Consider the following 56,647-nt stretch of genomic DNA (forward strand, 5'->3'; position numbering starts at 1 on the left):
AACCACCCCGGCACCGCACTGATCGAGATCTACCAGAACTGCAACATCTTCAACGACGGCGCCTTCGACGCCCTCAAAGACAAGCAACAGGCCGAGGAAGCACTGATCCGCCTCGAGGACGGGCAGCCGATCCGCTTCGGCGCGGACGGCAGCCGGGGAGTCGTCCGCGACCGCCAGACCGGTGATCTGAAGGTCGTCACGGTGACCCCCGACAACGAGGCCGACGTGCTGGTCCACGACGCCCGGGCGGCGTCCCCGACCACCGCCTTCGCGCTTTCGCGCCTGGCCGATCCCGACACCCTGCACCACACCCCCATCGGGGTCTTCCGGTCCGTGGAGCGCCCGGTCTACGACGACCAGATGACCGACCAGCTGGACACCGCGATCGAGCAGCGGGGCAAGGGCGACCTGGCCTCCCTGCTGGCCGGCGGCGACACCTGGACGGTCGTCGGCTGACGGCGGCGGTTCCTCAGGAGGCCCGGGTCTGCGCCGCCCGGGCCTCGTCGTACGCGGAGCGCGACTGCTCCACGTCGTCCATCCGCGCTTGCGTCCACATCGCGAGCCCCCGTACCTGCTCCGCCGCCTCGCGGCCCAGTTCGGTCAGGGAGTAGTCGACGCGCGGCGGGATCACCGGCTTGGCGTCCCGGTGGACCAGGCCGTCGCGCTCCAGGGTCTGGAGGGTCTGGGTGAGCATCTTCTCGCTGACGCCCCGGCCGATCCTGCCGATCTCGCGGCGCAGTTCGCTGAAGCGGTAGGAGCGCTCCAGGAGGGCGATGAGGACCAGGACGCCCCAGCGGCTGGTGACGTGCTCCAGGACGAGGCGGTAGGGGCACATCGTCTCGCCTGCCGAACCGATCTCACTTACTGCCATGCCAGTACCTTACTTCAAAGTGGGTACTTTCCAGAAGTTAGTACAGCTCCTAGGGTGAGTGTCGAAGACGCACCCCACAAGGAGATCGCTGAATCATGAGCATCGTCGTCACCGGAGCCACCGGGCACCTCGGCCGCCTCGTCGTCGAGCAGCTGCTGGAGAAGGTCCCGGCCGAGCAGATCACCGCGGTCGTCCGCACCCCGGAGAAGGCCGCCGACTTCGCGGAGCGCGGAGTGCGGATCGCGGTCGCCGACTACAACACCCCGCAGACCTTCGACAGCCTCTTCGCCGCCGGCGACAAGGTGCTGCTGATCTCGGGCAACGAGTTCGACAAGGGCCGCGTCCAGCAGCACCAGGTCGTCATCGACGCGGCCAAGGCCGCCGGTGTCGCGCTCCTCGCCTACACCAGCGCCCCGGGCACCCTGACCGCCGCGCTCGCCGACGACCACCGCGGCACCGAGAAGGCGCTGCTGGCCTCCGGTCTGCCGTACACGCTGCTGCGCAACGGCTGGTACCACGAGAACTACACCGAGAACCTCGCCCCGGTGCTGGAGCACGGCGCGGTCGTCCAGGCCGCCGGTGACGGCCGGGTCTCCTCCGCCTCCCGCGCCGACTACGCCGCCGCCGCGGCCGCGGTGCTGGCCGGCGAGGGGCACGAGAACAAGACGTACGAGCTGGGCGGCGACGAGGCGTGGGGCTTCGCCGAGTACGCGGCCGAGCTGAGCCGGCAGACCGGCAGGGAGATCGCCTACAACGCCGTCCCCGTCGAGGCCTTCGAGGGCATCCTGGCGGGCGCCGGTCTGCCGGGGCCGTTCGCCGCGATCCTGGCGGGCGTGGACGCGTCCATCGAGAAGGGCGAACTGGTCGTCTCCACCGGCGACCTCTCGCGCCTGGCCGGCCGTCCGACCACCCCGCTCGCCGAGGCGATCAGCGCCGCGCTCAAGGGCTGAAGTCCCCTCACCCGGAGCCCCTGAGTCTTCGACCCCCGCCTGTCATGACCGTATAGCGATACGGGCATGACAGGCGGGGGTGCTCGGCGCTACCTTCGTCCAGGCGGACAGGACGTACGGAGTGAGCAGGAGGGGCCCGTGGCCGGGGAGTCGAGGAGTGAGCGGCGGACAGGTCTGCTGAACGGCTTCGCGGCGTACGGAATGTGGGGTCTCGTACCCCTGTTCTGGCCGCTGCTCAAGCCCGCCGGCGCGATGGAGATACTCGCCCACCGGATGGTGTGGTCCCTCGTCTTCGTCGCCGCCGCGCTGCTGGTCGTACGGCGCTGGGCCTGGGCCGGTGAGCTGCTGCGGCAACCCGGGCGGCTCGCGCTGGTCGCGGTCGCGGCCGGGGTGATCACCGTCAACTGGGGCGTGTACATCTGGGCCGTGAACAGCGGGCACGTGGTCGAGGCCTCGCTGGGCTACTTCATCAACCCGCTGGTCACCATAGCGATGGGCGTGCTGCTCCTGAAGGAACGGCTGCGGCCCGTGCAGTGGCTGGCGGTCGGCGTCGGCTTCGCGGCCGTGGTCGTCCTCACCGTGGGGTACGGACAGCCGCCGTGGATCTCCCTGTGCCTCGCCTTCTCCTTCGCCACCTACGGCCTGGTGAAGAAGAAGGTCAACCTCGGCGGTGTCGAGTCGCTGGCCGCGGAGACCGCGATCCAGTTCCTGCCCGCGCTCGGCTATCTGCTGTGGCTGAGCGCGCACGGAGACGCCAGCTTCGCGAGCGAGGGCGCCGGGCACGCCGCGCTGCTCGCCTCGACCGGTGCCGTCACCGCGCTGCCGCTGGTCTGCTTCGGCGCGGCCGCGATCCGGGTGCCGCTGTCCACGCTGGGGCTGCTCCAGTATCTGGCGCCCGTCTTCCAGTTCCTGCTGGGCATCCTGTACTTCCACGAGGCCATGCCGCCCGAGCGCTGGGCCGGCTTCGCGCTCGTCTGGCTGGCGCTGGCCCTGCTCACCTGGGACGCGCTGCGCACCGCGCGCCGGACAGCCCGGGCGCTGGCCGTCGCGGCCGCGGCCGCGACGGCAGCCGCCGTTCCGGTGGACACCGTCGTGCGGCAACCGGACGGCGTGGCCTCCGGCCAGGAACCGGAACCGGCCTCCTGACCGGTCCGGGTCGGCTATAAGTGGCGCCATGACGCAGACGCCCGCACCCGCCACGCTGCACTTCAAACTCGTCGTCGACGCCACCGACCCGCACGCGCAGGCCGATTTCTGGGCCGCCGCGCTGCACTACGAGGCCGAGGACAACAGCGCGTTCGTCGAGCGGCTGCTGGAGCTCGGCGCGCTGCCGGGCGAGGCCACCGTGGAGTACCACGGCCGCCCGGCCTTCCGGGACCTGATCGCCGTACGGCATCCGGACGACCCGTACGACAAGGAGCGCGGCACCGGGCTCGGGCGGCGGCTGCTGTTCCAGCGCGTGCCGGAGGCGAAGACCGGCAAGAACCGGCTCCACCTCGACCTGCACCCGGGCGAGGGCCGGCGCGACGCCGAGGTCGAGCGGCTTCAGGCGCTGGGCGCCCAGGTGTTGCGGCGGGTGACGGAGCCCGGCGGGGAGTGGGTGGTGATGGCGGACCCCGAGGGGAACGAGTTCTGCGTGCAGTAGGGCGTCTTCCGTACGGAAGAGACCGTCTCCCGCACGCAGTAGGGCGTCTTCCGCGTGGAGCAGGCCGTCAGGCGCCGGCCGCCCTGGCGGCGCGGTCCGTCAGGCGGACCATGCGGGCGCGGGCGGACTCCAGCCGCTCCCGGTCGTCGTCCGCCGGGCCCGGCCGGGCGGCCAGCTCGGTCCACAGCTCGATCAGGTCCTGCCCCAGACGCAGACCGTGCTCGGGGTCCCGCACGGCACGCCAGGCGGTGGCCGCGCTCTGGACGTTGCCGTAGGCGGCATCCGCGTTCCGGCCTCGGTGGTGGAGGCGGGCCAGGTCGAGGGAGAGGTCGAAGGCCCGAAGCGGGTCGCCGGCCAGGTAGGCGATGTAGGCGGTCAGTTCGCGCAGGCGCAGCACCTCGGGGTGACCGGCGCCCAGCACGTTCGAGGCCTGGACGACGGTGTGCTCGGCGAGCTCCGACGCCGTCTCGATCCGACCCTCCTTGACCGCCTCGTTGATCCGCGTCATGGGCTCGGTGAGCAGCGCGGCGCCCTCCGCGGTGGCGGTCACCGGGCCGTCGCCGAGGACCGCTTCGGCGACCGCGTCGAAGCCCCGGGCCGGCGTGTGGTGCCGGGTGTCGGGCTCGGGGGCGCGGTCCGGCGCCGGCAGGGGGAGCGGGAGCGGCTCGGGCGGGGGCGGGGGCGGGGGCGTGTCGCGGCGGGGTTGCTGCGGCGCGACGGTGCGTGCCGCCTGCGGGGTCGTGGTCCGTGCCGCCTGCGGGGCGGCGTTCCGTTCGTGCAGTCGTGGCTCGCCCGTGAAGCGGCTGGCGCCGTTCACATCCACTTCGAGGGGGACGACGCAGCCGACTCGGTCGTCGTGGACCATGGCGTGCACCGGGTGGCCGAGGCTGATGGCGAGGCGCTGGAGGTGGTTCAGGACGGCCTGCTGGATCTCCTGACCGGGGGCCGCCATGACCGCCACCCCGCCGACGGAGGCGCTGCCCGAGCCCGAGACCCGCACCTCCAGCGGGGCCGCCGGGTGCGGGTCGTCCCACAGGTCCCGCTTCTTCTCGAAGCTCAGTCGAGCCATCGGTTTCCTCACTCCCCCGGCCTCACGATCCGGTCGTACGCGTCCCTGCCCTCGAGTGTCTCCGGTACACCCCCGCTTCCGCGTCACCACGACGTCACAGCCTCGCACCAGCCGGCCGCCACTGGACATCTAATTGCATGCGCATATAATGCAGGTGCTTGTATTTTCGCGTCACGCCGACCATTTTGCGGTACATCGACCACCTGGGGGACCTATGAACCGCCGTTTCCTGTTCGTGCTCGGCAGCGCCCGCGCCGACGGCAACACCGAGCTGCTGGCGCGCACGGCCGCCGAACAGCTGCCCGGGGACGTCGAGCAGCAGTGGATCAGCCTGGCCGAGCACCCGCTGCCCGACTTCGTGGACCAGCGGCGTGACAGCGACCACGTACGCCCGCCGGCCGACACCAACACCGGCCTGCTGCTGGAGGCGACGCTCGCGGCCACGGACATCGTCATCGCCTCGCCGCTGTACTGGTACTCGGTGTCCGGCCTCACCAAGCGCTACCTGGACTACTGGTCCGGCTGGCTGCGCACCCCCGGCATCGACTTCAAGGCGACCCTCGCCGGGCGCACGCTGTGGGGCATCGCCGCGCTCGCCGACCGGGAGCCGTCGGTGGCCGATCCGCTCGTCGACACGCTCAACAACTCGGCCGCGTACCTGGGTATGCGCTTCGGCGGGGTGCTGCTCGGCAACGGCAGCGCGCGCGGGGACGTACTCAAGGACACCGAGGCGCTGACCCGGGCGAAGACGTTCTTCACCCGCGCGGCCCCGCTCGCCCGTTTCCCGTACCAGAACCGCTGAGCGCCGCCGCCGTGGCAGGCCGCCCCTAGGCCGTGATGTCCTTCGTCGTGAACCGTGCCCAGGCCGCCGAGCCGAACACCGCGGCGTACAGGGCCTGGAGACCGAGGTTCTTCACCAGGTCGTCCCAGTAGACCGGGTCGCGCATCAGATCGGCGAAGGACAGCCAGTAGTGGGAGAAGAAGTACGGCTGCAACGCGTGCAGTTGAGGTATCTGGTCGAGGATCTGGACGGTGATGAGCAGGCCGACCGTGGTCGCCATCGCCGCGATCCCGCTGTTCGTCAGCGTGGAGACGAACAGGCCGAGCGCCGCGACCCCGACCAGTGACGCGGCGACGGCCAGGGCGATCAGCAGGGCGCGGCCGAGGCCGTCGGCGAAACTGATCTGGGTGCCCGAGATGGTCGTCAGGTCGCCGAGCGGGAAGAGCAGCGCGCCCGTCAGGAGGGCGGAGACGGCGACCACGAAGGTGGCGACCAGGCAGAAGGCCATGACCGTCGCGTACTTGGTGAGCAGCAGGCGGGTGCGGCCGGCCGGGGCGACCAGAAGGTAGCGCAGGGTTCCGGCGTTGGCCTCGCCCGCGATGGAGTCGCCCGCCACCACGCCGATCGCCATCGGCAGGAAGAACGGGAGCGTCGCCGCCAGCGCCGTGAACACCAGGAACAGACCGTTGTTGGTGATCTGCGCGATGAACGCCGGGCCCTCGCCCCCGCCGCCCCGGCCGCCCGCCGACGAGCCGCCCCGGGTCTCGATCTTCACCGAGACCCCGACCAGCACCGGCACCGCGGCCAGCACACCGAGCAGCGCGAGCGTGCGCCAGCGCCGGAAGGTGACGGTCAGTTCGTTGCGCAGCAGGCCGAAGGTCCACAGCGGGGTGGGACGGCGTACGGCCACTGCCTCAGCCTGCGACATCGAAGCCCTCCCCCGTCAGCGCCACGAACGCGTCCTCCAGCGAGGCCCGCTCCACTCCGAAGCCGCGCACCCGCACCCCGGCCGTCACCAGCGCCGCGTTCAGCTCGGCGAGGTCACGGTCGGGCGGCTCGCCGCTCACCCGGTCCTCGGCGACGACGACGTCCGCGACCCCCTGCTCCTTCAGCACCCGGGCCGCCTCACCCGGATCCGGCGTGGTGACGACGAGCAGCCCGCGTGCCCCGGCCGCCAGGTCGGCCACCGGGCCCTGGGTGATCAGTCGGCCCTGGGCCATCACCGCCACATGGGTGCACACCTGCTCGATCTCGTCGAGGAGGTGGGAGGAGAGGAACACGGTCGTGCCGTCCGAGGCCAACTCCCGCACCAGCGCCCGGATCTCCCGCATGCCCTGCGGGTCGAGCCCGTTGGTCGGCTCGTCCAGCACGAGCAGCCTGCGCGGCTGGAGCAGTGCGGCGGCCAGACCCAGGCGCTGCTTCATGCCCAGGGAGTAGGCCTTCGCCTTCTTGCCCGCGGCGGCCGTCAGACCCACCCGGTCCAGTGCGGCCGTGACGCGGGCGCGCCGGGTGCGCGGGTCGGCGGTCGGGTCGGCCGCGTCGTACCGCAGCAGGTTGTCGCGGCCGGAGAGGAAGCCGTACAGGGCCGGTCCCTCGATGAGGGCGCCGACCTGCGGGAGCACGGTGCGCGCGGCCCGGGGTATGGGACGCCCCAGGACGCGCGCCGTGCCGGAGGTCGGCGCGATCAGGCCCATCAGCATGCGGATGGTGGTGGTCTTCCCGGAGCCGTTCGGACCGAGGAAGCCGAAGACGCTGCCCGCCGGGACGGTCAGGTCGAGACCGTCGACGGCGAGCTGTCCGCCGCGGTAGCGCTTGGTGAGCGCACGGGTGTGGATGACGCTGTCATCCGCGTCCCGCGCGGCCGGCTCCGTGGCGGACGGTTCGTCCATCGGCTCCCCTGCTTCGTCATACGTACGCAGGTACGTACGTACGTGCTGTGCGGCCGGCGGCTGCCGTGCCGCGTCTGTCTACCGTGCCGCGTCGGCCGCCTTCACCAGCGCGTTCTTGGTCACGGTGCCGACGTAGACCTTGCCGTCGTCCGTGATCAGGGCGTTGACCAGGCGGGTGGAGAACACCGTGCCCTTGCCGAACTTGCCGGTCACATGGTCGCCGAGCGAGCCGAGGAAGCCGCCCATGTCGCCGCCGCCCGCACCGGAGGGCAGGCCGCCCTTGCTGCCGGAGTCGAAGGTGGCGATCGAGTTCCAGCCCTTGCCGAGGACGTCGAAGCCGTCACGGCCCTTGGCGAGGTCCTTCCCGGACTTCGGGGCACTCTCCCGGGGCGCCTTGGCCGCCTCGTCCCCCTGGGTGACCTTCGCGCCCTTCGGCGGGGTGAAGTCGAAGGTCGAGGCGGCCGGCTTGGCGAAGCTGACCTGGGTGAAGCCCGCGTCCACGACGGCGGCGCCACCGCTTGCCGGGGTCAGGGTGAACTTCAGCGGCATCCCGGTCCTGGCGTCCACGGCGATGCTGATCGCGCCCACCGTGGTGCTCGACTGCTTGGGCTTGATGAGCAGCTTGTAGGCGTCCCGGCCGGCGACCTGGACGGTGCCGTCGACGGTCACGGACGTGGTGTCGTCGACGGACTTCAGGGCCTCGTCGGCGAAGTCCTTCGGCGTGGCGGGGGTCTTCTCCCGCTGCCGCTCGCCGTTCTGGTCCGCGGTGCCGTGGTACACCTCGTTGGACTTGCTGTCGTAGCCCCAGACGTCCTTGCCGTCGTGGATGAGGCTGTACTCGGCGGCGCTCTCGATCAGCGAGACCTTCTGGCGGTCGGGTCCGTCGGCCGCCACGCGCAGCGTGTGACTGCCCGAGAGCAGTTCGGTGAGCTTGGATTTCGGGTCGGCCGACGAGCCGTCGCCGCCCTTGTTCGCCCCGGACAGCAGGCCGCTCTCCAGGCCGCCGAGGTTCGGCAGCCCGAGGTTGGTGCTGAACCGCACCGTGCCGGACATCTGCTGCACGTCCGACGCGGCGATCTTGTTTATGAGCTGTTGTGCGCTGATCTTCGGCAGGTCGGGGTCACCGGAGTCGGCGAGCGCCGGGACCAGCCCGATGGTCGCCGCCGCCACCCCCACCACCGCGACCGGTACGACGTACCGGGCCGCCTTGCGGCGTCCGGCGGCCATGTCGGTGTCGGCCATGCTGTCGTCGGACGTGGTGTCGTCGGATCCGTACGGTGCCATGTGTGCCTTACCTCCGTCGTCGGCGGCGGCTGCCCTCACCCTCGTAAACCCTGAGCCGCCATTCTCACCCGAATCGGTGAGGAGTGGTGATTTCCGTGGTTTCCATCTCACCAAATCGGCCGTGAGGATGCGTCAGACCCGGGAGGCAACTCGATGTACGCCTCCGGTATGACACGGGGAGGCGGGATGTCCTCCGACCCGTAGGGGTCATGCCGGTGTCTTTACCAGCCCGTCCGGGGGTGCCCCCCTCTGGGGGAGTTTGAGGACGAGGCCGTTCAGGCCGAAGGGGGGTCTGGGGGCGCAGCCCCCAGCGTGGCCCAGGCAAACGCCGGGCACCTACCCAGCCCGGTGCACCACCGCGTCGCACAGCTGCAGAAGTGCCGCCTTGGCGTCACACTCCCGCAGCGGCGCCAGCGCCGCCCGCGCGTCCTCCGCGTAGCGCACGGTGTCCCGGCGTGCCTGCTCCAGCGCGGGGTGGGCGCGCAGCGCGGCCAGCGCCTCGGCGTGCCGGGCGTCGTCGGTCAGGTCGGAGTCGAGCAGGTCGCACAGGGCGATGTCCTCGGCCAGCCCCAGCCGGGCCGCCCGCTCCCTGAGACGCAGCACGGGCAGGGTGGGGATGCCCTCGCGCAGGTCGGTGCCCGGGGTCTTGCCGGACTCGTGGGAGTCGGAGGCGATGTCCAGTACGTCGTCGGCGAGCTGGAAGGCGACGCCGAGCCGCTCGCCGTACTGGGTCAGTACGTCCACCACGGTCTCGTCGGCCCCGGACATCATGGCGCCGAAGCGGCAGGAGACCGCCACCAGCGAGCCGGTCTTGCCGCCGAGGACGTCCAGGTAGTGCTCGACCGGGTCGCGGCCGTCCTGCGGCCCCGCCGTCTCCAGGATCTGCCCGGTGACCAGCCGCTCGAACGCCAGGGCCTGCACCCGTACGGCCTCGGGGCCGAGGTCGGCGAGGATCTGGGAGGCGCGGGCGAAGAGGAAGTCGCCGGTGAGGACGGCGACGGAGTTGCCCCAGCGGGTGTTCGCGCTGTCCACTCCGCGGCGCACCGCGGCCTCGTCCATGACGTCGTCGTGGTAGAGCGTCGCGAGGTGGGTGAGCTCGACGACGACGGCCGAGGGCACGATTCCCGGCGCGTACGGGTCCCCGAACTGTGACGCGAGCATCACGAGCAGCGGCCGGAACCGCTTCCCGCCCGCGCGCACGAGGTGCTGGGCGGCCCCGGTGATGAAGGGGACCTCACTCTTGGTGGCTTCGAGCAGTCCCTCCTCGACAGCCGCCAATCCGGCCTGGACATCGGCTTCCAGAGCCTGGTCCCGCACGCTAAGCCCGAACGGCCCGACGACGGTCACGAGGGGTCTCCTGTCTGCTGGTGCCTGCTGGCGATTACACGGTTTGTCGATAGGTCGCTGCCCTCACTCAAGTCAGCGTATCCGGTCAGCTTTCGATCACCGAGGGCGCCCACTGTTACAGGCCGGGCGCTATCGGATCACGCCCGTTATGTTTTCGATCGGCCGATAAGCACAGATATTTATCGACTTACCCGGAAGTACGACATGACTGCGCCGCTTGGAGCAGTTCGCCTTCCGCTCCCACGCTCGATGCGCTACCCAAAGCGGCGCCCTTCATGTCCTATTTGCCGTGATTGCTATTCCGTGAATTGGGTCACGTCGGCCGAACGGAGCACCCCACCGTCCGGCACGGGCACACCGCTTGGCGCCATTGGCCAGTTGAGGGTTGGCAGACGCAAAGGATCAAGCGCCTCATACGCCTCACAACAAGGTCAACTAGGACTTTGTGTGAATCCGCCGCTTGTTCAGGACATGTGCTCTCGCATACGTTCCCGGCCGTCGGGCGGAACGCCGAATCCTGCCGCCGCCCGTCACACCCATCGACGAACTCATTCACGGCAGGAGCGGGGGACCCAGGTTTGCCGCCGGTCCGGGCGACACCCGTCGTCCCGGAACGGCTCGGGGTGAAGCCGCACCGCCTTCGGGCGGCGCGGCCGGGCACCTCCCAGCCCGAACCCGACAGCTCACCTCGCAGGCGACGGAGAGGAACTTCGACATGTCTGCTGCCGCTCAGCACCGTGCCCCCTTCGCCCGCCTCGCCCGCAGGCTCGCCGTCGCCGGCACCGGCGCCGCCGTGCTCGCCCTCCCGCTGATCGGTGCGACCAGCGCCTCCGCGGCCACCACCACGAGCGCCCCCAAGGCCGCCCCCGCGGCCGCCACCACGCTCCCGTACGCCAACAACCTCGACGGCTGGATCCGCGAGTCGCTCGCGATCATGGCGCAGAAGGGCATCCCGGGCACGTACAACGGCATCTACCGCAACGTGATCCGCGAGTCGTCGGGCAACCCGGTGGCCATCAACCTCTGGGACTCCAACGCGGCCGCGGGCATCCCGTCCAAGGGCCTGCTCCAGGTCATCGACCCCACGTTCGCCAGCTACCACGTGGCCGGCACCTCGTACAACATCTACGACCCGGTCGCGAACATCACGGCCGCCTGCAACTACGCCGCCCACCGGTACGGCTCGATCGACAACGTGTTCGGCGCGTACTGACCGCTCCGCTCCCCTGAGGGAACGAGCCCCGCTCGAACGGGCCCCGGCTCAGGGGAAGAGTCCTTCGAGGACGACGGCGATGCCGTCGTCCTCGTTCGACGAGGTGACCTCGTCGGCCACCGCCTTCAGCTCGGGGTGGGCGTTGGCCATCGCCACACCGTGGGCGGCCCACTCGAACATCGGGATGTCGTTGGGCATGTCCCCGAAGGCGATGGCCCGTTCGGCGCTCAGCCCGAGGTGGTCGGCGGCCAGCGCCAGCCCGGTCGCCTTGTTGACGCCGCACGGCTGGAGCTCGACGGTTCCCGGCCCCGACATGGTGACCGTCGCCAGCGATCCCACGGCCGCGCGGGCCGTGGCGGCCAACTCGTCGTCCGACAGGGCGTGATGCCGCAGCAGGACCTTGCTGATCGGCTCGCACCACAGGTCGTCGCGCCGCCGGACCCGTACGGCGGGCAGCGTGGGGTGGGGCATCAGATAGCCGGGCTCGATGAGCGTGAGCCCGTCCACCCCGTTCTGGTCGACGGCCGCGTACACCTCCCCCACCTCGGCCTCGATCTTGCCGAGCGCGGTCTCCGCCAGTTCCCGGTCCAGGGTGACCGACCACAGCAGGCGGTGGGCGCCGGCGTCGTACACCTGCGCACCCTGTCCGCACACCGCGAGCCCCGTGCAGCCGAGGTCGTCGAGCAGCGGCCGCACCCGCGGCGCCGGGCGCCCGGTCACCACGAGGTGCCGGGCACCCGCTCTCCCGGCCCGGGCGAGGGCGGCGAGGGAGCGGTCGGAGAGCGTGTCGTCGCCACGCAGGAGCGTTCCGTCGAGATCGGTCGCGACGAGCGAGTACGCAGGGGAGATCGGGGAGGAATACGCGGGGGGTGCGGCCATGATCAGAGAATACGGACACCGCACCCCCACGACTCACCGCTGTTTCCAGCCCCAAGTGGCGCCCGTGGGCTCCTTGGTGGCGATCTCGAGACCTGTGGCGCAGCCCGTCAGCCGTGTGCCGCCGCGAGGTGCTTGGCCAGGCGCGGCGAGGCGAACTCGGTGCCGCAGACGAAGCGCATCACCGGGCCGTACGACGACGCCGCCGGGAGGCCGGTGAAGTACAGACCGGGGACGGATGAGACGTAGCCCGCACCCAGGCGGGGCGTGCCCCGGCTCACCGTGAGCCGGGTGCGCAGCTCATGGCCGAGGAAGTCCATGGCCGCGATGTCCACGCGGTAGCCGGTGGCCGCGATGACGTGGTCGGCGGCGACCTGGACGGTCTGCCCGGCGTGGGTGCGGACGGTGAGGACCGGGCTGCCGTCGGAGACGTCCGCGCCGGCCAACCGCTCGACCTCCTTCACCTCGACCTTCCCCTCGAAGCGGTCGCGCAGCCACCAGGCGCCGAGCGGGCCCAGGACCCGGCGGACCAGGTAGTGGCGGGTGCGGGCCGGGAGGTAGCGGTAGGGGTGCGGGTAGTAGCTCAGCGCCCAGAGGGACCAGGCGCGGCCGAAGGGCGACTCGGGGCGCAGCTTCGGCTGGTTCCAGGGCGGGGCCCCGAAGGCGACCCGGCCGCGGCCCCGCGACACCACCCGTACCCGGGCGCCGGCCTCAGCGGCCAGAACCGCCGTCTCCAGCGCGGACTGGCCGGCGCCGACGACGATCAGTTCCTTGCCGGAGAACCGGGTCAGGTCGTGGTGCTGGGAGCTGTGGGACACCGGACCGGTCAGGCCGGGTCCGTCGGGCGCCGCCGACGCCAGCTCGGCCGGGAGGTGGGCCAGTCCGGACAGGCCGGTGGCGACCACCACCGCGCGCGCGGTGAACGACTCACCGGAGTCCAGCTTGAGTTCGAAGCCGCCGCCCGCGCCCCGGTCCACGGACACCACCCGCACCCGCTCCAGGTCGGGCAGCAGTTTCTCCTGGAACCACTCGCCGTAGGCGATGAAGGTCTCGACCGGGATGATGTCCTCGTCGGTGACCAGCCGGCGGACGCCCGCCGCGTCGCAGTAGTCGACGAGCGAGTGGCCGGGCTGGGGGCAGTCGATGCTGGACGCCACCGGGGTGGACTTGAGGAGCATTCCGGCGGGCATGTGGTCGCGCCAGCTGACCATGGAATCGCCGAAGACGCGGACGGGAATGCCGCGCGCCCGCAGATGGGCGGCGGTGGACAGGCCGAATGGCCCGGCACCGATGACTGCAACCGGTTGAATCACGAAGTCCCTCCCCAGGACGTGTTTTCCGTCACTTCGTGGTGGTGGATCGTGCGCCGGTCCGGACAGCCGGCCCTGGGCGGGCCTCAGTTGCCGGAACCGGTGCCGCTGCCGCGGCGGTTGGTCCGCCACAGCTGATAGAGGTGCTTCGCGCCCGGTCGCACGAAGCGCGCGAGCATCGTGAGGAACGGCAGCGGGTCGTCACCCGCGAGCCACGCCAGCTCCGTCCCGCTCGCCCGGGCCGGCGCGTGCGGCGTCGTGTAGCCGCTGCGACGGTAGGCGAGGAGGGCGGGGAGGTCGATGTTCTCCACGATGTAGCGGCGGCCGGCCGGCTGTTCCCCCTCCGGAACCGGGCGGCCGGTCAGATTCAGGTGCATGGCGCGTACGACGTCCACGCCGGACTCGTTCTCGAAGAGCCGGAACTGGGCGCCCATGCGCGGGTTGAAGTCGAGGAGTTTGTACTGTCCGTCGCGCCGGTCGAAGCGCAGGTCGAGGTCGATGATGCCGCTGAAGCCGATCTGCTTGATGAAACGTGCGGCGAGGTCGGCGAGTTCCGGGTTGTCGACGACGTAGGCGTTCGCCGTCATGCCCGCGTGCGGCGGCCACGAGCGCACCTTGACGCCGGTGAACATCGCGAGCGGTGTGGAGTCGTCGTCGAAGCAGGCGTGCACGATCCAGTCCTCGGCGTCCTCCCGGGGCAGGTACTCCTGGAGGATCACGCCGGGGTCCTCGCCCCAGTCGCGGGCGAGGGTGAGCAGGCCCTCGCGGGTGGCGATCCTGGTGGTGCCGTTCACTGCGGGCCGTTTACGCCGGACGAACGCCTCCCGGTTCTTGGCCACCACCGGGTAGCGGGCGTGGTCGGCGAAGGCGACGACCTCTTCGTAGGACTGCGGGAAGGCCGCCGGCGGGCTGGCGATGCCGTGTTCCACGCACAGCTCGTGCAGCCCCTGTTTGCTGGCCAGCCGACGCGGCAGGCTGGGGTCCACGCGCGGGAAGAGGAAGCGGTCCGTCAGGTCGGCCTGGTGTTCGGCGATCAGGACGGCGGCCTCTTCGTCGGTGGGGATGAGGACGGTGGGGCGGCCGATCCGCCGGCCGATCCGCCTGAGGCCCTCCACCAGGTACTCCGGTTCCTCCGCCCCGCTGGTCGGCCAGACGAAGGCGCGGGTCAGGTAACGGGAGGAGGCCGCGGGCGTGTAGCGGTCCTCGGTGATCGCGTACATCGGGACACCCAGGCGGCCCAGGCTGCGGATGGCGCCGACGCCGCCATGGTGCAGGGGATAGTCGCCGAACTTGACGATCAGTCCCGGTACGTCCCTGTCCGCGCCGAAAGGCACACCGACGGAATTCCTGGCCACGGGTCCCCCCACGTGTCCCCCCTACGGACCGGACCCACCCCGTCCGTGTCCCCCAAAGGGACGCTAAGCCGGAATTAGCCCCTCCGACAAGGCCTATTCGGACATTGCGAACTCTTTAGACACTACCCGGCACGCTGCCCAGGACATGCAACTCACCCGTAACGTGTGGCCCGACCACATGCAACGGCACGCATTGATGGCACTGGATGAGAGCGAGGCAGCACCCCATGCCCCCCTTCGACGTCCCCGAGGGCGACCCCTTCGGCCCGCACAATCTCCCCTACGGCGTCTTCTCCCCCGCCGGCTCGACCGAGCGGCGCGTCGGCGTACGGCTCGGCGACCACGTGCTCGATGCCGGCGCGGCGGCGCGTGCGATCGGTTCGCCGTACGCCTCCCTGCTCGCGCACCCGACCCTCAACCCGCTGCTCGCCGCCGGCCGTACGGCGTGGTCGGACGTACGGCGGGCCCTGACGGCCTGGGTCACGGTGCCCGCACACCGGGAGACGATCGAACCGCTGTTCCATCCCCTGTCCTCGGTGACCCTGCACCTGCCCTTCGAGGTCGCGGACTACGTCGACTTCTACTCCTCCGAGCACCACGCCCGGAACGCGGGCCACATCTTCCGCCCCGACGCCGAGGACCCCCTGACCCCCAACTGGAAGCACCTCCCGATCGGTTACCACGGCCGTTCCGGGACGGTCGTGGTGTCGGGCACGGACGTCGTACGGCCGTCCGGCCAGCGCAAGGGCCCCGCCGACCCGGCTCCCGTCTTCGGGCCCTCCGTCCGCCTGGACATCGAGGCCGAGGTCGGCTTCGTCGTCGGCGTGCCCTCGGAGCGGGGCAGGCCGGTCGCGCTGGGCGACTTCCGGGAGCACGTCTTCGGGCTGTGCCTGCTGAACGACTGGTCGGCGCGCGACATCCAGGCCTGGGAGTACGTGCCCCTCGGCCCGTTCCTCGGCAAGTCCTTCGCCACCTCGGTGTCGGCGTGGATCACCCCGCTGGAGGCACTGGAGGACGCTCGGGTGGCGCCGCCCGAGCGGACCCACCCGCCGCTGCCGTACCTGGACGACTCCGGCGAGGAGCCCGGCGGCTACGACCTGCGGATCTCCATCGCCGTCAACGGCCACACGGTTTCCGAGCCGCCCTTCTCCACCATGTACTGGACGTCGGCGCAGCAGCTGGCGCACATGACCGTGAACGGGGCCTCGCTGCGCACCGGGGACCTGTACGGGTCGGGGACCGTGAGCGGGCCCGAGGAGCGGCAGCGGGGCTCGCTGCTGGAGCTGACCTGGAACGGACGGGATCCGCTCGAACTGCCGGACGGCAAGCGGACGTACCTGGAGGACGGGGACATCGTGACCCTGTCGGCGTGGGCACCGGGGGCGGACGGGGCCCGGGTGGGGCTGGGAGAGGTCAACGGCCGTGTCGTAGCGAACGGTTAGGCGTTGCGGGAGTGAGGGGGCGGAGAGGGGCGAGAGCGGGCTCTGTTTGTCGTCGACGCCTGACTGCGGGCGCCCGTCGGCGTCATACTGGCGTAACAGCGTGCACCACCTGAACCGCCACCCGGACCAGCCCTTCGTCCGCCCCTGCTCTCCGACCAGGAACCGGAGCCCCCGGCATGACCGTCTGCCTGCTCCTGCTGAGCGTCGTCGCCCTGACGGCCGCGGTGCCGGTGCCGCGCGCGCTGACCCGGGCCGCGTGGCCCGAACGGGATCCCGTCGTCGCGCTGTGGGTCTGGCAGTGCCTGGTCGCCACCGTGCTGCTGTGCTGCCTGACCGCGCTGGTGCTGGGCGCGGCCGCCGTCTTCCACACCGTCCGCGACCGGGTCTTCGCTCCCGCACCGCCCGCCGTGGCCGCCGCGTACGACCTCTCCACCGCCCCGGTCTGGGCCGTCACGCTCACCGCGCTGCTCGCCTGCGGGGCCGCGTGGACCACGGCGATGCTCGCCCGCGAACTCGTCGAGGCCCGCCGTCGCCGCGGTCAGACCCGGGCCCACCTGCGCGAACGCGCGCCCGAGCTGCCCGCCGGACTGCCCGCCGCGCGAGGCCCGATGCTGGTGCTCGAGGACGAGTACCCCGACGCCTGGTGGATGCCGGGCCACCCGCCCCAGCTGGTCGTCACCACCGGCGCCCTCCAGCGCCTCACCGACCACCAGCTGGACGCCGTCCTCACCCACGAGCGCGGCCACGCCCGCGCCCACCACGACTGGCTGCTGCACCTGTCCACCGCCCTCGCCACCGGCTTCCCCCGCGTTCCGCTCTTCGCCCACTTCTGCGACCAGACCCACCGCCTGGTCGAACTGGCCGCCGACGACACGGCCTCCCGCCGCTGCGGTCACCTCACCACCGCCCTCGCCCTGATCGAGCTGAACCAGCACCGCGGCGTCCTGTCCTGCGCCTCCAGCCGCCGCCTCCTCGGCGAACGCGTCGACCGCCTCCTGGAGCCCCCACCGCGGCTGCTGCGCCGCCAGCGCGCGCTGACCACGACGGTGGCGGCGCTCGTACCGCTGCTGCCGCTGCTGATCACCTTCGCGCCGGGCCTGACGGCGCTGTCTTGACAGCGCTGTTCTGACGGCGCTGTCCTGACGGCGCTGTCCTGACGGCCTCGCAGCCACGCCGTCAGTGGCGGAACTTCCCCCGCCTACGGGTAAACCCCCAGCTCAGCAACCCAACCGGTGGCGCGTCAGATGGCGCAACACTCCGGCAACACGTCTTTCCCTACCTCCTCGGTATGGTTCACGACATGCCACCCACCGACCGCATCCGAGACCACGCCGGTCAAGGCGCCGCGACCACCGTCGCCGCCCACCGCACGCGTCGCCGGCTGCGTGCGGACCAGGCCAGGCAGCTCGCCGATCTCCTCCGCCACCAGATCCTCACCGGCGCCCACCCCGACGGCACCCTCCCCCATGAGTCCACCCTCGCCGACGACTACCGCGCCTCCCGCAACGCCGTGCGCCAGGCACTCGACCTGCTGCGCGCCGAGGGACTGGTGGACCGCCAGCCCGGCGTGGGCACGGTGGTCGTCGCCCAGAAGTACCCGCACGGGCTCGACCGCCTGATGGGCCTCGCGGAAACCCTCCGCGAACACGGCCGCGTCACCAACGAGGTCCGCACCATGGGCCCCGCCGCCGCGCCCGCCCCGGTCGCCGAACGCCTCCGCGTCCCCGCCGGCACCGACGTCCTCTACATCGAACGCCTGCGCCGCCTGAACGGCCTCCCCCTCTCCCTCGACCTCACCTACATCCCGCTCGACATCGGCACCGCCCTGCTCGACGCCGACCTGGAGAACACCGATGTCTTCCGCCTCCTGGAAGCCATCACCGGCGGGCGCCTCGGCCACGCCGAGATCACGCTGGAGGCGGTGAACGCGGACACCCACTCCGCCACCGTCCTCGAAGCCCCGCGCGGCGCGGCCGTCCTGATGCTGGAACGGCTCACCCACCTCGCGGACGGCCGCCCGGTCGACCTGGAGTTCATCCGGTTCCGCGGCGACCGCATCACCATGAGCGGTCTCCTGCACCGCTCCCTCTGACCCACCCGCTTCCCGCTTCCCGCTTCCCGCTTCCCAAGAGTCCGACCTTCCTGGAGACAGCCATGCCCTTGGCGCCCCAGCGGGCCGATGTGCCCGTGACCATCGACGAGTCCAAGTGCATCGACGGCTGCACGCTCTGCGTGGACATGTGCCCGCTGGACTCCCTCGCCATCGACGAGAGCAACGGCAAGGCGTACATGCACGTCGACGAGTGCTGGTACTGCGGCCCGTGCGCGGCCCGCTGCCCCACCGGAGCCGTCACGGTCAACATGCCCTACCTGCTCCGGTGAAAGGCCCGACTCCCATGAAGCGCCCCATGAAACGCACGATCACCGCCCTGTCCACGGCATCCCTGCTCCTCCCCCTGTCGGCCTGCGGCGGCGACGCCCAGGCCGGTGACGGTCACACGGTCACCGTCACCGTCGGCTACCAGTCCAAGACCATCAACACCGTCACCGCGGGCACCCTCCTGCGCTCCCTCGGCTACTTCGAGCAGCAGCTCAACGCCCTCCACGACGGCCACACCTACAAGGTCGACTGGCAGGACTACGCCACCGGCGCCCCCATCACCGCCCAGATGACCGCCGGGAAGATCGACATCGGCTCGATGGGCGACTTCCCGCTGCTGCTCAACGCGGCCCGCGGCAAGCAACTCGGCCGCCCCACCCACCTGGTCTCCGTCACCGGCTACAACCTCCGCGGCGGCCTCAACACCGTCGTCACGGCGCCGGACTCCAAACTCACCTCCCTGAAGGACCTCAAGGGCAAGAAGGTCTCCACGAGCATCGGCTCCGCCGCCGACGGCACCCTCGTACGGGCCCTCCAGCGGGCCGGCATCGACCCGGACAACGGCATCTCCAAGCTCAACCAGCAGCCGGCGGTCGGCGCCTCGGCCCTGTCGGCGGGCAGCGTCGACGCTCTGTCCCAGTTCGTGGCCTGGCCCGGCCTGCTCGCCTACCAGGGCAAGGCGAAGGCCCTCTACGACGGCGCCCAGCTGAACCTCCCCACCTTCCACGGCGTCACCGCCCGCGAGGACTTCGCCAAGGACCGCCCCGCCGTCCTGGAGGCCTTCCTCAAGGCACAGGCCCAGGCGACCGACTACCTGGACGCCCACCCCGTGATCGCCGCCGAGAAGGTCGCCAAGGCCACCGGCCTGCCCGCCGAGGCCGTGTACCTCTACAACGGCGCCCAGGGCATCTCCACCTTCGACCCGGCCGTCAAGCCGCAGCTCGTCTCGGCGCTCAAGCGGGACGTGTCCGTCCTGAAGTCCGAGAAGCTGGTCGGGGACGTCGACGTCGACTCCTTCGTCGACGACCGGTACGTGAAGAAGGCCCTCGGCTCCTCCTACGCCAAGGAGCTCGCCGCGGCCCCCGCACCGGCCGCGAGCGAGGTGTGGCCGAAGGGCTCCGAGAGGACCACGAGCTTCAAGTCCCCGAAGGCGCTGCTCGCCTACGTGGCCGGGCACAAGGGCGGCATCCGTGCCGCGTACGTCCCCGACGCCACCACCGGCACCCAGTGGTTCGCCGACAAGGCGGTGTGGGTGGCCGACGGCGACAAGCTGCTCCCGTTCGTCGCCCCGGCGACCGCCCGGGCGTACGTCACCGCGCACCCGGGCGCCCGGACGGTCTCGTACCCCGACGCGCTCGGACTCGCCTCGTGACCCGGCGCCCGCTCGCCCGGTATGCGCTGCGGGTGGCGTCCCTGGCCGCCGCCCTCGGTCTCTGGCAGCTGCTGACCAGCCTGGACGTCGACCTGTGGCTGCGTTTCTCGCAGTTCCCCACGGTCACCGACGTGGCCCACGCCTTCGCCGACCGGGTCACCGGCGGTGACTACTGGACCGACCTCACCGACAGCCTCACCCGGATCCTCCTCGGCTTCGCGCTGGCAGCCGTCCTGGGCGTGGCGACGGGCGTGCTCGTGGCCCGCTCGCGCCTCGCCGAGGACCTGCTCGGCCCGGTCCTCGAGGTGATCCGCCCCATCCCGGCGATCGCCCTCGTCCCGGTGGCGATCCTGCTCTTCCCGTCCAACGAACAGGGCATCGTCTTCATCACCTGCACCGCCGCCTTCTTCCCCGTGCTGGTCTCCACCCGGCACGCGGTCCGCGCGCTGACCCCGGTCTGGGAGGAGGCGGTACGCACCATGGGCGGCAGCCGGTGGCGGATCCTCGGCTCGGTCGTCCTGCCGGGAGCGCTGCCCGGCATCTTCGGCGGCCTGTCCGTCGGCATCGGCGTCTCGTGGATCTGCGTGATCTCCGCCGAGATGATCTCCGGCCAGTACGGCGTCGGTTACCGCACCTGGCAGGACTACACGGTCGTCGACTACCCGGGCGTGTTCGTCGGCATGGTCACCATCGGCGTACTCGGCTGGGTCACCTCCACCCTCGTCGAACTGCTGGGCCGCCGGCTGACCCGCTGGCTGCCCCGCACGTCGTACGTCCCCGGTGTGCGCGCCCCGCGGCGGGTGCGCGGCGCCACGACCCCTGTCCCGATCGGCTCCAGGACCGAGGAGGACGTGCCCCATGACCAGTTCGTCTGACGTCCGTACACGGACCCGCACCGGTGCGGGACTCGCCCTGCGCGGCGCCACTCTGGGACGGCCGGGCGCGCCCGTGCTGCACCGGGTGGACCTCGACATCTCCCCCGGCGAGATCCTCACCGTCGTCGGCCCGTCCGGCTGCGGCAAGTCGACGCTGCTGCGCACGCTGGCCGGACTGCTGTCGCCGCTCGCCGGAGAGACCGTCCAGGACGCGCGCCCCCTGACGGGCCCGGGCGCCGACCGCGCCCTGATCTTCCAGGAAGATGCCCTCCTGCCCTGGCGCAGCCTGCGCGCGAACGTCGAACTCCCGCTCGCCATCCAGGGATTGCCCCGGGCCGAACGCCGCGCCCAGGCGGAGTCCTGGCTGGCGCGCGTCGGGCTCGCCGAGCAGTCCCGGCAGTTGCCGCACCGCGTCTCCGGCGGCCAGCGCCAGCGCGCGCAGCTCGCCCGCGCCCTGGCCGGCAGTCCGCGTGCCGTCCTCATGGACGAACCCTTCGGCGCCCTCGACGCCCAGACCCGCGCCGGCATGCAGGACCTGCTGGTGGAGGTGCTGGGCGGCACCGGAGCGACCGTCGTCTTCGTCACCCACGACGTGGACGAGGCCCTGTTCCTCGGCGACCGCGTGGCCCTCCTGAGCTCCGGCCGGCTGACCGCCGTACGCGACGTACCGCGTCCCCGCGACCGTACGGCGCACGACGATCCCGCGCGCGTGGCACTGCGGCGCGACGTCCTGACCTCACTGAGCATCTGAAAGGCACCCCGGTGGACACCCCGGACACCCCCACGGACACCCGCACGGACATCCCCACGGACGCTCCCCTGGAGATCCCCGCCCTCGCCGATGCCGAGGAACTCACCTGCGACGTCCTCGTCATCGGCGGCGGCACCGCCGGCACGATGGCCGCGCTGACCGCCGCCGAGCACGGCGCGAACGTCCTGCTGCTGGAGAAGGCCCACGTCCGGCACTCCGGGGCGCTCGCCATGGGCATGGACGGCGTCAACAACGCGGTCATCCCCGGCCGCGCCGAACCCGACGACTACGTCGCCGAGATCACCCGCGCCAACGACGGCATCGTCGACCAGTCCACGGTCCGCCAGACCGCCACCCGCGGCTTCGCGATGGTGCAGCGCCTGGAGTCCTACGGGGTGAAGTTCGAGAAGGACGAGCACGGCGAGTACGCCGTCCGCCAGGTCCACCGCTCGGGCTCCTACGTGCTGCCCATGCCGGAGGGCAAGGACGTCAAGAAGGTGCTGTACCGGCAGCTGCGGCGGCGCGAGATGCGGGAGCGGATCCGGATCGAGAACCGGGTGATGCCGGTGCGCGTGCTGACCGCCGGGGGGCGTGCCGTGGGCGCGGCCGGCTTCCACACCCGCACCGGTGCGTTCGTCACCGTCCGCGCGGGCGCCGTCATCCTCGCCACCGGCGCCTGCGGCCGCCTCGGCCTGCCCGCCTCCGGCTACCTGTACGGCACGTACGAGAACCCGACCAACGCGGGCGACGGGTACGCCATGGCCTACCACGCGGGCGCGGAACTCACCGGCATCGAGTGCTTCCAGATCAACCCGCTGATCAAGGACTACAACGGCCCCGCCTGCGCGTACGTCGCCAACCCTTTCGGCGGCTACCAGGTCAACCGGCACGGCGAACGCTTCGTCGACTCCGACTACTGGTCCGGCCAGATGATGGCCGAGTTCGCGGCCGAGGTGGCCAGTGACCGGGGGCCGGTGTACCTGAAGCTGAGCCACCTCCCGGAGGAGTCGGTCTCGGCGCTGGAGTCGATCCTGCACTCCACGGAGCGCCCGACCCGGGGCACCTTCCACGCCGGGCGCGGCCACGACTACCGCACGCACGACGTCGAGATGCACATCTCCGAGATCGGCCTGTGCGGCGGCCACTCGGCCTCCGGCGTACGGGTCGACGACCACGCCCGTACCACCGTCCCGCGTCTGTACGCCGCCGGCGACCTGGCCTGTGTGCCGCACAACTACATGATCGGCGCCTTCGTCTTCGGCGACCTCGCCGGCGCGGACGCCTCCCGGTACCGCGCGTACGAAGGGGAGCTTCCGCAGGACCAGTTGCGCGAGGCGCACGAGCTGGTCTACCGCCCGCTGCGCCACCCGGCCGGCCCGCCGCAGCCCCAGGTCGAGTACAAGCTGCGCCGCTTCGTGAACGACTACGTGGCCCCGCCGAAGTCGGGTGCCCGGCTGTCGCTGGCCCTGGAGGCCTTCGAGCGGATGCGCGCGGACATCGCCGCGATGGGTGCCCGCACCCCGCACGAGCTGATGCGGTGCGCGGAGGTCACCTTCATCCGCGACTGCGCGGAGATGGCCGCGCGCGCCTCCCTGGCCCGCACGGAGTCCCGCTGGGGCCTCTACCACGACCGCCTGGACCATCCGGAGCGCGACGACGCTTCCTGGTTCCACCATCTCGATCTGCACAAGTCCCCCTCCGGTGCGATGGAGTTCACGGCTCGTCCCGTGGCTCCCTATCTGGTTCCGGTCGATGAGTTCACTCCGGCCGGCGGCTCTTCCCGACACCTCGGTGAGGTCCGTCCAGAGGACGTGGCCACCGCCGGGTCCCGCGACGTGGCGCCGGTCGCCACCGGGCCGGCCTCCGCGCCCGTCACCGGGCCCGTGGACCGCGGCTCGGGCAAGATCGCCTCGCCGCGGCTCCTGGAGCTGCTGGCGCTGGCCGAGGAGCAGCCGGAACTCGCCGCGATCGAGCCCTACTTGACCGACCTCGACGCTGCCGTGCGGCGGACGGCGGTCTCGGTCCTCACCGAGACGGTGCCGCCCGGCACCGGGCAGGCCCTGGCGGGCGCGCTCGCCGACCCCGACGCCGATGTGCGTGCGGCCGCCGCGGCCTCATTGCGCGAGCTCGTCGAGACCCTCCCGCCCGAACCCGCCCTGGGCGCCGCCCTGACCGCCGCGGTCGCCGAGGCCGACCCCGTGGTGCGTGCCGCCGCCCTCGACGTGCTGCGTGCCCTGCGCCTGGGTGACGCCGGCCTGTTCGCCGGGGCTCTGGACGACCCCGACATCGCCGTCCGCATCGAGGCCGTACGCGCACTCGTGTCGGTCGACGCCGTCGAACCGCTGGCCGGCGCGGCGGCCGACCTCTCGCGGGAGGTCCGCGTCACCGTGGCCAAGGCACTGGCCGCCGTCAGCCCTGCGGCGCTGGCCGCGAGCGCCCCGGAGCCGCTCACCGGCGCCCTGGACCGGCTCACCGAGGACACCGACCCCCTGGTGCGCGGCGCCGCGCTCGGCGCGCTGGCCACCGTAGGCTGCCCGGCCCCGCTCGCCGCGCGTGCCGTGGCCGCGCTGGCCGACCCTGCGTGGCAGGTCCGGGCGGGCGCGGCGACCGCGCTGGGCTCCGCCGACTCCGGTGTGTCGGTCCCCGCCCTGGCCAAGGCGCTCGCCGACCCCAACGCCGACGTGCGCAAGGCGGCGGTGCTCGCCCTGACCCGGCACAACGGCACGGCGGAGGCCCGGGCGGCCCTCGCCACGGTCACCTCGGACCCGGACGCGGACGTCAGGGCCTACGCGGCGCGGGGGCTGTGACCCCTTCGGTCTATATCCAGTCGGGCTCCGGCTCCGGCTCTTCGTCCGGCTCCGGCCAGTCGTCGTGCGCGGTGGCCGGGGCCGGGGCCGCCGCCGGGGAGCCGGCAGCCGGACCGTCCGCGGTCGGGGCGTCCAGGGAGGACAGCACTCCGAGGACACCCTCTCCGTACGTCGCCAGCTTCTTCTCTCCCACTCCCCCGATGGTGCCCAGCTGGTCCACCGAGGCCGGCCAGACCGTGACGATCTCCCGCAGTGTGGCGTCGTGGAAGATGACGTACGCCGGAACACCCTGTTCGCGTGCCTGCTCGGCACGCCAGGCGCGCAGGGCCTCGAAGGCGGGCAGCAGTTCCCCGGGCAGCTCGGCCGCGGCCGTCTTGGCCTTGCGGTCGCCCCGGCCGGACGATCCGGCGGCCGACGCACGCTGGGTCACCGGCTTCTTCGGCTCCTTGCGCAGCGGCACCTCCTGCTCGCGCCGCAGCACCGCCCCGCTCGTCTCGGTGAGCACCAGCGTGCCGTACTCCCCCTCGACCGCGAGCAGCCCCTGGGCCAGCAGCTGCCGGACGACGCCCCGCCACTCGCCCTCGGAAAGCTCCTCGCCGATGCCGAAGACGGACAGCTGGTCGTGGTCGAACTGGATCACCTTGCCGGTGCGCTTGCCGAGCAGGATGTCCACGATCTGCACCGCGCCGAACTTCTGCCCGCGCTCCCGCTGGAGCCGCACCACCGTGGACAGCACCTTCTGCGCGGCGACCGTGCCGTCCCAGGTCTCCGGGGGCGTGACGCAGGTGTCGCAGTTGCCGCAGCCCGTCGGGTCCGGGTCCTGGCCGAAGTAGGCGAGCAGCTGGCCGCGGCGGCACCGGGCCGTCTCGCACAGGGCGAGCATCGAGTCCAGGTGGGCGGCGGCCCGGCGGCGGAACGCCTCGTCGCCCTCGCCGGACTGGATGAGCTTGCGCTGCTGTATGACGTCGTTGAGGCCGTACGCCATCCAGGCCGTCGACGGCAGGCCGTCCCGTCCCGCCCGGCCGGTCTCCTGGTAGTAGCCCTCGATCGACTTGGGCAGGTCGAGGTGGGCGACGAACCGCACGTCCGGCTTGTCGATGCCCATTCCGAAGGCGATGGTCGCCACCACGACCAGGCCGTCCTCGCGCAGGAACCGGGACTGGTGCGCCGCGCGCGTGCCCGCGTCCAGACCGGCGTGGTAGGGCACCGCCTCGATGCCGTTGCGGGAGAGGAACTCCGCGGTCTTCTCCACCGAGTTCCGGGAGAGGCAGTACACGATGCCCGCGTCGCCCGGGTGCTCCTCGCGCAGGAAGGCCAGCAGCTGCTTCTTGGGGTCGGCCTTGGGCACGATCCGGTACTGGATGTTCGGCCGGTCGAAGCTCGCCACGAAGTGGCGGGCCGTCGGCATGTTCAGCCGCTGGGTGATCTCCTGGTGGGTGGCGTGGGTGGCCGTCGCCGTCAGCGCGATCCGCGGGACCTCCGGCCAGCGCTCGCTCAGGAGGGAGAGGGACAGGTAGTCGGGTCGGAAGTCGTGTCCCCACTGGGAGACGCAGTGCGCCTCGTCGATGGCGAAAACCGCGATCTTGCCCCGGGAGAGCAGGTCGAGCGTGGACTCCAGGCGCAGCCGCTCCGGTGCCAGGTACAGCAGGTCCAGCTCGCCGGCCAGGTACTCCGCCTCGACCACGCGCCGCTCGTCGAAGTCCTGCGTGGAGTTGATGAACCCGGCGTTCACGCCGAGCGCCCGCAGCGCGTCCACCTGGTCCTGCATCAGTGCGATGAGCGGGGACACCACGATCCCCGTACCCGGTCTGACCAGGGCCGGGATCTGGTAACACAGCGACTTGCCGCCGCCGGTCGGCATGAGGACGACGGCGTCGCCGCCCGCCACCACATGCTCGATGACCGCTTCCTGCTCGCCGCGGAAGGCCTCGTATCCGAAGACCCGGTGCAGCGTGGCCAGCGTCTCGCTGTCCGTCGTCCCTGGCATCTCGCCGATCCCGCCCGTCCCGCCCATCGTCGTGTCCCCCGTACGTCGCCTCTCGACCACTGCGTCCACGATAGGGCCCCGGACCGACAGCGCCGGAGTTATCCACAGGCCGGGGTACAGGAAAGGGCCCCGGCCTCCCCAGGGAGAGCCAGGGCCCCGCACTTCCGGTCAGCGCACGAACACGCTCGCCTGGCTCGCCAGGTTCAGGAAGTACTGCGGTGCCACACCGAGCACCACCGTCACCGCCACGCCGACACCGATCGCCGCCATCGTCAGCGGGGACGGTACGGCGACGGTCGGGCCCTCGGGCTTGGGCTCGCTGAAGAACATGAGCACGATCACGCGGATGTAGAAGAACGCCGCGATCGCCGAGGAGATCACACCGATCACGACCAGCGGGACCGCACCGCCCTCCGCCGCCGCCTTGAACACGGCGAACTTCCCGGCGAACCCGGAGGTCAGCGGGATGCCCGCGAAGGCCAGCAGGAACACCGCGAACACGGCCGCCACCAGCGGCGACCGGCGGCCCAGCCCCGCCCACTTGGACAGGTGCGTCGCCTCACCGCCGGCATCGCGCACCAGGGTCACCACGGCGAAGGCGCCGATCGTCACGAACGAGTACGCGGCCAGGTAGAACAGGACGGACGAGACGCCGTCCTTCGAGGTCGCGATGACACCCGCGAGGATGAATCCGGCGTGCGCGATGGACGAGTACGCCAGCAGCCGCTTGATGTCGGTCTGGGTGATCGCGACGATCGCACCGCCCAGCATGGTGATGATCGCGACGGCCCACATGACCGGCCGCCAGTCCCAGCGCATGCCGGGCAGCACCACGTACAGCAGCCTCAGCAGCGCGCCGAAGGCCGCCACCTTGGTCGCCGCCGCCATGAATCCGGTCACCGGGGTCGGGGCGCCCTGGTAGACGTCGGGCGTCCACATGTGGAAGGGGATCGCGCCGACCTTGAACAGCAGGCCCATCACCACCATCGCGGTGCCGATCAGCAGCAGCGAGTCGTTGCCCATGGTGTTGGCGAGCGCCGGGTCGACGTTGGTGACCGTGCCGTCGACGACCTGCGCGATCGTCGCGTAGGACACCGAGCCCGCATAGCCGTACAGCAGTGCGATGCCGAACAGCGTGAACGCCGAGGCGAACGCGCCGAGCAGGAAGTACTTGACGGCGGCCTCCTGCGACATCAGTCGCTTGCGGCGGGCGAGCGCGCACATCAGGTACAGCGGCAGCGAGAAGACCTCCAGGGCCACGAACAGCGTCAGCAGATCGTTGGCCGAGGGGAACACGAGCATTCCGGCGACCGCGAAGAGCAGCAGCGGGAAGACCTCGGTGGTGGTGAAACCGGCCTTGACGGCGGCCTTTTCGCTGTCGCTGCCCGGCACGGACGCGGCCTGCGCCGCGAAGGAGTCCACCCGGTTGCCGTGCGCCTCCGGGTCGAGCCGCCGCTCGGCGAAGGTGAACAGGCCGACCAGACCGGCCAGCAGGATCGTGCCCTGAAGGAACAGCGACGGCCCGTCGACCGCGATGGCGCCCATGGCCGCGATGTGCGCCTTGGTGGTGCCGTAGCCGTCGGCCGCGAGGGCGACGACCGCGGCGAAGGCGGCGGCCAGCGCGACCGCCGACACGAACACCTGGGCGTAGTAACGCGACTTGCGCGGGACGAAGGCCTCGATCAGCACCCCGATGACCGCCGCACCGACGACGATCAGGGTCGGCGACAGCTGTCCGTATTCGATCTTCGGTGCGTCGATCTTCGAGATCGGGTCGGCCACGGTTGTCCACAGGCTGTGGACGGCTGTTGCGTTCACTTGACCGCCTCCACCTGGGGCTTGGGGTCCTTCTTGTGTACGTCGGACATGGTCTGTTTGACCGCCGGGTTGACGATGTCCGTGACGGGCTTCGGGTAGGCGCCCAGGAAGATCAGCAGCACGATCAGCGGGGCCACGACCACCAGCTCACGCGCGCGGAGGTCGGGCATCGCGGAGACCTCCGGTTTCACCGGGCCCGTCATCGTCCGCTGGTAGAGGACGAGGGTGTAGAGCGCGGCGAGGACGATGCCGAAGGTCGCGATGATCCCGATCGCCGGATAGCGCGTGAACGTGCCGACCAGCACCAGGAACTCACTCACGAAGGGCGCGAGCCCCGGCAGTGAGAGGGTGGCCAGACCGCCGATCAGGAACGTGCCGGCGAGCACCGGAGCGACCTTCTGCACCCCGCCGTAGTCCGCGATGAGCCGCGAGCCGCGCCGGGAGATCAGGAAGCCCGCGACCAGCATGAGCGCGGCCGTGGAGATGCCGTGGTTGACCATGTACAGCGTCGCCCCGGACTGGCCCTGGCTGGTCATCGCGAAGATGCCCATGATGATGAAGCCGAAGTGCGAGATCGACGCGTAGGCCACCAGCCGCTTGATGTCCCGCTGGCCGACCGCGAGCAGCGCCCCGTAGATGATGCTGATCAACGCCAGTACGAGGATGACGGGCGTCGCCCACTTGCTCGCCTCCGGGAACAGCTGGAGGCAGAAGCGGAGCATCGCGAAGGTGCCCACCTTGTCGACCACCGCCGTGATGAGGACGGCGACCGGGGCGGTGGCCTCCCCCATGGCGTTGGGCAGCCAGGTGTGCAGCGGCCACAGGGGCGCCTTCACGGCGAAGGCGAAGAAGAAGCCCAGGAAGAGCCAGCGTTCGGTGCTCGTCGCCATGTGCAGGGAGCCGTTGGCCCGCGCCTCAGCGATCTCCGTGAGCGAGAAGCTCCCGGAGACCACGTACAGGCCGATCACCGCGGCCAGCATGATCAGACCGCCGACCAGGTTGTACAGCAGGAACTTCACCGCCGCGTACGACCGCTGGGTCGACGCCACCTCCTCGCCGTGCTGGTGGGCACGGTCCCCGAAGCCGCCGATGAGGAAGTACATCGGGATCAGCATGGCTTCGAAGAAGATGTAGAAGACGAAGACGTCGGTGGCCTCGAAGGAGATGACCACCATCGCCTCGACGGCCAGGATCAGCGCGAAGAAGCCCTGGGTGGGCCGCCAACGGCGGCTGCCGGTCTCCAGCGGGTCGGCGTCGTGCCACCCCGCGAGGATGATGAACGGGATCAGCAGGGCGGTCAGCGCGACGAGCGCCACCGCGATGCCGTCCACACCGAGCTCGTACCGGACCCCGAAGTCCGGGATCCAGGCGTGGGACTCGGTGAGCTGGTAGCGGGCGCCGTCCGGGTCGAAACGGACCAGGATGACGGCGGCCAGGGCGAGCGTGGCGAGCGAGAACAGCAGCGCGAGCCACTTGGCGGCGGTGCGCCGCGCGGCCGGTACGGCGGCCGTGGCGACCGCTCCGACGGCCGGAAGCGCCGCCGTCGCTGTCAGCAGAGGAAAGGACATCGGTATCAGACCGCCCTCATCAGCAGGGTCGCGGCGACCAGGAGTGCCGCGCCGCCGAACATCGAGACCGCGTAGGAGCGCACGAAGCCGTTCTGGAGCCGGCGCAGCCGTCCGGACAGGCCCCCGAAGGAGGCCGCGGTGCCGTTGACGACCCCGTCGACCAGGGTGTGGTCGACGTACACCAGGGAGCGCGTGAGGTGCTCGCCGCCACGCACCAGGACCACGTGGTTGAAGTCGTCCTGGAGCAGGTCGCGCCGGGCGGCCCGGGTGAGCAGCGACCCGCGCGGGGCGACGACCGGGACGGGCTTGCGGCCGTACTGGGCGTACGCGATGCCGACACCGATCAGCAGGCACACCATGGTCGCGCCGGTGACCGCGCCGGCACTGAGGGGCGAGTCGCCCTCGCTGTGACCGGTGACCGGCTCCAGCCACTTCAGGAAGCGGTCGCCGATGCTGAACAGACCGCCCGCGGCGACCGAGCCGACGGCCAGCGCGACCATCGGGATCGTCATGACCTTGGGCGACTCGTGCGGGTGCGGTTCGTGCCCGTTCTCGTCGGGCTGCCAGCGCTTCTCGCCGAAGAACGTCATCAGCATCACGCGCGTCATGTAGAACGCGGTGATGGCCGCGCCCAGCAGGGCCGTGCCGCCGAGGATCCAGCCCTCGGTGCCGCCCTTGGCGAAGGCCGCCTCGATGATCTTGTCCTTGGAGAAGAAGCCGGACAGCCCCGGGAAACCGATGATGGCGAGGTAGCCGAGGCCGAAGGTGACGAAGGTGACCGGCATGTACGTGCGCAGGCCGCCGTACTTGCGCATGTCGACCTCGTCGTTCATGCCGTGCATGACCGAACCGGCACCGAGGAACAGCCCGGCCTTGAAGAAGCCGTGCGTCACCAGGTGCATGATCGCGAAGACGTAGCCGATCGGGCCGAGGCCCGCGGCCAGCACCATGTAGCCGATCTGCGACATCGTCGAGCCGGCCAGTGCCTTCTTGATGTCGTCCTTCGCGCAACCGACGATCGCACCGAACAGGAGCGTGACCGCTCCGACCACGGTGACCACGAGCTGCGCGTCGGGCGCGGCGTTGAAGATGGCCGCGGACCGGACGATCAGGTACACGCCCGCGGTCACCATCGTCGCCGCGTGGATGAGGGCCGAGACCGGGGTCGGGCCCTCCATCGCGTCCCCGAGCCAGGACTGAAGCGGGACCTGGGCGGACTTGCCGCAGGCGGCGAGCAGGAGCATCAGGCCGATGGCGGTGAGCCTGCCCTCGGAGGTGCCGCCGGCGTGGCTGAACACCGGGCCGAAGGCGAAGGACCCGAAGGTGGTGAACATCAGCATGATCGCGATCGACAGGCCCATGTCGCCGACACGGTTGACCAGGAAGGCCTTCTTGGCCGCCGTGGCCGCGCTGGGCTTGTGCTGCCAGAAGCCGATCAGCAGGTAGGAGGCGAGACCGACGCCCTCCCAGCCGACGTACAGCAGCAGGTAGTTGTCGGCGAGGACCAGCAGCAGCATCGCCGCGAGGAAGAGGTTCAGATATCCGAAGAAGCGGCGGCGCCGCTCGTCGTGCTCCATGTACCCGACCGAGTACAGGTGGATCAGCGAGCCGACGCCGGTGATCAGCAGCACGAACGTCATCGACAGCTGGTCGAGGCGGAAGGTGACGTCCGCCTGGAAGCTGCCCACGGAGATCCACGTCCACAGGTGCTGGGTGAGCGTGCGGTGTTCGGCGTCCTTGCCCAGCAGGTCGGCGAAGAGGATCACGCCGAACACGAAGGAGGTCGTCGACAGGAGCGTGCCGATCCATTGGCCGACGGCGTCCAGCCGCCGGCCGCCGACCAGCAGGACGGCCGCTCCGAGCAGGGGCGCCGCGATCAGCAGCGCGATCAGGTTCTCCACGATTCTCCCGACCCCTTACAGCTTCATCAGGCTGGCGTCGTCGACCGAGGCCGAGTGGCGGGCGCGGAACAGCGACACGATGATCGCCAGACCGACGACGACCTCGGCGGCGGCCACGACCATCGTGAAGAAGGCGATGATCTGGCCGTCGAGGTTGCCGTGCATCCGGGAGAAGACGACGAAGGCGAGATTGCAGGCGTTGAGCATCAGCTCGATGCACATGAACACGACGATCGCGTTGCGCCTGATGAGCACGCCGGTCGCGCCGATCGTGAACAACAGCGCCGCGAGATACAGATAGTTGACGGGGTTCACTTCGGCGCCTCCTCGGCCCGCTTGAAGTTCGCCGGCTCGATCGTCCTGCGCTCCAGGCGCTCCTCCGCGCGCTGCTCCAGGGCCCGCAGGTCGTTGAGGGCCTCCGTCGACACGTCACGGATCTGGCCGCGTTCGCGCAGCGTCTTGCTGACCGTGAGCTCCGACGGCGTGCCGTCGGGCAGCAGGCCCGCGATGTCGACGGCGTTGTGCCGGGCGTACACACCGGGCGCGGGCAGCGGCGGCACGTACCTGCCCTCGCGGACGCGCTGTTCGGACAGCTCGCGCTGTGTCTTGGCGCGCTCGGTGCGCTCGCGGTGGGTGAGGACCATGGCGCCGACGACGGCTGTGATGAGCAGGGCGCCGGTGATTTCGAAGGCGAAGACGTACTTGGTGAAGATGAGGGCCGCCAGGCCCTCCACATTGCCGTTCGCGTTCGCCTGGCCGGTACCGGCGAACTCCTTCAGGGAGGCGTTCCCGATGCCGCCGAGCAGCAGGACGCCGAAGCCCACCCCACACAGGAGGGCCAGCCAGCGCTGGCCCTTGATGGTCTCCTTCAGCGAGTCCGCGGCCGTGACGCCGACGAGCATCACCACGAACAGGAACAGCATCATGATCGCGCCGGTGTAGACGACGATCTGCACGATCCCCAGGAAGTAGGCGCCGTTGGCGAGGTAGAACACCGCCAGGACGATCATGGTGCCGGCGAGACAGAGCGCGCTGTGCACGGCCTTCTTCATGAAGACGGTGCACAGGGCGCCGATCACGGCGACGGTGCCGAGGACCCAGAACTGGAAGGCCTCTCCGGTGGAGGTGGAGTAGGCGGCGAGCTGCGCGGTCATCGGCCGATCACCTTCTGAGAGGCGGGTTCGCCCTCGCCGAAGGTCGAGGTGGCCTCCTGCGGCGCCTCGTCCTTGGAGCGGTCCACCTGCTGGACGGTCCCGGGCGCGGCCTCGGTCACCAGGCCCCGGTAGTAGTCCTGCTCGTCCATGCCCGGGTAGATGGCGTGCGGGGAGTCGACCATGCCCTCGTCGAGTCCGGCGAGCAGCTGCTCCTTGGTGTAGATGAGGTTGGCGCGGCTGCTGTCGGCCAGCTCGAACTCGTTGGTCATCGTGAGCGCGCGCGTGGGGCACGCTTCGATGCACAGACCGCACAGGATGCAGCGGGCGTAGTTGATCTGGTAGACGCGGCCGTACCGCTCGCCCGGCGAGTAGCGCTCCTCGTCGGTGTTGTCGGCGCCCTCGACGTAGATGGCGTCGGCGGGGCAGGCCCAGGCGCACAGCTCGCAGCCGACGCACTTCTCCAGGCCGTCCGGATGGCGGTTGAGCTGGTGCCGTCCGTGGAACCGCGGAGCCGTGGTCTTCTTCTGCTCCGGGTACTGCTCGGTCAGCCGCTTCTTGAACATGGCCTTGAAGGTCACGCCGAAGCCGGCCACGGGGTTCTGGAAGCCAGGCTTCGTCTGCCCGGCCTCCTGGGGCTCCTCAGCCATCGGACGCCTCCTTTCCATCCGAAGATCCGTCACTGACAGTGTCCGCCCCACCACTGACAATCAGCTCCCGCTCACGGTGTGAGCGGCGCCGGGGCACCGGCGGCAGCTCCTGTCCGGGCAGCGGCGGCACGGGGAATCCGCCGGCCATCGGGTCGAACACGGCCGGCTGGGCGGCGGGCGGCTCGGCCGTCTTGGCCTTGTCGCGGAACATGTCGACGACGAAGGACAGCAGGAGCAGCGCCAGGACGGCGCCGCCGACGTAGAGGGCGATGTCGGCGAAGTCGTAGTTCTCGTTCCTGAGGGTCCGCACGGTCGCGACGAGCATCAGCCACGTCACGGAGACCGGGATGAGGACCTTCCAGCCGAGCTTCATCAGCTGGTCGTAGCGGACACGCGGGAGCGTGCCGCGCAGCCAGATGAAGAAGAACAGCAGCAGCTGGACCTTGATCACGAACCAGAGCAGCGGCCACCAGCCGTGGTTCGCGCCCTCCCAGAAGCCACTGATCGGCCAGGGGGCGCGCCAGCCGCCGAGGAACAGGGTGGTCGACACGGCCGAGACGGTCACCATGTTGACGTACTCGGCGAGCATGAACATCGCGAACTTGATCGACGAGTACTCGGTGTTGAAGCCGCCGACCAGGTCGCCCTCGGACTCCGGCATGTCGAAGGGGGCGCGGTTGGTCTCGCCCACCATCGTGACGATGTAGAGGATGAAGGAGACCGGCAGCAACAGGATGTACCAGCGGTCCTGCTGCTGCGCGACGATCGTCGACGTCGACATCGACCCCGAGTAGAGGAACACGGAGGCGAACGCCGCGCCCATGGCGATCTCGTAGGAGATCATCTGCGCACAGGAGCGCAGTCCGCCGAGGAGCGGATAGGTGGATCCGGAACTCCAACCCGCCAGCACGATGCCGTAGATGCCGACCGAGGCGACCGCGAGGATGTAGAGCATCGCGATCGGCAGGTCGGTGAGCTGCATCGTGGTGCGGTGCCCGAAGATCGAGATCTCGTTGTCGGCCGGTCCGAAGGGGATCACCGCGATCGCCATGAAGGCCGGGATGGCCGCGACGATCGGCGCGAGGACGTACACCACCTTGTCCGCGCGCTTGACGATGACGTCTTCCTTGAGCATCAGCTTGATGCCGTCGGCCAGCGACTGGAGCATTCCCCAGGGGCCGTGCCGGTTGGGGCCGATGCGCAGCTGCATCCAGGCGACGACCTTGCGCTCCCAGACGATGGAGAACAGTACGGTCACCATCAGGAAGGCGAAGCAGAAGACGGCCTTGATGACGACCAGCCACCAGGGGTCGCGGCCGAACATCGAGAGGTCTTCAGCGGCGAGGTACGGGCTCATGCCTCCACCTCCTTTGGGGCGTCCTCGGCGAGTGCCGCCGGGCCGATACGGACGAGGGAGCCGGGCTGTGCCCCGGTGTCGGAGGCGACGCCGCCGCCGACGGAGTTCAGCGGGAGCCAGACCACCCGGTCGGGCATCTCCGTGACCTGGAGCGGGAGTTCCACGACCCCGGCGGGGCCGGTCACCGCGAGGAGGTCGCCTTCCCCGACGCCCGCCTCGGCGGCCGTCGCGGCGGACACGCGCGCGTGTGCCGCGTGCCGGGTTCCGGCGAGCGCCTCGTCGCCCTCCTGGAGCACGCCCTGGTCGAGCAGCAGCCGGTGCCCGGCGAGCACGGCCTCCCCGGCGGCCGGACGCGGCAGCACGCCCGCCGTCTCCAGCGGCCCGGAGGGCCGCGGCCCGTCCCAGGCGCCGAGCCGGTCCAGTTCCGCGCGCGCGGTCCGCAGATCCGGCAGGCCGAGGTGAACGTCCATGGCGTCGGCCAGCATCTGGAGCACCCGTGCGTCGGCCGGTGCCAGGCGGCGGGTCATCTGGTCGGGCTTGAGCGCGGCCTCGAAGGAACGGCCCCTGCCCTCCCAGTTGAGGAAGGTGCCCGCCTTCTCGGCGACCGCGGCGACCGGCAGGACGACGTCGGCGCGTTCGGTGACCTCGCTGGGCCGCAGCTCCAGCGACACCACGAAACCGGCCTCTTGCAGCGCCTCACGCGCGCGTGCCGGATCGGGCAGGTCGGCGACCTCCACACCCGCGACCAGCAGGGCCTGGAGCTCACCGCTCGCGGCGGCCTCGACGATCTGGCCGGTGTCGCGGCCGGAGCGGCTCGGGAGTTCGGCCAGCCCCCAGGCCGCGGCGACTTCCTCACGCGCGCGAGGGTCGGTCGCCGGACGCCCGCCCGGCAGCAGCGACGGCAGCGCGCCCGCCTCGATCGCGCCGCGCTCCCCGGCCCGCCGCGGGATCCACACCATCCCCGCCCCGGTCGCGGACGCGGCGCGTACGGCGGCGGTGAGGCCGCCGACGACCGAGGCCAGCCGCTCACCGACGACGATCACCGCGCCCTCGGCGCGCAGCGCCTCGCCGGCCAGGGTCCCGGCGTCCTCGAGGCCGACACCGCTCGCGAGGGCGTCCAGCCACTCCGTCTCGGTGCCGGGAGCGGCCGGCAGCAGCGTGCCACCCGCCTTCTCCAGTCCGCGTGTGGCGTGCGTGGCCACCGAGAACACCCTCTGCTTGTGCTTGCGCCAGGCCTTGCGCAGCCGCAGGAAGACGCCGGGCGCCTCCTCCTCCGACTCGAACCCGACGAGCAGGACGGCGGGCGCCTTCTCCAGAGCGGTGTACGTGACGCCCGTACCGTCGAGGTCACGGCCGTGCCCGGCCACCCGGGCCGCAAGGAAGTCGGCCTCCTCGCTGCTGTGCACCCGCGCGCGGAAGTCGATGTCGTTGGTGTCGAGGGCCACGCGCGCGAACTTGCTGTACGCGTAGGCGTCCTCGACGGTGAGGCGTCCGCCGGTGAGGACACCGGTCCTGCCGCGTGAGGCCAGCAGCCCCTGGGCGGCGATCTGCAACGCCTCGGGCCAGGAGGCCGGTTCGAGCTCGCCCTCGGCGTTTCGCACCAGCGGCGTGTCGAGCCGGTCCTTCAGCTGCGCGTACCGGAACGCGAAGCGTCCCTTGTCGCAGATCCACTCCTCGTTGACCTCGGGGTCGTCGGCGGCGAGCCGCCGCATGACCTTGCCGCGCCGGTGGTCGGTGCGGGTCGCGCAGCCGCCCGAGCAGTGCTCGCAGACCGACGGCGACGAGATCAGGTCGAAGGGGCGGGAGCGGAACCGGTAGGCGGCCGAGGTGAGCGCGCCGACCGGGCAGATCTGGATGGTGTTGCCGGAGAAGTACGACTCGAACGGGTCGCCCTCACCGGTGCCCACCTGCTGGAGTGCGCCCCGCTCCAGCAGCTCGATCATCGGGTCGCCCGCGACCTGGTTGGAGAACCGGGTGCAACGGGCGCACAGCACGCACCGCTCGCGGTCGAGCAGTACCTGTGTGGAGATGGGGACCGGCTTCTCGTACGTCCGCTTCTTCCCGCCGAAGCGGGACTCGGCGTTGCCGTGCGACATCGCCTGGTTCTGGAGCGGGCACTCGCCGCCCTTGTCGCAGACCGGGCAGTCCAGCGGGTGGTTGATGAGCAGCAGCTCCATCACACCGTGCTGGGCCTTCTCGGCGACCGGCGAGGTGAGGTGGGTCTTCACCACCATCCCGTCCGTGCAGGTGATCGTGCAGGAGGCCATGGGCTTGCGCTGGCCCTCCACCTCGACGATGCACTGGCGGCAGGCGCCGGCCGGGTCGAGCAGGGGGTGGTCGCAGAAGCGGGGGATCTCGATGCCGAGCTGCTCGGCGGCCCGGATGACCAGGGTGCCCTTGGGCACGCTGATCTCGGCGCCGTCGATCGTCAGCGTGACGAGGTCCTCCGGCGGGACCGCCGCCTCTCCCCCACCCGTGGGGGCGCTGGTGGTCACGGTCATGCGTTCACCTCCGGGCGGTCCGCCCAGGCTGTCGACTTGGCCGGGTCGAAGGGGCAGCCCCGGCCCGTGATGTGCTGCTCGTACTCCTCGCGGAAGTACTTGAGCGAGGAGAAGATCGGTGAGGCGGCGCCGTCGCCGAGGGCGCAGAAGGACTTGCCGTTGATGTTGTCGGCGATGTCGGCGAGCTTGTCGAGGTCGGACGTGACGCCCTTGCCGGCCTCGATGTCCCGCAGCAACTGCACCAGCCAGTACGTGCCTTCGCGGCAGGGCGTGCACTTGCCGCAGGACTCGTGGGCGTAGAACTCGGTCCAGCGGGTGACGGCCCGCACGACGCAGGTGGTCTCGTCGAAGCACTGCAATGCTTTGGTGCCGAGCATGGATCCGGCGGCGCCCACGCCTTCGTAGTCGAGCGGGACGTCGAGGTGCTCGTCGGTGAACATCGGTGTCGAGGAGCCACCGGGCGTCCAGAACTTCAGCCGGTGCCCGGGGCGCATCCCGCCGCTCATGTCGAGGAGCTGGCGGAGTGTGACGCCGAGCGGGGCCTCGTACTGGCCGGGGCTGGCGACATGGCCGCTGAGCGAGTAGAGCGTGAAGCCCGGGGACTTCTCGCTGCCCATCGACCTGAACCATTCCTTGCCGTTTTTCAGGATGGCGGGAACCGACGCGATCGACTCGACGTTGTTCACAACAGTCGGGCACGCATAGAGGCCCTCGACGGCAGGGAAGGGGGGACGGAGCCGCGGTTGACCACGGCGGCCTTCGAGCGAGTCGAGCAGTGCGGTCTCCTCACCGCAGATGTACGCGCCGGCGCCGGCGTGCACGGTGAGCTGGAGGTCGAGTCCGCTGCCCAGGATGTTCTCGCCGAGGTAGCCCGCCGCGTAGGCCTCGCGCACGGCCTCGTGCAACCGCCGCAGAACGGGGACGACTTCACCACGCAGATAGATGAAGGCATGCGACGACCTGATGGCATAACACGCGATGACGATGCCCTCGATGAGGCTATGCGGGTTGGCGAAGAGGAGCGGGATGTCCTTGCAGGTCCCGGGCTCCGACTCGTCGGCGTTGACAACTAGATAGTGCGGTTTTCCATCACCCTGCGGAATGAACTGCCACTTCATTCCCGTCGGGAACCCCGCGCCGCCCCGCCCGCGCAGACCGGACTCCTTGACGTACGCGATCAGGTCGTCCGGCGACATGGCGAGCGCCTTGCGGAGCCCCTCGTACCCCTCGTGCCTCCGGTAGACGTCCAGTGTCCAGGACCTGTCCTCGTCCCAGAAGGCCGACAGCACGGGTGCGAGCAGCTTCTCCGGGCTGGTGTCCTTGAGTTCGGCAGCCACGCTCATCACTCACCCTCCTCGGCGGTAGGCCCTGCCGGGTGGGACGGGTCCGAGGCCGCTGTCTCCTGCGGCGCGTCATGGGAACTGAGGTGTTCGGCCGGTGACGGCTCGTGCACCGCCCGGTCCTGCGGTTCGTCATGCGGTCCGCCGTCCCGCGGATGCACCACCCGCGCGGGTGCGGCCTCTCCCCTCGCCAGGCGAAGGCCCACCAGCGAAGCGGGTCCCGCGCTGCCGCTCTCCTCGACGGCCCCTGGCCGCTCGTCGGGGAAGCCCGCCAGGATCCGGGCGGTCTCCTTGAAGGTGCACAGGCGTGCCCCGCGCGTGGGCTCGACGGGCCGTCCCGCGCGGAGGTCGTCGACCAGGCGTGCGGCGCTGGCCGGGGTCTGGTTGTCGAAGAACTCCCAGTTCACCATCACGACCGGCGCGAAGTCGCAGGCCGCGTTGCACTCGATGTGCTCCAGGGTGATCTTGCCGTCGCCGGTGGTCTCGCCGTTCCCGACGCCCAGGTGCTCCTGGAGCTCCTCGAAGATCGCGTCGCCGCCCATCACCGCGCACAGGGTGTTGGTGCAGACGCCCACCTGGTAGTCACCGGACGGCTTGCGCCGGTACATGGTGTAGAAGGTGACGACCGCGGTGACCTCGGCCGTGGTCAGGTCCAGCATGTCCGCGCAGAACCGCATCCCGGTGCGCGTGACATGGCCCTCCTCCGACTGCACCAGGTGCAGCAGCGGCAGCAGGGCCGATCGGGAGTCGGGGTAGCGGGCGATGATCTCGCGCGCGTCCGCCTCCAGCCGGGTTCGGACGTCGTCCGGGTAGCCGGGCGCCGGCAGCTCGGGCATGCCGAGGCTGACGCCCCGCTCCGAAGAAGAGGTGGTCACCGGTCGACGCCTCCCATCACGGGGTCGATGGACGCGACGGCGACGATGACGTCGGCGACCTGGCCGCCCTCGCACATCGCCGCCATGGCCTGAAGGTTGGTGAAGGACGGGTCGCGGAAGTGGACCCGGTAGGGGCGGGTGCCGCCGTCGGACACGGCGTGCACCCCGAGCTCGCCCTTGGGTGACTCGACCGCCGCGTACGTCTGTCCCGGCGGGACGCGGAAGCCCTCCGTGACCAGCTTGAAGTGGTGGATCAGGGCCTCCATGGAAGTGCCCATGATCTTCTTGATGTGGTCGAGGGAGTTGCCGAGGCCGTCCGGTCCCAGCGCCAGCTGGGCGGGCCAGGCGATCTTCTTGTCGGCGACCATGACCGGGCCCGGCTGGAGCCGGTCCAGGCACTGCTCGACGATCCCGAGCGACTGGCGCATCTCCTCCAGGCGGATCAGGAAGCGGCCGTAGGAGTCGCAGGAGTCCGCGGTCGGGACCTCGAAGTCGTACGTCTCGTAGCCGCAGTACGGCTGTGTCTTGCGCAGGTCGTGCGGCAGTCCCGCGGCGCGCAGGATCGGGCCGGTGGCGCCGAGGGCCATGCAGCCGGCCAGGTCGAGGTAGCCGACGTCCTGCATACGGGCCTTGAAGATGGGGTTCCCGGTGGCGAGCTTGTCGTACTCCGGGAGGTTCTTCTTCATCTTCTTCACGAACTCGCGGATGTGGTCCACCGCGCCGGGCGGCAGGTCCTGCGCGAGTCCGCCGGGACGGATGTACGCGTGGTTCATCCTGAGGCCCGTGATGAGCTCGTAGATGTCGAGAATCATTTCACGATCACGGAATCCGTAGATCATGATCGTGGTGGCGCCGAGCTCCATGCCGCCGGTGGCGATGCACACCAGGTGGGAGGACAACCGGTTCAGCTCCATCAGGAGCACCCGGATGATCTCGGCCCGCTCGGTGATCTGGTCCTCGAGGCCGAGGAGCTTCTCGACGGCGAGGCAGTAGGCGGTCTCGTTGAAGAAGGACGTCAGGTAGTCCATGCGCGTCACGAACGTGGTGCCCTGCGTCCAGGTCCGGTACTCGAGGTTCTTCTCGATGCCGGTGTGGAGGTAGCCGATGCCGCAGCGGGCCTCGGTGACCGTCTCGCCCTCGATCTCCAGGATCAGGCGGAGCACCCCGTGGGTGGAGGGGTGCTGGGGACCCATGTTGACGACGATGCGCTCGTCGTCGGCACGGGCCGCGGACTGGACGACCTCGTCCCAGTCACCGCCGGTGACCGTGTAGACGGTGCCCTCGGTGGTCTCGCGCCCCGAGGCGGACGCGGCTGCTGACTGCGTGCTCACGAGTACGACCTCCGCTGGTCCGGAGCCGGAATCTGGGCGCCCTTGTACTCGACGGGGATGCCGCCGAGGGGGTAGTCCTTGCGCTGCGGGTGGCCCTGCCAGTCGTCCGGCATCATGATCCGCGTCAGGGCCGGGTGGCCGTCGAAGACGATCCCGAAGAAGTCGTAGGTCTCGCGCTCGTGCCAGTCGTTGGTCGGGTAGACGGAGACCAGCGACGGGATGCGCCGGTCGTCGTCGGGGGCGCTGACCTCGAGGCGGACCAGCCGGTTGTGGGTGATCGAGCGCAGGTGGTAGACGGCGTGCAGCTCGCGGCCCTTGTCGTGCGGGTAGTGGACGCCGCTGACGCCGGTGCACAGTTCGAAGCGCAGGGCCGGGTCGTCGCGCAGGGTCCGGGCGACGCGCAGCAGGTGCTCGCGCTCGATGTGGAAGGTGAGCTCGTCGCGGTCGACGACCGTCTTCTCGATCGCGTTGTCGGGCAGCAGGCCCTGTTCCTCCAGCGCGCCCTCGAGTTCGTCGGCGACCTCGTCGAACCAACCGCCGTAGGGCCGGGTCGCCGGACCCGGGAGCCGGACCGAGCGGACCAGGCCGCCGTAGCCGGAGGTGTCGCCGCCGTTGTTGGCGCCGAACATGCCGCGCTGGACGCGGATCTCCTCGCCGCCCTGGCCGCGGCGGCCGGGGAGGTTGGAGGCGGCGAGGTCCTTCTCGGGGTTCACCCCGTTCGCGGACCCGTTCACGCCGTTGGTGCCGTTCGCGTCGCTCACCGCAGCAGCCCCTTCATCTCGATCGTGGGCAGGGCCTTGAGTGCCGCCTCCTCCGCCTCGCGGGCCGCCTCTTCGGCGTTCACGCCGAGCTTGGAGGACTGGATCTTCTGGTGGAGCTTGAGGATCGCGTCCATCAGCATCTCGGGGCGCGGCGGGCAGCCGGGCAGATAGATGTCCACCGGGACGATGTGGTCGACGCCCTGGACGATCGCGTAGTTGTTGAACATGCCGCCGGAGGAGGCGCAGACGCCCATGGAGATCACCCACTTCGGGTTGGGCATCTGGTCGTAGACCTGCCTGAGCACCGGCGCCATCTTCTGGCTGACCCGGCCCGCGACGATCATCAGGTCCGCCTGGCGCGGTGAGCCGCGGAAGACCTCCATGCCGAAGCGCGCCAGGTCGTAGCGGCCGGCTCCGGTGGTCATCATCTCGATGGCGCAGCAGGCGAGGCCGAACGTGGCGGGGAAGACGGACGCCTTGCGCACCCAGCCCGCGGCCTGCTCGACGGTGGTGAGCAGGAAACCGCTCGGCAGCTTTTCTTCGAGTCCCATGTCCTAAAGGCCCCTCAGTCCCATTCCAGGCCGCCGCGCCGCCACACGTACGCGTAGGCGACGAAGACGGTGAGCACGAAGAGCAGCATCTCCACGAGCCCGAAAACACCCAGGGCGTCGAAGGTGACGGCCCAGGGGTAGAGGAAGACGATCTCGATGTCGAAGACGATGAAGAGCATCGCCGTCAGGTAGTACTTGATGGGGAAGCGCCCGCCGCCGGCCGGCGTGGGTGTCGGCTCGATACCGCACTCGTAGGCCTCGAGCTTGGCGCGGTTGTACCGCTTCGGACCGATCAGCGTGGCCATGACCACGGAGAAGATCGCAAAGCCTGCCCCGAGGGCTCCCAGTACGAGGATGGGCGCATACGCGTTCACCGCTCCTCGCTCCTCTCAGTCGGCACTGACTGCTGGCGGTTGCGTCGGACCATCCGCCTCACCGGTCCCACGAACCCCGCTCGTCCCGGGCGAAGATCGAGAACATGTGAAGCAGGTCACAAGCCCGACTGCCTCGCATCTTATGCCCGCCGCTCTGTGATCTGCGACACGGCGTATTACACAAGCTTTGTGATCTCCACCACCTGACGAACGATCATGAAGTCGGATGAGCAGTGATCTTCGCACCGGAAGCGTCCGAGTGATCACCAGAGGTGACATTTTCGCTCGTCACCGCAGGCCGGAGGGCTCGTCTCAATATCAAGAGACTTCCCTTGCATGCAAATTCGCGCTGGACGTCACGCCCTGATAGAGCCTCGCGTTCACACATCAGAGGGAGCCCCGGTGTGGAATGTGGACGCGTGCACGCGTTCACGAGGTCCGTCGCGTAACCCGGCCGTGATCCGGCCGTGATCCACGCGCGAGACGCGGCCCCCCAGGTGACCGTTCCGTGACCTCCGCCACATTGATGAGAGGCGTCTGAGAACCGGGCTTGGCCACGGAACGCAACCGATGGTAGGCAGAGGGCAATTCGGACGTAATCATGAAAACCCATGATCAACGGCCTGATTGCCCGCGTCCGCAATGTCCGTTACGGCGTCAATAAGGAACGACGCGCGCGGGTTTCAGGGGCTCGGTTGAGTAAATGTGGCGCAGCACACGTTTCTTGAAGATATGAAGGAGCCCCTGGTACCGCTTATCCCCATGTCCCACACCGCTCACATACGCAGCCACCGGAAACCCCGCCGCAGCGCGTCGAAAATCGCGATGCGGGCCGGAGTTGCCGGTGGCGTCCTCAGCACCCTGGCAGTGGCCGGGGCGTCCGGCGCGGCGAACGCCGCCGAGCCGGTGACGCAGACCCTCGAACTGCCCACGCTGACGGCCGACGTGGCCACTCAGGTCGCCCAGTCCGCGGACGCCACGCAGCAGGCCGCCGCGAACTACCAACTGCAGGCCGAGCGTGACGCGGCCGCCGCAAAGGCCGCCAAGCAGGCCAAGTCGGACCTCGCGGACGCGAAGCAGAAGGCGGAGGCCAAGAAGAAGGCCGCGCAGGAGGCCGCCCGCAAGGAGGCCGCCGCCCGCGCCTCGCGCAACTCGGAGCGGACCACCCTCTCCGCCAAGGCCACCACCAGCACCTCCACGAGCACCTCGACGTCCACGGCCACCGGTTCGGCCGCTGCCGTCGTCGCGTTCGTCAAGGCGCAGATCGGCAAGGCGTACGTCTCCGGTGCCACCGGCCCGTCCGCCTACGACTGCTCCGGCCTGGTGCAGACGGCCTTCAAGCAGGTCGGGATCAGCCTTCCGCGCGTCTCCCAGGACCAGTCGACGGCCGGCACCCAGGTGTCGCTGAGCAACCTTCAGCCGGGCGACATCCTGTACTGGGGCGGTGCGGGCAGCGCGTACCACGTGGCGGTGTACGTGGGCGACGGCATGTTCGTCGGCGCGCAGAACCCCTCCAGCGGCGTCGGAGAGCACCCGCTCTCGTACGACCCGCCGACCGGTGCCGTGCGGGTGCTCTGACCGCACCCCACCGCAACACGTGAAGGGCCGCAGCCGCTCGGGGGCAGCGGCCCTTCGGGGTCTCCTGGAATGCCTAGTTGTCGAGCATGTCGGACATGTCGTCAACTGGATGCGGAGCGGCCCGGCGGGAGGACGTGTCCTCCCGCCGGGCCGTCAGGGCGCTCACGCCTTCGGTGCCACCCGGCTCAGGCCGTTGATGATCCGGTCCATCGCGTCGCCGCCCGTCGGGTCGGTGAGGTTGGCCAGGAGCTTCAGGGTGAACTTCATCAGCATCGGGTGGGTCAGGCCGCGCTGGGCGGCGATCTGCATGACCTTCGGGTTGCCGATGAGCTTCACGAAGGCGCGGCCCAGCGTGTAGTAGCCGCCGTAGGTGTCCTTGAGGACGCGCGGGTAGCGCTGGAGGGCCAGTTCGCGCCCGCCGGGCGTGGACCGCGCGTGGGCCTGGACGATGACGTCGGCGGCGAGCTGGCCGGACTCCATGGCGTAGGCGATGCCCTCGCCGTTGAAGGGGTTGACCAGTCCGCCGGCGTCGCCGACCAGCAGCAGGCCCTTGGTGTAGTGCGGCTGGCGGTTGAAGGCCATCGGGAGGGCGGCGCCGCGGATCGGGCCGGTCATGTTCTCCGGCGTGTAGCCCCAGTCCTCCGGCATGGAGGCGCACCAGGCCTTCAGGACCTCGCGCCAGTCCAGCTCCTTGAAGGAGTCGGAGGTGTTGAGGACGCCCAGACCGACGTTGCTCGTCCCGTCGCCCATGCCGAAGATCCAGCCGTAGCCGGGCAGCAGGCGGTCCTGGGGGCCGCGGCGGTCCCAGAGCTCCAGCCAGGACTCCAGGTAGTCGTCCTCGTGGCGCGGGGAGGTGAAGTAGGTGCGGACCGCGACGCCCATCGGGCGGTCCTCGCGGCGGTGCAGGCCCATCGCGAGGGACAGGCGGGTGGAGTTGCCGTCGGCGGCGACGACGAGGGGCGCGTGGAAGGAGACCTCGCGCTTGTCCTCACCGAGCTTGGCGGTGACGCCGGTGATGCGGCCGGTGCGGTCGTCGACGATGGGGCCGGAGACGTTGCAGCGCTCGTACAGTCGCGCGCCCGCCTTCTGGGCCTGCCGGGCGAGCTGCTCGTCGAAGTCGTCGCGCTTGCGCACCAGTCCGTAGTCGGGGAAGGAGGCGAGATCGGGCCAGTCCAGCTGGAGGCGGACGCCGCCGCCGATGATCCTCAGGCCCTTGTTGCGCAGCCAGCCGGCCTCCTCGGAGATGTCGACGCCCATCGCGACGAGCTGCTTCACGGCACGCGGGGTGAGGCCGTCGCCGCAGACCTTCTCCCTCGGGAACTCGGTCTTCTCCAGCAGGAGTACGTCGAGGCCGGACCTGGCGAGGTGGTAAGCGGTGGTGGAGCCGGCTGGCCCCGCGCCCACGACGATCACATCGGCGGTGTTGTCGGAGAGGGGCTCGGTCACGGCGGGATCTCCCCAAGGTTCGTAATGTGCGTGCCGACCGGCACGGGACATGGGCAGTCTATTCAGCAGCATTGATCACTCGGCTGAAGGGCTGCCTCCGTGAACCGACCTCTCCCCGCGGTACGACTGCGCGTCCCCACCCACGAGGACGCGTTCGCCTGGCACCGGGCCTTCGACGACCCCGAGGTCATGGAGTTCTTCGGCGGCACGTCGGCGACCCTGTCGGTCTACGAGGAGCTCACCGCCCGTCAGCGCCGGCACGACGCCGAGCGGGGCTTCTGCCTGTGGTCCCTGCTCGGCGCGGACGACGAGGTCATCGGTTTCACGGGCGCCCAGCCGTGGCCGCGGGAGTGGGGACCGAAGGGCGAGATAGAGATCGGCTGGCGGATCGGGCGGGCGCACTGGGGCAAGGGGTACGCCCTCGCGGCGGCGCGCGAGACGCTCGACCGGGTGCGGGCGGCGGGCGTGCCGGAGGTGGTGGCCGTGATCCGGCCCGACAACGAGCGTTCCGTCGCGGTGGCCCGGCGCCTGGGCATGGAGCCCGCCGAGACCTACACCTACCCGAGGCTGGGCGTGCCGACGCTCTGCTACCGGCTCGTTCTGACCTGAAATGACCCGGAATGTGACTACAGAGAGTAATTGACTGTCACAGAAAGACATCAGAAGCTTCCGACTGCCGCGCGCGCGGGGTTACCCTTCCAGTACCACTGGGGGTGACATCTGTGCGTATAACACCCAAAACACCCGAAGTGCGCGTACCCCGTCTCGTCGGTCTGATGGCCGTCGACGCGCGCGAGACCGCCCAGGCGTGGGGGCTGTTCCTCAACGCCCCGGACCGGCCGGACTTCCCCCACACCGTCGTCGACTACGTCGTACGCCAGTACCCGCAGCCCGGGGCCGAGGTGCCCCGGGAGTCCATGGTGTACGTGTGGTTCGACTTCGGTGAGGGAGAGGGCGGTGGGGGCGTGCGGGAGCCCCGCATCCCGAGACCGCCCAGGGGCGGGCTGCAACGCGAACTGGACGAGCCGGGCGATCCGTACGCCGTCGCCGGCTTCAGCTCTCCTTGAAACCGCGGTGCAGGGCGACCACGCCGCCCGTCAGGTTCCGCCACGCGACCCGGGACCAGCCCGCCTCGCGCAGCCGTTCGCCCAGCGCGGGCTGGTCGGGCCAGGCGCGGATGGACTCGGCGAGGTAGACGTAGGCGTCGGGGTTGGAGGAGACCGCCCGCGCGACGGGCGGCAGGGCGCGCATCAGGTACTCGGTGTAGACCGTACGGAAGGGCGCCCGGACGGGGTGCGAGAACTCGCAGATCACCACCCGCCCGCCGGGCCGGGTCACCCGGTACATCTCGCGCAGCGCCGCGTCCGTGTCGTGCACGTTGCGCAGCCCGAAGGAGATCGTGACGGCGTCGAAGGTGTCGTCCTTGAACGGCAGCCGCGTGGCGTCGCCGGCCGTGAAGGGCAGCCAGGAGTTGCGCCGCTTGCCGACCTGGAGCATGCCCAGGGAGAAGTCGCAGGGGACGACGTAGGCGCCCGTCTGGGCGAACGGCAGCGACGAGGTGGCGGTCCCCGCGGCCAGGTCCAGGACCTTCTGCGCGGGGCGCGCGTCGACCGCCTTCGCGACCTCCTTGCGCCAGCGCCGGTCCTGCCCCAGGGACAGCACGTCGTTGGTCAGGTCGTACCGTTCCGCCACGTTGTCGAACATCGAGGCGACTTCGTGCGGCTGCTTGTCCAGGGATGCGCGGGTCACGGGCCCATTGTGGCAGCAGGCGCCACGGCACCGGCGCAGCGCCCCCGGCCGCCCTCCCGATGGATCCGGGCCGTCACGGCAGCAGTCTCGGCTTCTTCCTCGCCGCCACGTCCTCCACCCAGCCGCACAGCAGGATGAACAACGCGATCAGGACCCAGCCGATGCCGAACATGAACCACTGGCTGTCCAGCGGCAGGTACTTCTCGAAGGCGGGGACATTCCAGAACTGGTCGATCAGCGGGACCGCGAGGACCAGTGCGATCTCGTGCCAGAGGTAGATCGTCACCGCGCGCGCGTTGAAGACCGTGACCGTCCGGTCCAGCCGCTTGAAGCGGGTGAGCCAGGCGAAGTCGATCCGGAAGTACGCCTTCGCCCACATCAGCAGCATCACGAAACCGGCCGACCAGAAGGCCTGCGCGAGGGGGTCCTCGTCCAGGTCGTACGTGCCGAAGTCGGCCTGGTGCGAGAAGGCGTACCAGGCGCCGTACCCGAGCACGGCGAACGAGAGCACGACCACCAGGGCCGGTTTCATCCGCTGGAGCACACCGTCGCGGTGGGCGAAGCCGAGGATCCAGCAGAAGAGGTACGTCGACAGGTCCCACAGGGCGCTGCCCAGCCGGTTGTCCGGGCCGGACCAGACGAAGTCCAGCACCAGGATCGGCGCGAGGGAGAGCACCAGCACCAGGGCCGGGGCGAGCCGGAAGACCCGCAGCAGCAGCGGGGACAGCAGCACGAACCAGAGGTACGTGCGCAGGTACCAGAGGATCTCCCAGGCCTGCTCGCCCCAGGCGTTGCCGGGCGGGTCGCCGAGCGGCACGATCCAGTAGACGATCTGCCAGCCCGGTATCCAGTCGTGGATCAGCATCGCCAGCACCACGAAGACGCCCCAGAACCAGAACGGCGGCAGCAGCCTGCGCAGCCGGCTCTTCAGGACCTTGGCCGCGGGGCGCTCCAGCGACTTCGCCATCAGGGTGCCGGCCAGGCCGAACATGATCCCCATGGACGGGAAGACCATCCCGCACCAGGCCCAGCCGAAGGTGTGATAGGTGACGACACGGATGAGGGCGACGGCACGGAGGGTGTCGAAGTAGCGGTCGCGGCCCGTGGGCCTGGGCTTGGCCCGGGACTTCCTCTCCCCGGCGGCGGAAGCCCGGGGTTCGGGTTCGGGTTCGCGTGGGCGTTCGCGTTCGGGTGCGGCTTCCGGTTCGGGGGCCGCTTCCACCACCGGCAGCGGCGCCGTGGCCTCCGCCGCCGCGACCTGCCCGTAGTCCGCATAGTGCCGCGGGTACTGCTGCTCCCCGTACTGGTAACCGTCGTACCCCTGCGGATACGGCTGCCCGTACCCCTGCTGCTGCTCCCAGCTCATCAGCCGCTCACCCCCGCCGGCGTCCCGACCTCACCCGTGCGCTTGAGCTTCTGCCAGCGCAGCCGGCCGCCGGTGAGGGCGGTGATGCAGGAGTGGATGAGGACGAGGTACATCATCTGCCGGTAGGCCAGCTGTTGCAGCGGCATCATCAGCAGGTAGCGGTACTTCTCGCGGTCCAGGCGGAAGGCGTACGCCGCGCACACCAACTGGACGGCGAGCACCGCGAGCCAGGCGAGCAGCGCCGCCTGGAAGTCGATGAAGATCATCGAGTAGGCGGTGAACACGTCGATGAGCGGGGCGAAGACGGGCGTGACGATCTGGAAGAGCACCACCAGCGGCATGCCGACCCGGCCGAAGCGCCCCGAGGGCCCCTTGTCCGTGAGGGACTTGCGGTGCTTCCACAGCGCCTGCATGGTGCCGTACGACCAGCGGTAGCGCTGCGACCACAGCTGCTTGAGCGAACCGGGCGCCTCCGTCCAGGCCTTGGCGTGCTCCTGGTAGACCACCCGCCAGCCCGCGCGGTGCATGGCGATGGTGATGTCGGTGTCCTCGGCGAGGGTGTCCTCGCTCATGCCGCCGACCTCCAGCACCGCGTCCCGGCGGAACGCGCCGATCGCACCCGGGATGGTGGGCATGCAGCGCAGCAGGTCGTACATGCGCCGGTCCAGGTTGAAGCCCATCACGTACTCGATGTGCTGCCAGGCGCCGATGACCGTGTCGCGGTTGCCGACCTTGGCGTTGCCCGCGACCGCGCCGACCTCCGGGTCGGCGAAGGGCTGCACCAGCTGCCGTACGGTGTCCGCCTCGAAGACGGTGTCGCCGTCCATCATCACGACGATGTCGTGACTGGCGTTGCGGACGCCGTTGTTCAGGGCGGCCGGCTTGCCCGCGTTCTCCTGCCGGATGACGCGGACGTTGCGCATGCCGAGCGACTCGGCCGCGCTGCGCGCGATCTCGGACGTGTCGTCGGTCGAACCGTCGTCGACCACGATGATCTCGATCGGATGGGTGCTCTGCGCCAGCGACTGGAGGGTGTTGGCGATGCACTCCTTCTCGTTGTACGCCGGGACGATCACACTCACCGGCTGGGTGACCGGCGGACCCCAGCTGAAGCGGCGTTTGTTGCGCTGTCTGTAGTGGCTGCGGGCGAGGATCAGCATCATCCCGAAGCGGCCCATGACGGCGACGCCCACGACCAGCAGCCCGACCGACAGCGCGGGCACGGTCCATTCGGCGACGGCGACGGCGACGATGAGGGCCTTGCCCTCGTAGAGGGTCACGCCGGTGGCGGTGCGGTGAGCCGCCTGGAGGCGGGCGGTGGTGCTCGCGCCACCCTGACCGCCCGGCCCGGCACCGGTGCCGGCGCCAGGCCGGCTGCCGGGCTGTCCACCCGCCGTCTGCCGTTCCGCCGCGTTCTGCTTCTGGACGACACCGCTGATGGTGGTGAAGGTGTAGCCCTTCGCCTTCATCTTCTTGATGTACTGCGGCAGCGCCTTGATGGTCTGCGACCGCTCGCCACCCGCATCGTGGAAGAGCACGGAGGCACCCTTGGTGCCCTTGGGCGTGGCCCACTTGACGATCTTCGAGACGCCCGGCTTCTTCCAGTCGTCGCTGTCGGTGTCGACGAAGACGCTGGTGTAGCCGTCCTTGCCGAGCTTCTCGTAGACGGGCCAGCTGTAGTTGTCGATGGCGTCCGTCTCCGAGGAGTACGGCGCGCGGAACAGCGTGGTCGTGATGCCGGCCGCGCCCGCGAGGGCCAACTGCGTCTGCTGCATCTCGCGGTTGACGCGGGCGTCGCTCTGGTACGACAGGTCGACGTGCGTGAAGGTGTGGATGCCGACCTCGTTGCCGTCCCCGACCATCGTCTTCACGATGCTCGGGTAGCGCGACACCATCGAGCCGACCAGGAAGAACGTGCCGGGCACGTCGTTCTCCTGGAGGATCTTGAGCACCTGCGGCGTCCAGGTCGGGTTCGGCCCGTCGTCGAAGGTGAGCGCGATGGTCTTGTCCGGCACGGAGACGGTGGTCGCCCGGCCGCCCCGGAAGGTGAGGATCGGGCCGCCGTCGAGGATCTTTTCGGGGACCTTGCTGGAGCTGGCGCCGTCACGCACCCGCTGGTCGCCGCCGACCTCGGCGCGCAGATAGCCGTCGAGCAGCATCACGCAGGTCAGCGCCAGCAGAAGCAGCAGGGCGAGGATGACACGCGGTTTCTGCAGAGCCGCGGCCTTGCCGGCCGCCCGCTCCATACGGGTGGGGGCTCGGCGTCTGCGGCGTGCGGGTGTCGAAGTAGTCATGAGGGTGGCTGCGCTCCCGTCAGTTGGCGGACACGGACGAGGTGGCGATGGCCGTGGGCGTGGCCGTGGCCGTGGCCGTGGGCATGGTCCTGGGCGTGGGCGGTGCCGACGGGGCGCCGCTGGGCAGGCCGGCCTGGCGGCCGATCCCGCCCTGCGGCTCGTAGCCGCCGGGGGCCTGACCGCTCCGCCCGCCCGCGAAGGGCAGCAGCGAGGACGGGGTCAGTGAGGTGCCCCAGCCCATGAAGGCCATGACGAGCACGACGGCGTAGCCGGCACAGACGACACCCGTGGCGGTGCCGATGCGGCGCAGCACTCTGGACCGACGTCCGGAGTTGTCAACGAACACGGGACCCTCGACGGACCCGTTGCCACGTTTGCGACGGCGACCGCGCCCCTCGGTGGTGCTTTCGATGGCAGTCTCGGAATGCATTCCCCGGATATTAGAGACTCTTTATGTGTCCGCATCCCTTCTTCATGTGAGGTGGCCATGAAAAACGCCTCAACCTAGCTGTTCCCTGAGAGATTCTGTGAATACCTGCGCAACCGTATCCTGGGCGGAAAATACCCGAACACCCCATCCATCCAGACCGATTGGCCCGATTCGCACCCCTCAACCCATGTATTGCCTGTGTATTGTCCGCCGAATTGAACATCGGCTTCGCATGAGACGTTTTCCTTTTGAAGGAGACTTTGTTTCAGTGCTGAGACACACATCACGAGAGCGGGTGCAGAACTCATGAGGAGTTTCCTGAAGCCGGCGACCGGCCTCACATGCCTGTTTGCCATGGCAGTCACGGGGTGCTCCTCGGGCTCCGACGGAACGTCGAAGGCGGCGCCCGCGCCACCCGAACGGAGTGCCGCGAGCACCGAGAACGCGGCCGCTTCGAGCACCTCCTACGCCCCGTACGTCAGCGCCACGACCGCCTCCGACAACGACTCCGCGGGCTCCCCGGCGACGTACAACCTGGCCTTCGTGATCTCCGACGGCAACGACTGCACGCCGAAGTGGAACGACGAGTACGCCATCGGCAACTCGGCGGTGAGGAGCCGGATCTCGCGGCTGAAGCAGGACGGCGCCACGGTACGGGTGTCCTTCGGCGGCGCCTCCGGCAAGGAGCTGGCGGCCACCTGCGGCAGCGCGTCGAAGCTGGCCGCCGCCTACACCGAGGCGCTGGACGCGGCGGGCGCCACCCAGGCCGACTTCGACATCGAGGGCGACGAACTGACCGACTCCGGCTCGGTCGCCCTGCGTTCGAAGGCGATAGCGCTGCTTCAGAAGGACCGCGACGGCCTCACGGTCTCCTTCACCCTTCCGGTGATGCCCTCGGGGCTGGACGACGACGGCCTGGCGCTGCTGGAGTCCGCGAACGAGTACGACGTCCAGGTCTCGACCGTCAACATCATGACGATGAACTACGGCGAGTCGTACACCGGCGACATGGGCGACTACGCCCTCACCGCCGCCGAGGCCACCCACACCCAGCTGAAGAAGGTCTTCGGCCTGTCCGACGCCAACGCCTGGCGGGGCATGGCGCTGACCTCGATGATCGGCGTCAACGACATCGGCAGCGAGACGTTCACCCTCTCCGACGCGGCCCAGCTGCGGACGTTCGCCGAGGAGAAGGAGATCGCCTGGGTGTCGATGTGGTCCAGCTTCAGGGACCAGCAGTGTGAGGACGACGACTCCGCGTCCGACGACGCGGCGACCGACTGCAGCGGGGTGAAGCAGAGTTCGGGGGCGTTCGGGAAGGCGCTGGCGGGCTGACCCGCCGGGAGGGTCAGCGGCGCCGGTGCAGCAAGCGCCCGCGCACGACGGTCGCCACGCAGCTCGCGGCGCCGCGCTCGGCGAGGCCGGCCTCGTCCGGCGCGTCGAAGACGGCGAACGTCGCGTCCATTCCCTCAAGAGGCAGCAGCGGCATCAGGATCGCCTCCGCGAGGCTCCGTCCGGCCAACACGTCAAGACGCGGTCGCCCCTCGGGGTCCTCGAACCGCTGCTCGGCCGTCAGCCCCACTCGGTGCACGGCGTCCAGCACCGCGGGCCGCCACAGATCGCCCGCCACCGCGATCGTCCCGTGGGCGAGCATCCGCTGCACCCCGCGCCGCGCGCTGGCGCCCCAGCGGGCATCGGTCAGGCCGAGCGCCGTGAGAGCGTCGCCGGTGATCGGCTCGGTGCCCAACTCGTCGGCCTCGCGCGGGTCCGGATGGTAGGCCTGCTCCAGCAGTTCGGGCCCGTACGGGTTGAGCAGACCCGGCGCGAGAACCCCCGGCCAGTGCCGGACGCGGGCCGTCGGATGCGCGGCCGCCAGTTCCTCGTACGGCCCCATGCCCCTCGCCTCCCGGCCGTCGACCAGCACCGCGCCGCCCGGCACGGGAGGCCGCAGCGGGTTCCCCGTGACCAGGAGGCCGGCGGCGTGAATCGTCAGCACAGCGGCGCTAGTTGGACGCGAGCAGCTTCAGCTCGGGATGGGCGGTGCCGCCCGTGATCGCCGTGGAGGAGATGTGCGACATCACGCGCTCGTCGACGGGGTCGTTCGCCGGGTCGTCGTGGACGACGAGGTGCTCGTACGTCGTCGCGCGCTGCGCCGGTACCCGGCCCGCCTTCCTGATGAGGTCGATGATCTCGAGGCGGTTGGAGCGGTGCTTGGCGCCGGCCGAGGAGACCACGTTCTCCTCCAGCATGATCGAGCCGAGGTCGTCCGCGCCGTAGTGCAGCGACAGCTGGCCGACCTCCTTGCCGGTGGTCAGCCAGGAGCCCTGGATGTGCTGGACGTTGTCGAGGAAGACGCGGGCGATGGCGATCATCCGCAGGTACTCGAAGAGGGTGGCCTGGGTGCGGCCCTTCAGGTGGTTGTTCTCGGGCTGGTAGGTGTACGGGATGAACGCCCGGAACCCGCCCGTGCGGTCCTGGACGTCCCGGATCATCCGCAGGTGCTCGATCCGCTCGGCGTTGGTCTCGCCGGTGCCCATCAGCATGGTCGAGGTGGACTCCACGCCCAGCCGGTGCGCGGCCTCCATGATCTCCAGCCAGCGCTCGCCGCTCTCCTTCAGCGGGGCGATCGCCTTGCGCGGCCGCTCGGGAAGCAGCTCCGCGCCGGCGCCCGCGAAGGAGTCCAGGCCCGCCTCGTGGATGCGGGTGATGGCCTCCTCCACCGAGACGCCGCTGATCCGGGCCATGTGCTCGACCTCGGAGGCGCCCAGCGAGTGGATCACCAGCTGCGGGTAGGCCTCCTTGATGGCCCGGAAGTGCTTCTCGTAGTACTCGACGCCGTAGTCCGGGTGGTGGCCGCCCTGGAACATGATCTGCGTGCCGCCCAGCTCCACGGTCTCCGCGCAGCGGCGCAGGATGTCGTCGAGGTCGCGGGTCCAGCCCTTCGCGGTGTCCTTGGGGGCCGCGTAGAAGGCGCAGAACTTGCACGCCGTGACGCACACGTTCGTGTAGTTGATGTTCCGCTCGATGATGTACGTCGCGATGTGCTCGGTCCCGGCGTACTTGCGGCGGCGTACGGCGTCGGCGGCGGAGCCCAGCGCGTGCAGCGGGGCGTCGCGGTAGAGGGCGAGTGCCTCCTCAGGGGTGATCCGCCCACCGGCGGCGGCACGGTCGAGGACGGACTGAAGGTCGGCCTTCTCGGTCACCGGGGTCCCTTTCGCACGGTTCACAAGGGTTGTGGACGGACCGAACCAGCCTACGTCAGGGCATTCGTCCGGCTCACGTCAGGCCGTGTGCGCGCCGAGACGTCAGGCCGTGTACGCGCCGATCAGGACCCCCGCGAAGGCCCCCGCGATCAGGAACGGCCCGAACGGGATCATCGTCTTGCGGCCCGCGCGCCGCGCGACGACGAGCGCGCCGCCGTACAGCGCCCCGAACAGGAAGCCGGCGAAGGTGCCCAGCATCACCGTCGGCCAGCCGTACCAGCCGAGCACGGCGCCCATCCCGAGCGCCAGCTTCACATCGCCGAAGCCCATGGCACCGGGGTTGATGAGCCACAGCACGAAGTAGCCGGCGCCGAGGGCGAGGGCGCCCAGCAGGGCGGTCGGCCAGTCCCCGGCGTGTTCGGGGACCAGGGCGACCAGCGCGAGCAGCCCGAGGGCGGCCCCCGCGAGCGGCAGCGTCACCGCGTCCGGCAGCCGGTGCACCCGCAGGTCCACCACCGCCAGCAGCACCGCAGGGGGCGCGAGCAGCAGCCAGACGCCGAGTTCGGGCCGGGTGCCGGTGGCGGCGGCGAGAGCGGCGCAGACGACGCCGGTGACGGCGGCGAGCCGCCAGGCGTGCGGGCCGTACGACGACTCGGGCCACGTGCATCGCGTGCAGCGCGCCCGCCCGAGCCACCCCGCGACCGGATGGCCGCCCGGACAGTTCTCCCGCCACTCCTCCTCCGGGGGGACGGAGAAGCGGTAGGCGGCCCGGGGCAGCAGGGTTCCCGCCGCCGCGCCCCACAGCGCGGCGGCGACGATCAGCAGGGCGTCGGTCATCCGGTCGCGGCGACGCCCTCGCGCCAGGTCGGGAGGAGCTCGTCGAGGAGCGCCTCGGTGCGCGGCGGCAGGCCGCGGGCCCCGCTGCGGCCGAGGAGGTCGGCGGCGAGGGAGTTCAGCCGGGCCGGGTCATCGGTGGCGTGGGTGGCACGCAGGAGCTCGTTCCACAGGCGCTCGTCGTCCGGGGCGGTCCTGAGCGCCGCGTTCAGGGCCTCGATGGCCTTCTCCGCGCGGTCCTTCTCCAGGTGGAAGGCGGACAGCGCGAGGCCGATGTCGGCGACCAGCAGCGGGAGCCGGGCGTCGATGATCTCGTGGGTGAGCCAGCGGTAGCGGCCCTCGGGCCGGTCGGCGAGCAGCGGTCCGCGGACCAGCACCAGCGCGTCGGTGAGCAGCCGTCCCCGGACCGCCCGGCTGTCGACGCCCTTGCCCTGCGTGGCCTCGTGGTAGAGGGAACGCAGTACGTCCAGGTCGGAGACGACCGACTTGGCGAGCGTGAGCCGCCCGGTCTCGTCGGCGCCGAGCCGGGGGCTGCCGTCGGGTTCGGTGCCGAGCCAGGCGCGCAGCCGCTCCATGAGCGCGTCCCGCACGTCGTCCGTGACGCCGCGCGGCCACAACGCGGAGGCCAGCACGCGCGGGTGGACGCCCTCGCGGTGCAGGAGCAGCAGGGCGAGCGCCTCGTGCAGCAGGGCGCTGCGGTCGCCGTCCGGGGTGTCGAGGCCGATGATCTCGTACGACCCGACCAGACGCGCGTACACCGCCGGCCGCCCCTGTTCGCTGATGTCGACGAGGAACGGCGGGGTGGTGGTCGGTCCGTCCGGGTCACGCTCGGGGTCGGCCTCGACGAACAGCTCGACGACCGCGTGCCGCTGGGCGGCGGGCAGGAGCTGGGCGTCGAGTTCGAGGCCGAGCAGCGGGGCGAGCAGCTTGCCCTGGGCAGTGATCTCCATCTCCCAGGCGGCGCCGGGCAGGTCGCCGGTCTCGGTGCCGACCAGGTAGCCGATGCCGAGACGGCTGGCGTCGGCGGCGAGTTCGGCGAGCTTCACGGCGTCCTCGGCGGCGGGCTGGGCGGCGAGCAGCACGAGGTGCGGGGCCCAACGGGTGTGCTGGGCGGGCCCGGTGCGGCCGGTGAGCACGGAGTCGTGCCCGGCGGCGCCGAGGGCGCCCCGGCGCTGCCGCGTCTCGGCCTCCATGGTCTCGATCAGCGCCTCGATGCCGTCGAGGTGGCGCAGTCGGTTGGGGGCGAGCGCGGTGAGGTCCTCGCCGAAGCCGACGAGGGTGATGGTCATACGGTCCGACCAGCCGTTGGTGGCGAGTTCGGCGGCGACGGAGGCGAACAGGGCGGCCCGGTCGGCCTCGCGCCCG

At 70.5% G+C, this 56,647-nt stretch carries 50 protein-coding genes, 1 pseudogene and 1 riboswitch (1 of these 52 cut by a window edge); of the genes and pseudogenes, 18 read left to right on the top strand and 33 right to left on the bottom strand.

The genetic code is table 11. The annotated features are described in order from the left end of the window. Window positions 1-456 (top strand): annotated as a pseudogene (locus ABZ915_RS35770) (2-oxoacid:ferredoxin oxidoreductase subunit beta); the annotation flags it as partial. Window positions 457-469: 13 nt separating this feature from the next. Here ABZ915_RS35770 and ABZ915_RS35775 read toward each other — a convergent pair. Next, window positions 470-871 carry a helix-turn-helix domain-containing protein gene (locus tag ABZ915_RS35775; RefSeq protein WP_361812044.1) on the bottom strand — a complete coding sequence of 134 codons (402 nt, stop codon included), beginning with the start codon at window positions 869-871 and terminating at the stop codon, window positions 470-472. A 95-nt stretch (window positions 872-966) separates the two neighbouring features. Between ABZ915_RS35775 and ABZ915_RS35780 the strand changes: the two genes are divergently transcribed. From ABZ915_RS35780 to ABZ915_RS35790, 3 genes are all read left to right on the top strand, one after another. Further along, complete coding sequence (locus tag ABZ915_RS35780) at window positions 967-1,821, top strand: SDR family oxidoreductase (protein WP_361812047.1); 855 nt, start codon at window positions 967-969, stop codon at window positions 1,819-1,821. A 138-nt stretch (window positions 1,822-1,959) separates the two neighbouring features. After that, window positions 1,960-2,967 carry an EamA family transporter RarD gene (rarD, locus tag ABZ915_RS35785; protein ID WP_361812050.1) on the top strand — a complete coding sequence of 336 codons (1,008 nt, stop codon included), beginning with the start codon at window positions 1,960-1,962 and terminating at the stop codon, window positions 2,965-2,967. A 28-nt stretch (window positions 2,968-2,995) separates the two neighbouring features. Then, complete coding sequence (locus ABZ915_RS35790; RefSeq protein WP_361812053.1) at window positions 2,996-3,466, top strand: VOC family protein; 471 nt, start codon at window positions 2,996-2,998, stop codon at window positions 3,464-3,466. Between the two features lie 67 nt (window positions 3,467-3,533). On the opposite strand, the gene ABZ915_RS35795 is transcribed toward ABZ915_RS35790, so the two are convergent. Beyond that, a complete protein-coding gene (locus tag ABZ915_RS35795; RefSeq protein ID WP_361812056.1) occupies window positions 3,534-4,535 on the bottom strand; it encodes a hypothetical protein in 1,002 nt (333 codons plus the stop codon). A gap of 214 nt (window positions 4,536-4,749) precedes the next feature. On the opposite strand from ABZ915_RS35795, the gene ABZ915_RS35800 reads away from it, so the two are divergent. Further along, the gene (locus tag ABZ915_RS35800) at window positions 4,750-5,337 is read left to right on the top strand and encodes an NAD(P)H-dependent oxidoreductase (protein ID WP_361812059.1); all 588 of its coding nucleotides are present in this window, start codon (window positions 4,750-4,752) and stop codon (window positions 5,335-5,337) included. Between the two features lie 25 nt (window positions 5,338-5,362). Here ABZ915_RS35800 and ABZ915_RS35805 read toward each other — a convergent pair whose 3' ends face one another. The 4 genes from ABZ915_RS35805 to ABZ915_RS35820 all read right to left on the bottom strand — a co-directional run bounded on the left by ABZ915_RS35805 (window position 5,363) and on the right by ABZ915_RS35820 (window position 9,836). Beyond that, window positions 5,363-6,244 carry an ABC transporter permease gene (locus tag ABZ915_RS35805; RefSeq protein ID WP_361812062.1) on the bottom strand — a complete coding sequence of 294 codons (882 nt, stop codon included), beginning with the start codon at window positions 6,242-6,244 and terminating at the stop codon, window positions 5,363-5,365. Then, complete coding sequence (locus ABZ915_RS35810; protein WP_361812065.1) at window positions 6,231-7,205, bottom strand: ABC transporter ATP-binding protein; 975 nt, start codon at window positions 7,203-7,205, stop codon at window positions 6,231-6,233. The genes ABZ915_RS35805 and ABZ915_RS35810 overlap by 14 nt, the downstream gene beginning before the upstream one ends. Window positions 7,206-7,283: 78 nt before the next feature. Further along, complete coding sequence (locus ABZ915_RS35815; protein ID WP_361812068.1) at window positions 7,284-8,489, bottom strand: outer-membrane lipoprotein carrier protein LolA; 1,206 nt, start codon at window positions 8,487-8,489, stop codon at window positions 7,284-7,286. A 336-nt stretch (window positions 8,490-8,825) separates the two neighbouring features. Then, window positions 8,826-9,836 carry a polyprenyl synthetase family protein gene (locus ABZ915_RS35820; protein WP_361812071.1) on the bottom strand — a complete coding sequence of 337 codons (1,011 nt, stop codon included), beginning with the start codon at window positions 9,834-9,836 and terminating at the stop codon, window positions 8,826-8,828. Window positions 9,837-10,366: 530 nt separating this feature from the next. Continuing rightward, a riboswitch (cyclic di-AMP (ydaO/yuaA leader) is annotated at window positions 10,367-10,546 on the top strand. A gap of 5 nt (window positions 10,547-10,551) precedes the next feature. Here ABZ915_RS35820 and ABZ915_RS35825 point away from each other — a divergent pair. Next, window positions 10,552-11,049 (top strand): transglycosylase SLT domain-containing protein, encoded by a 498-nt coding sequence (locus ABZ915_RS35825; RefSeq protein ID WP_361812077.1) that lies wholly within the window; start codon window positions 10,552-10,554, stop codon window positions 11,047-11,049. A 48-nt stretch (window positions 11,050-11,097) separates the two neighbouring features. On the opposite strand, the gene ABZ915_RS35830 is transcribed toward ABZ915_RS35825, so the two are convergent. The 3 genes from ABZ915_RS35830 to ABZ915_RS35840 form a co-directional block, all read right to left on the bottom strand. Next, a complete protein-coding gene (locus tag ABZ915_RS35830; protein ID WP_361812079.1) occupies window positions 11,098-11,928 on the bottom strand; it encodes an HAD family hydrolase in 831 nt (276 codons plus the stop codon). Window positions 11,929-12,035: 107 nt separating this feature from the next. After that, a complete protein-coding gene (locus ABZ915_RS35835) occupies window positions 12,036-13,238 on the bottom strand; it encodes an NAD(P)-binding domain-containing protein (RefSeq protein WP_361812082.1) in 1,203 nt (400 codons plus the stop codon). An 83-nt stretch (window positions 13,239-13,321) separates the two neighbouring features. Beyond that, on the bottom strand, window positions 13,322-14,569 hold the full coding sequence (locus ABZ915_RS35840) for an ATP-grasp domain-containing protein (RefSeq protein WP_361812085.1): 1,248 nt from the start codon (window positions 14,567-14,569) through the stop codon (window positions 13,322-13,324). 248 nt (window positions 14,570-14,817) lie between these two features. Between ABZ915_RS35840 and fahA the strand changes: the two genes are divergently transcribed. The 8 genes from fahA to ABZ915_RS35880 all read left to right on the top strand — a co-directional run bounded on the left by fahA (window position 14,818) and on the right by ABZ915_RS35880 (window position 24,217). Continuing rightward, window positions 14,818-16,032, top strand: a complete 1,215-nt coding sequence (fahA, locus tag ABZ915_RS35845; protein WP_361812088.1) for a fumarylacetoacetase — start codon at window positions 14,818-14,820, stop codon at window positions 16,030-16,032. Window positions 16,033-16,208: 176 nt separating this feature from the next. Next, window positions 16,209-17,147: a M56 family metallopeptidase gene (locus ABZ915_RS35850; protein WP_361812091.1), complete on the top strand. Its 939-nt coding sequence runs from the start codon at window positions 16,209-16,211 to the stop codon at window positions 17,145-17,147. A gap of 185 nt (window positions 17,148-17,332) precedes the next feature. Further along, complete coding sequence (locus ABZ915_RS35855) at window positions 17,333-18,124, top strand: GntR family transcriptional regulator (RefSeq protein ID WP_361812094.1); 792 nt, start codon at window positions 17,333-17,335, stop codon at window positions 18,122-18,124. A gap of 62 nt (window positions 18,125-18,186) precedes the next feature. Then, complete coding sequence (locus ABZ915_RS35860) at window positions 18,187-18,414, top strand: ferredoxin family protein (protein WP_010986276.1); 228 nt, start codon at window positions 18,187-18,189, stop codon at window positions 18,412-18,414. A 26-nt stretch (window positions 18,415-18,440) separates the two neighbouring features. Next, the gene (locus tag ABZ915_RS35865; protein WP_361812097.1) at window positions 18,441-19,784 is read left to right on the top strand and encodes an ABC transporter substrate-binding protein; all 1,344 of its coding nucleotides are present in this window, start codon (window positions 18,441-18,443) and stop codon (window positions 19,782-19,784) included. Further along, window positions 19,781-20,659, top strand: a complete 879-nt coding sequence (locus ABZ915_RS35870) for an ABC transporter permease (protein WP_361812100.1) — start codon at window positions 19,781-19,783, stop codon at window positions 20,657-20,659. The genes ABZ915_RS35865 and ABZ915_RS35870 overlap by 4 nt, the downstream gene beginning before the upstream one ends. Beyond that, a complete protein-coding gene (locus tag ABZ915_RS35875; RefSeq protein ID WP_361812103.1) occupies window positions 20,643-21,410 on the top strand; it encodes an ABC transporter ATP-binding protein in 768 nt (255 codons plus the stop codon). The genes ABZ915_RS35870 and ABZ915_RS35875 overlap by 17 nt, the downstream gene beginning before the upstream one ends. 11 nt (window positions 21,411-21,421) lie before the next feature. Then, window positions 21,422-24,217 carry a fumarate reductase/succinate dehydrogenase flavoprotein subunit gene (locus tag ABZ915_RS35880; protein WP_361812106.1) on the top strand — a complete coding sequence of 932 codons (2,796 nt, stop codon included), beginning with the start codon at window positions 21,422-21,424 and terminating at the stop codon, window positions 24,215-24,217. 10 nt (window positions 24,218-24,227) lie between these two features. Here ABZ915_RS35880 and recQ read toward each other — a convergent pair whose 3' ends face one another. From recQ to ABZ915_RS35955, 15 genes are all read right to left on the bottom strand, one after another. Then, window positions 24,228-26,231 carry a DNA helicase RecQ gene (recQ, locus tag ABZ915_RS35885; RefSeq protein WP_361812508.1) on the bottom strand — a complete coding sequence of 668 codons (2,004 nt, stop codon included), beginning with the start codon at window positions 26,229-26,231 and terminating at the stop codon, window positions 24,228-24,230. A 141-nt stretch (window positions 26,232-26,372) separates the two neighbouring features. Beyond that, window positions 26,373-28,022, bottom strand: coding sequence for an NADH-quinone oxidoreductase subunit NuoN (gene nuoN, locus ABZ915_RS35890; protein WP_361812109.1), 1,650 nt, complete (start codon window positions 28,020-28,022; stop codon window positions 26,373-26,375). Next, the gene (locus tag ABZ915_RS35895; RefSeq protein WP_361812112.1) at window positions 28,019-29,590 is read right to left on the bottom strand and encodes an NADH-quinone oxidoreductase subunit M; all 1,572 of its coding nucleotides are present in this window, start codon (window positions 29,588-29,590) and stop codon (window positions 28,019-28,021) included. Before ABZ915_RS35895 ends, nuoN begins: the two co-directional genes overlap by 4 nt. Window positions 29,591-29,595: 5 nt before the next feature. Beyond that, a complete protein-coding gene (gene nuoL / locus ABZ915_RS35900) occupies window positions 29,596-31,491 on the bottom strand; it encodes an NADH-quinone oxidoreductase subunit L (protein WP_361812115.1) in 1,896 nt (631 codons plus the stop codon). A gap of 15 nt (window positions 31,492-31,506) precedes the next feature. Then, window positions 31,507-31,806 (bottom strand): NADH-quinone oxidoreductase subunit NuoK, encoded by a 300-nt coding sequence (nuoK, locus tag ABZ915_RS35905; protein ID WP_361449666.1) that lies wholly within the window; start codon window positions 31,804-31,806, stop codon window positions 31,507-31,509. Further along, the gene (locus tag ABZ915_RS35910) at window positions 31,803-32,645 is read right to left on the bottom strand and encodes an NADH-quinone oxidoreductase subunit J (protein WP_361812118.1); all 843 of its coding nucleotides are present in this window, start codon (window positions 32,643-32,645) and stop codon (window positions 31,803-31,805) included. The genes nuoK and ABZ915_RS35910 overlap by 4 nt, the downstream gene beginning before the upstream one ends. Further along, complete coding sequence (gene nuoI / locus ABZ915_RS35915; protein WP_361812121.1) at window positions 32,642-33,292, bottom strand: NADH-quinone oxidoreductase subunit NuoI; 651 nt, start codon at window positions 33,290-33,292, stop codon at window positions 32,642-32,644. The genes ABZ915_RS35910 and nuoI overlap by 4 nt, the downstream gene beginning before the upstream one ends. Then, window positions 33,285-34,649 carry an NADH-quinone oxidoreductase subunit NuoH gene (gene nuoH / locus ABZ915_RS35920; RefSeq protein WP_361812124.1) on the bottom strand — a complete coding sequence of 455 codons (1,365 nt, stop codon included), beginning with the start codon at window positions 34,647-34,649 and terminating at the stop codon, window positions 33,285-33,287. The genes nuoI and nuoH overlap by 8 nt, the downstream gene beginning before the upstream one ends. Continuing rightward, entirely contained in the window at window positions 34,646-37,150 is a 2,505-nt protein-coding gene (locus ABZ915_RS35925) for an NADH-quinone oxidoreductase subunit G (RefSeq protein ID WP_361812127.1), read from the bottom strand. Before ABZ915_RS35925 ends, nuoH begins: the two co-directional genes overlap by 4 nt. Continuing rightward, window positions 37,147-38,496, bottom strand: a complete 1,350-nt coding sequence (gene nuoF / locus ABZ915_RS35930; protein WP_361812130.1) for an NADH-quinone oxidoreductase subunit NuoF — start codon at window positions 38,494-38,496, stop codon at window positions 37,147-37,149. The genes ABZ915_RS35925 and nuoF overlap by 4 nt, the downstream gene beginning before the upstream one ends. Beyond that, window positions 38,493-39,365, bottom strand: coding sequence for an NADH-quinone oxidoreductase subunit NuoE (nuoE, locus tag ABZ915_RS35935; RefSeq protein ID WP_361812133.1), 873 nt, complete (start codon window positions 39,363-39,365; stop codon window positions 38,493-38,495). Before nuoE ends, nuoF begins: the two co-directional genes overlap by 4 nt. Then, window positions 39,362-40,696: an NADH-quinone oxidoreductase subunit D gene (locus tag ABZ915_RS35940; protein WP_361812136.1), complete on the bottom strand. Its 1,335-nt coding sequence runs from the start codon at window positions 40,694-40,696 to the stop codon at window positions 39,362-39,364. Before ABZ915_RS35940 ends, nuoE begins: the two co-directional genes overlap by 4 nt. Further along, window positions 40,693-41,457, bottom strand: a complete 765-nt coding sequence (locus ABZ915_RS35945) for an NADH-quinone oxidoreductase subunit C (protein ID WP_361812138.1) — start codon at window positions 41,455-41,457, stop codon at window positions 40,693-40,695. Before ABZ915_RS35945 ends, ABZ915_RS35940 begins: the two co-directional genes overlap by 4 nt. Beyond that, a complete protein-coding gene (locus ABZ915_RS35950) occupies window positions 41,454-42,008 on the bottom strand; it encodes an NADH-quinone oxidoreductase subunit B (protein WP_007383964.1) in 555 nt (184 codons plus the stop codon). The genes ABZ915_RS35945 and ABZ915_RS35950 overlap by 4 nt, the downstream gene beginning before the upstream one ends. Window positions 42,009-42,022: 14 nt before the next feature. Next, window positions 42,023-42,382 (bottom strand): NADH-quinone oxidoreductase subunit A, encoded by a 360-nt coding sequence (locus tag ABZ915_RS35955; RefSeq protein WP_007383963.1) that lies wholly within the window; start codon window positions 42,380-42,382, stop codon window positions 42,023-42,025. Between the two features lie 762 nt (window positions 42,383-43,144). On the opposite strand from ABZ915_RS35955, the gene ABZ915_RS35960 reads away from it, so the two are divergent. After that, entirely contained in the window at window positions 43,145-43,960 is an 816-nt protein-coding gene (locus ABZ915_RS35960) for a C40 family peptidase (protein ID WP_361812141.1), read from the top strand. Between the two features lie 162 nt (window positions 43,961-44,122). Here the strand turns inward: ABZ915_RS35960 and ABZ915_RS35965 are convergent, their stop codons facing one another. Further along, window positions 44,123-45,457, bottom strand: coding sequence for a geranylgeranyl reductase family protein (locus ABZ915_RS35965; protein WP_361812144.1), 1,335 nt, complete (start codon window positions 45,455-45,457; stop codon window positions 44,123-44,125). A 48-nt stretch (window positions 45,458-45,505) separates the two neighbouring features. Here ABZ915_RS35965 and ABZ915_RS35970 point away from each other — a divergent pair, with 48 nt between their 5' ends. Beyond that, on the top strand, window positions 45,506-46,015 hold the full coding sequence (locus tag ABZ915_RS35970; protein WP_361812147.1) for a GNAT family N-acetyltransferase: 510 nt from the start codon (window positions 45,506-45,508) through the stop codon (window positions 46,013-46,015). Between the two features lie 140 nt (window positions 46,016-46,155). Then, complete coding sequence (locus ABZ915_RS35975) at window positions 46,156-46,473, top strand: PASTA domain-containing protein (protein WP_361812150.1); 318 nt, start codon at window positions 46,156-46,158, stop codon at window positions 46,471-46,473. Here the strand turns inward: ABZ915_RS35975 and ABZ915_RS35980 are convergent. From ABZ915_RS35980 to ABZ915_RS35995, 4 genes are all read right to left on the bottom strand, one after another. After that, window positions 46,460-47,155: a demethylmenaquinone methyltransferase gene (locus tag ABZ915_RS35980; protein WP_361812153.1), complete on the bottom strand. Its 696-nt coding sequence runs from the start codon at window positions 47,153-47,155 to the stop codon at window positions 46,460-46,462. The two genes, ABZ915_RS35975 and ABZ915_RS35980, sit on opposite strands and share 14 nt — an antisense overlap. A gap of 73 nt (window positions 47,156-47,228) precedes the next feature. Beyond that, window positions 47,229-48,521: an acyltransferase gene (locus ABZ915_RS35985; RefSeq protein ID WP_361812156.1), complete on the bottom strand. Its 1,293-nt coding sequence runs from the start codon at window positions 48,519-48,521 to the stop codon at window positions 47,229-47,231. Beyond that, the gene (locus ABZ915_RS35990; protein WP_361812159.1) at window positions 48,521-50,815 is read right to left on the bottom strand and encodes a glycosyltransferase; all 2,295 of its coding nucleotides are present in this window, start codon (window positions 50,813-50,815) and stop codon (window positions 48,521-48,523) included. Before ABZ915_RS35990 ends, ABZ915_RS35985 begins: the two co-directional genes overlap by 1 nt. A 19-nt stretch (window positions 50,816-50,834) precedes the next feature. Continuing rightward, complete coding sequence (locus ABZ915_RS35995; protein ID WP_361812162.1) at window positions 50,835-51,245, bottom strand: hypothetical protein; 411 nt, start codon at window positions 51,243-51,245, stop codon at window positions 50,835-50,837. Window positions 51,246-51,551: 306 nt separating this feature from the next. Between ABZ915_RS35995 and ABZ915_RS36000 the strand changes: the two genes are divergently transcribed. Next, window positions 51,552-52,580, top strand: a complete 1,029-nt coding sequence (locus ABZ915_RS36000) for a chitinase (protein ID WP_361812165.1) — start codon at window positions 51,552-51,554, stop codon at window positions 52,578-52,580. Between the two features lie 13 nt (window positions 52,581-52,593). On the opposite strand, the gene ABZ915_RS36005 is transcribed toward ABZ915_RS36000, so the two are convergent. The 4 genes from ABZ915_RS36005 to ABZ915_RS36020 all read right to left on the bottom strand — a co-directional run. Then, on the bottom strand, window positions 52,594-53,241 hold the full coding sequence (locus ABZ915_RS36005) for a hypothetical protein (protein WP_361812168.1): 648 nt from the start codon (window positions 53,239-53,241) through the stop codon (window positions 52,594-52,596). A 7-nt stretch (window positions 53,242-53,248) separates the two neighbouring features. After that, window positions 53,249-54,448 (bottom strand): cyclic dehypoxanthinyl futalosine synthase, encoded by a 1,200-nt coding sequence (gene mqnC / locus ABZ915_RS36010; RefSeq protein ID WP_361812171.1) that lies wholly within the window; start codon window positions 54,446-54,448, stop codon window positions 53,249-53,251. 102 nt (window positions 54,449-54,550) lie between these two features. Then, a complete protein-coding gene (locus ABZ915_RS36015; RefSeq protein WP_361812174.1) occupies window positions 54,551-55,285 on the bottom strand; it encodes an A24 family peptidase in 735 nt (244 codons plus the stop codon). Beyond that, on the bottom strand, window positions 55,282-56,647 hold the end of the coding sequence (locus tag ABZ915_RS36020; protein WP_361812177.1) for a BTAD domain-containing putative transcriptional regulator. The gene runs 1,601 nt beyond the window's last position; 1,366 of the gene's 2,967 nt are visible here — the last part of the coding sequence; its start codon lies off the right edge, out of view; the stop codon is at window positions 55,282-55,284. Before ABZ915_RS36020 ends, ABZ915_RS36015 begins: the two co-directional genes overlap by 4 nt.

Source organism: Streptomyces sp. NPDC046915, assembly GCF_040644935.1.
Lineage (GTDB): Bacteria > Actinomycetota > Actinomycetes > Streptomycetales > Streptomycetaceae > Streptomyces.

Excerpts from the sequence above, each read along its gene's own strand:
- ABZ915_RS35775 (WP_361812044.1), bottom strand. The coding sequence starts at position 871 with ATGGCAGTAAGTGAGATCGGTTCGGCAGGCGAGACGATGTGCCCCTAC.
- ABZ915_RS35780 (WP_361812047.1), top strand. The coding sequence starts at position 967 with ATGAGCATCGTCGTCACCGGAGCCACCGGGCACCTCGGCCGCCTCGTC.
- ABZ915_RS35790 (WP_361812053.1), top strand. The coding sequence starts at position 2,996 with ATGACGCAGACGCCCGCACCCGCCACGCTGCACTTCAAACTCGTCGTC.
- ABZ915_RS35795 (WP_361812056.1), bottom strand. The coding sequence starts at position 4,535 with ATGGCTCGACTGAGCTTCGAGAAGAAGCGGGACCTGTGGGACGACCCG.
- ABZ915_RS35800 (WP_361812059.1), top strand. The coding sequence starts at position 4,750 with ATGAACCGCCGTTTCCTGTTCGTGCTCGGCAGCGCCCGCGCCGACGGC.
- ABZ915_RS35805 (WP_361812062.1), bottom strand. The coding sequence starts at position 6,244 with ATGTCGCAGGCTGAGGCAGTGGCCGTACGCCGTCCCACCCCGCTGTGG.
- ABZ915_RS35810 (WP_361812065.1), bottom strand. The coding sequence starts at position 7,205 with ATGGACGAACCGTCCGCCACGGAGCCGGCCGCGCGGGACGCGGATGAC.
- ABZ915_RS35815 (WP_361812068.1), bottom strand. The coding sequence starts at position 8,489 with ATGGCACCGTACGGATCCGACGACACCACGTCCGACGACAGCATGGCC.
- ABZ915_RS35825 (WP_361812077.1), top strand. The coding sequence starts at position 10,552 with ATGTCTGCTGCCGCTCAGCACCGTGCCCCCTTCGCCCGCCTCGCCCGC.
- ABZ915_RS35830 (WP_361812079.1), bottom strand. The coding sequence starts at position 11,928 with ATGGCCGCACCCCCCGCGTATTCCTCCCCGATCTCCCCTGCGTACTCG.
- fahA (WP_361812088.1), top strand. The coding sequence starts at position 14,818 with ATGCCCCCCTTCGACGTCCCCGAGGGCGACCCCTTCGGCCCGCACAAT.
- ABZ915_RS35850 (WP_361812091.1), top strand. The coding sequence starts at position 16,209 with ATGACCGTCTGCCTGCTCCTGCTGAGCGTCGTCGCCCTGACGGCCGCG.
- ABZ915_RS35855 (WP_361812094.1), top strand. The coding sequence starts at position 17,333 with ATGCCACCCACCGACCGCATCCGAGACCACGCCGGTCAAGGCGCCGCG.
- ABZ915_RS35860 (WP_010986276.1), top strand. The coding sequence starts at position 18,187 with ATGCCCTTGGCGCCCCAGCGGGCCGATGTGCCCGTGACCATCGACGAG.
- ABZ915_RS35865 (WP_361812097.1), top strand. The coding sequence starts at position 18,441 with ATGAAACGCACGATCACCGCCCTGTCCACGGCATCCCTGCTCCTCCCC.
- ABZ915_RS35875 (WP_361812103.1), top strand. The coding sequence starts at position 20,643 with ATGACCAGTTCGTCTGACGTCCGTACACGGACCCGCACCGGTGCGGGA.
- recQ (WP_361812508.1), bottom strand. The coding sequence starts at position 26,231 with ATGGGCGGGACGGGCGGGATCGGCGAGATGCCAGGGACGACGGACAGC.
- ABZ915_RS35895 (WP_361812112.1), bottom strand. The coding sequence starts at position 29,590 with ATGTCCTTTCCTCTGCTGACAGCGACGGCGGCGCTTCCGGCCGTCGGA.
- ABZ915_RS35910 (WP_361812118.1), bottom strand. The coding sequence starts at position 32,645 with ATGACCGCGCAGCTCGCCGCCTACTCCACCTCCACCGGAGAGGCCTTC.
- nuoI (WP_361812121.1), bottom strand. The coding sequence starts at position 33,292 with ATGGCTGAGGAGCCCCAGGAGGCCGGGCAGACGAAGCCTGGCTTCCAG.
- nuoH (WP_361812124.1), bottom strand. The coding sequence starts at position 34,649 with ATGAGCCCGTACCTCGCCGCTGAAGACCTCTCGATGTTCGGCCGCGAC.
- ABZ915_RS35925 (WP_361812127.1), bottom strand. The coding sequence starts at position 37,150 with ATGACCGTGACCACCAGCGCCCCCACGGGTGGGGGAGAGGCGGCGGTC.
- ABZ915_RS35950 (WP_007383964.1), bottom strand. The coding sequence starts at position 42,008 with ATGGGACTCGAAGAAAAGCTGCCGAGCGGTTTCCTGCTCACCACCGTC.
- ABZ915_RS35960 (WP_361812141.1), top strand. The coding sequence starts at position 43,145 with ATGTCCCACACCGCTCACATACGCAGCCACCGGAAACCCCGCCGCAGC.
- ABZ915_RS35965 (WP_361812144.1), bottom strand. The coding sequence starts at position 45,457 with ATGTCCCGTGCCGGTCGGCACGCACATTACGAACCTTGGGGAGATCCC.
- ABZ915_RS35985 (WP_361812156.1), bottom strand. The coding sequence starts at position 48,521 with ATGAGCTGGGAGCAGCAGCAGGGGTACGGGCAGCCGTATCCGCAGGGG.
- ABZ915_RS35990 (WP_361812159.1), bottom strand. The coding sequence starts at position 50,815 with ATGACTACTTCGACACCCGCACGCCGCAGACGCCGAGCCCCCACCCGT.
- ABZ915_RS35995 (WP_361812162.1), bottom strand. The coding sequence starts at position 51,245 with ATGCATTCCGAGACTGCCATCGAAAGCACCACCGAGGGGCGCGGTCGC.
- ABZ915_RS36000 (WP_361812165.1), top strand. The coding sequence starts at position 51,552 with ATGAGGAGTTTCCTGAAGCCGGCGACCGGCCTCACATGCCTGTTTGCC.
- ABZ915_RS36015 (WP_361812174.1), bottom strand. The coding sequence starts at position 55,285 with ATGACCGACGCCCTGCTGATCGTCGCCGCCGCGCTGTGGGGCGCGGCG.